Annotated in this window: 38 protein-coding genes (1 of these 38 running past the window's edge); 17 read left to right on the top strand and 21 right to left on the bottom strand. The window is 71.2% G+C overall.

The genetic code is table 11. The features are described 5' to 3' along the window. Both EXU48_RS22785 and EXU48_RS22790 read left to right on the top strand, forming a co-directional pair. On the top strand, window positions 1-16 hold the 3' portion of the coding sequence (locus EXU48_RS22785) for a cation diffusion facilitator family transporter (protein WP_133109995.1). The gene continues 875 nt to the left of window position 1, outside the view; 16 of the gene's 891 nt are visible here — the last part of the coding sequence; the start codon falls outside the window, past its left edge; its stop codon occupies window positions 14-16. A 128-nt stretch (window positions 17-144) separates the two neighbouring features. Further along, a complete protein-coding gene (locus tag EXU48_RS22790; RefSeq protein ID WP_133109996.1) occupies window positions 145-354 on the top strand; it encodes a heavy-metal-associated domain-containing protein in 210 nt (69 codons plus the stop codon). Here the strand turns inward: EXU48_RS22790 and EXU48_RS22795 are convergent. Further along, on the bottom strand, window positions 320-1624 hold the full coding sequence (locus EXU48_RS22795; protein ID WP_133109997.1) for an MFS transporter: 1305 nt from the start codon (window positions 1622-1624) through the stop codon (window positions 320-322). The two genes, EXU48_RS22790 and EXU48_RS22795, sit on opposite strands and share 35 nt — an antisense overlap. A 74-nt stretch (window positions 1625-1698) precedes the next feature. Here EXU48_RS22795 and EXU48_RS22800 point away from each other — a divergent pair, with 74 nt between their 5' ends. Continuing rightward, complete coding sequence (locus EXU48_RS22800) at window positions 1699-2595, top strand: LysR family transcriptional regulator (protein WP_133109998.1); 897 nt, start codon at window positions 1699-1701, stop codon at window positions 2593-2595. Window positions 2596-2657: 62 nt separating this feature from the next. On the opposite strand, the gene EXU48_RS22805 is transcribed toward EXU48_RS22800, so the two are convergent. The 9 genes from EXU48_RS22805 to EXU48_RS22845 form a co-directional block, all read right to left on the bottom strand. Continuing rightward, complete coding sequence (locus EXU48_RS22805; RefSeq protein ID WP_133109999.1) at window positions 2658-3047, bottom strand: nuclear transport factor 2 family protein; 390 nt, start codon at window positions 3045-3047, stop codon at window positions 2658-2660. Between the two features lie 49 nt (window positions 3048-3096). Next, entirely contained in the window at window positions 3097-3765 is a 669-nt protein-coding gene (locus EXU48_RS22810; protein ID WP_133110000.1) for a haloacid dehalogenase type II, read from the bottom strand. 157 nt (window positions 3766-3922) lie between these two features. After that, complete coding sequence (locus EXU48_RS22815; protein ID WP_133110001.1) at window positions 3923-5485, bottom strand: ABC transporter substrate-binding protein; 1563 nt, start codon at window positions 5483-5485, stop codon at window positions 3923-3925. A 760-nt stretch (window positions 5486-6245) separates the two neighbouring features. Then, on the bottom strand, window positions 6246-7067 hold the full coding sequence (locus tag EXU48_RS22820; protein WP_133110002.1) for an ABC transporter ATP-binding protein: 822 nt from the start codon (window positions 7065-7067) through the stop codon (window positions 6246-6248). Continuing rightward, window positions 7064-8134, bottom strand: a complete 1071-nt coding sequence (locus EXU48_RS22825) for a FecCD family ABC transporter permease (RefSeq protein ID WP_133110003.1) — start codon at window positions 8132-8134, stop codon at window positions 7064-7066. Before EXU48_RS22825 ends, EXU48_RS22820 begins: the two co-directional genes overlap by 4 nt. Beyond that, on the bottom strand, window positions 8131-9180 hold the full coding sequence (locus EXU48_RS22830) for a FecCD family ABC transporter permease (RefSeq protein ID WP_407938771.1): 1050 nt from the start codon (window positions 9178-9180) through the stop codon (window positions 8131-8133). Before EXU48_RS22830 ends, EXU48_RS22825 begins: the two co-directional genes overlap by 4 nt. Further along, window positions 9177-10220, bottom strand: a complete 1044-nt coding sequence (locus EXU48_RS22835) for an iron-siderophore ABC transporter substrate-binding protein (protein ID WP_133110004.1) — start codon at window positions 10218-10220, stop codon at window positions 9177-9179. The genes EXU48_RS22830 and EXU48_RS22835 overlap by 4 nt, the downstream gene beginning before the upstream one ends. Before the next feature lie 185 nt (window positions 10221-10405). Next, window positions 10406-11254: a siderophore-interacting protein gene (locus tag EXU48_RS22840; protein WP_235857222.1), complete on the bottom strand. Its 849-nt coding sequence runs from the start codon at window positions 11252-11254 to the stop codon at window positions 10406-10408. Between the two features lie 58 nt (window positions 11255-11312). Then, window positions 11313-11966, bottom strand: a complete 654-nt coding sequence (locus EXU48_RS22845) for an IMPACT family protein (RefSeq protein WP_133110005.1) — start codon at window positions 11964-11966, stop codon at window positions 11313-11315. Window positions 11967-12085: 119 nt separating this feature from the next. Between EXU48_RS22845 and EXU48_RS22850 the strand changes: the two genes are divergently transcribed. The 6 genes from EXU48_RS22850 to EXU48_RS22875 all read left to right on the top strand — a co-directional run bounded on the left by EXU48_RS22850 (window position 12086) and on the right by EXU48_RS22875 (window position 18562). Continuing rightward, the gene (locus EXU48_RS22850) at window positions 12086-12820 is read left to right on the top strand and encodes a sulfite exporter TauE/SafE family protein (protein ID WP_133110006.1); all 735 of its coding nucleotides are present in this window, start codon (window positions 12086-12088) and stop codon (window positions 12818-12820) included. Window positions 12821-13016: 196 nt separating this feature from the next. Continuing rightward, window positions 13017-13979 carry a carbohydrate ABC transporter permease gene (locus tag EXU48_RS22855; RefSeq protein WP_133110007.1) on the top strand — a complete coding sequence of 321 codons (963 nt, stop codon included), beginning with the start codon at window positions 13017-13019 and terminating at the stop codon, window positions 13977-13979. Beyond that, complete coding sequence (locus EXU48_RS22860) at window positions 13976-14911, top strand: carbohydrate ABC transporter permease (RefSeq protein WP_133110008.1); 936 nt, start codon at window positions 13976-13978, stop codon at window positions 14909-14911. Before EXU48_RS22855 ends, EXU48_RS22860 begins: the two co-directional genes overlap by 4 nt. A 72-nt stretch (window positions 14912-14983) precedes the next feature. Next, a complete protein-coding gene (locus tag EXU48_RS22865) occupies window positions 14984-16390 on the top strand; it encodes an extracellular solute-binding protein (RefSeq protein ID WP_133110009.1) in 1407 nt (468 codons plus the stop codon). Continuing rightward, complete coding sequence (locus EXU48_RS22870; RefSeq protein ID WP_133110010.1) at window positions 16387-17115, top strand: glycerophosphodiester phosphodiesterase; 729 nt, start codon at window positions 16387-16389, stop codon at window positions 17113-17115. The genes EXU48_RS22865 and EXU48_RS22870 overlap by 4 nt, the downstream gene beginning before the upstream one ends. 139 nt (window positions 17116-17254) lie before the next feature. Beyond that, entirely contained in the window at window positions 17255-18562 is a 1308-nt protein-coding gene (locus tag EXU48_RS22875; protein WP_165962956.1) for an alkaline phosphatase family protein, read from the top strand. A gap of 24 nt (window positions 18563-18586) precedes the next feature. Here EXU48_RS22875 and EXU48_RS24855 read toward each other — a convergent pair whose 3' ends face one another. Beyond that, window positions 18587-18847, bottom strand: coding sequence for a GNAT family N-acetyltransferase (locus EXU48_RS24855; RefSeq protein ID WP_207947876.1), 261 nt, complete (start codon window positions 18845-18847; stop codon window positions 18587-18589). 306 nt (window positions 18848-19153) lie between these two features. Between EXU48_RS24855 and EXU48_RS25370 the strand changes: the two genes are divergently transcribed. From EXU48_RS25370 to EXU48_RS22895, 3 genes are all read left to right on the top strand, one after another. Further along, window positions 19154-20365: a sensor histidine kinase gene (locus EXU48_RS25370; protein ID WP_133110012.1), complete on the top strand. Its 1212-nt coding sequence runs from the start codon at window positions 19154-19156 to the stop codon at window positions 20363-20365. Next, on the top strand, window positions 20362-21033 hold the full coding sequence (locus EXU48_RS22890) for a response regulator transcription factor (protein WP_133110013.1): 672 nt from the start codon (window positions 20362-20364) through the stop codon (window positions 21031-21033). The genes EXU48_RS25370 and EXU48_RS22890 overlap by 4 nt, the downstream gene beginning before the upstream one ends. Window positions 21034-21106: 73 nt before the next feature. Beyond that, entirely contained in the window at window positions 21107-21832 is a 726-nt protein-coding gene (locus tag EXU48_RS22895) for a DUF2306 domain-containing protein (protein WP_165962957.1), read from the top strand. Here the strand turns inward: EXU48_RS22895 and EXU48_RS22900 are convergent. Beyond that, window positions 21783-23069, bottom strand: a complete 1287-nt coding sequence (locus tag EXU48_RS22900) for an MFS transporter (RefSeq protein WP_133110015.1) — start codon at window positions 23067-23069, stop codon at window positions 21783-21785. The genes EXU48_RS22895 and EXU48_RS22900 overlap by 50 nt on opposite strands. A gap of 320 nt (window positions 23070-23389) precedes the next feature. On the opposite strand from EXU48_RS22900, the gene EXU48_RS22905 reads away from it, so the two are divergent. Beyond that, window positions 23390-23980 carry a hypothetical protein gene (locus EXU48_RS22905; protein WP_133110016.1) on the top strand — a complete coding sequence of 197 codons (591 nt, stop codon included), beginning with the start codon at window positions 23390-23392 and terminating at the stop codon, window positions 23978-23980. Window positions 23981-23984: 4 nt separating this feature from the next. On the opposite strand, the gene EXU48_RS22910 is transcribed toward EXU48_RS22905, so the two are convergent. The 3 genes from EXU48_RS22910 to EXU48_RS22920 are packed head-to-tail and all read right to left on the bottom strand — an operon-like array spanning window position 23985 to window position 26304. Beyond that, entirely contained in the window at window positions 23985-25070 is a 1086-nt protein-coding gene (locus tag EXU48_RS22910) for a DNA glycosylase AlkZ-like family protein (RefSeq protein WP_133110017.1), read from the bottom strand. Window positions 25071-25075: 5 nt separating this feature from the next. After that, entirely contained in the window at window positions 25076-25732 is a 657-nt protein-coding gene (locus EXU48_RS22915) for a VOC family protein (protein ID WP_235857223.1), read from the bottom strand. Beyond that, on the bottom strand, window positions 25729-26304 hold the full coding sequence (locus EXU48_RS22920; RefSeq protein ID WP_133110018.1) for a dienelactone hydrolase family protein: 576 nt from the start codon (window positions 26302-26304) through the stop codon (window positions 25729-25731). Before EXU48_RS22920 ends, EXU48_RS22915 begins: the two co-directional genes overlap by 4 nt. A 102-nt stretch (window positions 26305-26406) precedes the next feature. Here EXU48_RS22920 and EXU48_RS22925 point away from each other — a divergent pair, with 102 nt between their 5' ends. Next, a complete protein-coding gene (locus EXU48_RS22925) occupies window positions 26407-26988 on the top strand; it encodes an ArsR/SmtB family transcription factor (protein WP_133110019.1) in 582 nt (193 codons plus the stop codon). Here EXU48_RS22925 and EXU48_RS22930 read toward each other — a convergent pair. The 4 genes from EXU48_RS22930 to EXU48_RS22945 form a co-directional block, all read right to left on the bottom strand. Further along, window positions 26985-28040, bottom strand: coding sequence for an NAD(P)-dependent alcohol dehydrogenase (locus EXU48_RS22930; RefSeq protein WP_235857224.1), 1056 nt, complete (start codon window positions 28038-28040; stop codon window positions 26985-26987). The genes EXU48_RS22925 and EXU48_RS22930 overlap by 4 nt on opposite strands. Window positions 28041-28084: 44 nt before the next feature. Then, window positions 28085-30526 carry a glycoside hydrolase family 65 protein gene (locus EXU48_RS22935; RefSeq protein WP_133110020.1) on the bottom strand — a complete coding sequence of 814 codons (2442 nt, stop codon included), beginning with the start codon at window positions 30524-30526 and terminating at the stop codon, window positions 28085-28087. Further along, on the bottom strand, window positions 30523-31281 hold the full coding sequence (locus tag EXU48_RS22940; RefSeq protein ID WP_133110021.1) for an HAD family hydrolase: 759 nt from the start codon (window positions 31279-31281) through the stop codon (window positions 30523-30525). Before EXU48_RS22940 ends, EXU48_RS22935 begins: the two co-directional genes overlap by 4 nt. A gap of 164 nt (window positions 31282-31445) precedes the next feature. Next, the gene (locus EXU48_RS22945; RefSeq protein WP_133110022.1) at window positions 31446-31952 is read right to left on the bottom strand and encodes an ATP-dependent zinc protease family protein; all 507 of its coding nucleotides are present in this window, start codon (window positions 31950-31952) and stop codon (window positions 31446-31448) included. Here EXU48_RS22945 and EXU48_RS22950 point away from each other — a divergent pair. Then, window positions 31951-33141, top strand: coding sequence for a RimK family alpha-L-glutamate ligase (locus EXU48_RS22950; RefSeq protein ID WP_133110023.1), 1191 nt, complete (start codon window positions 31951-31953; stop codon window positions 33139-33141). The two genes, EXU48_RS22945 and EXU48_RS22950, sit on opposite strands and share 2 nt — an antisense overlap. A gap of 72 nt (window positions 33142-33213) precedes the next feature. Here EXU48_RS22950 and EXU48_RS22955 read toward each other — a convergent pair whose 3' ends face one another. Further along, complete coding sequence (locus EXU48_RS22955; protein ID WP_133110024.1) at window positions 33214-34263, bottom strand: manganese catalase family protein; 1050 nt, start codon at window positions 34261-34263, stop codon at window positions 33214-33216. A 151-nt stretch (window positions 34264-34414) separates the two neighbouring features. Here EXU48_RS22955 and EXU48_RS22960 point away from each other — a divergent pair, with 151 nt between their 5' ends. Together EXU48_RS22960 and EXU48_RS22965 are read left to right on the top strand one after the other, a co-directional pair. After that, a complete protein-coding gene (locus EXU48_RS22960; protein ID WP_133110040.1) occupies window positions 34415-35599 on the top strand; it encodes a Gfo/Idh/MocA family protein in 1185 nt (394 codons plus the stop codon). 58 nt (window positions 35600-35657) lie between these two features. Beyond that, entirely contained in the window at window positions 35658-37682 is a 2025-nt protein-coding gene (locus EXU48_RS22965) for a sigma-70 family RNA polymerase sigma factor (RefSeq protein ID WP_133110025.1), read from the top strand. Between the two features lie 383 nt (window positions 37683-38065). On the opposite strand, the gene EXU48_RS22970 is transcribed toward EXU48_RS22965, so the two are convergent. After that, window positions 38066-44047: a DUF3320 domain-containing protein gene (locus EXU48_RS22970; RefSeq protein WP_133110026.1), complete on the bottom strand. Its 5982-nt coding sequence runs from the start codon at window positions 44045-44047 to the stop codon at window positions 38066-38068. Between the last annotated feature and the right edge of the window lie 354 nt (window positions 44048-44401).

A 44401-nucleotide genomic window follows, 5' to 3' on the forward strand; every position in this document is an offset into this window, starting at 1 on the left:
TGCACTGCATGCGTGAGTTCGCGGCCGGCGCCCGAGATGCGGTCCGGACGCCTCGCTCCGACTTGCCGGCGCATACCCCCTAGGGGTATCGTGATCCACGATGACATACATCCAAGCCGTATGTCCGAGCGAGAGGGAGATCTGATGTCGACTGCCGTATTCGAGGTGACGGGTCTGCACTGCAGCAGCTGTGCCGGGAAGGTGTCGAGCGCCGTCAACACGGTCGACGGCGTCACGGGGGTGGAGCTCGACCTCGCCACCGGTCGGCTCTCGGTCACGTCCGGGGCGCCGATCGACGACAGCGCCATTGTGGCCGTGGTCACCGAGGCCGGCTACCAGGTCGCGCCCGCCTGAGCACGCCCGCGCCCGGCGCGCCGTGCGGGCCGGAGCAGGACGCGCCCGTGGTCAGAGGGGACTGTTGCCGGAGCGAGCGTGACTCGACCGCGGGGTGCCGCAGCCGACGCTCCAGCGCGGTGCCGACGCTCACGCCCGCCACGGCGAGGCCGCACGTCACGAGCGTCGCCTCGGGGCCGAAGGTCGCGATCACCGCGCCACCCGCGATCAGTCCGACAGCCAGTGTGGATTCAAGCACCACGGCCTGCCCGGTGAACGCGGCGCGTCGCTCGGCGCCCTGGCTGCCGCGCGAGAGTTCGGTCACGGTCGCGGTGGCGCCGAACGCCATGAATACCCCGCCGCAGGCCGAGACGACCGAGACCGCCAGGTAGGACGAGGTCCCAACCGCGCCGAGGCCGGCGAAGCACAGGCCCAGACCGACGAATGACACCAGCATCGTCGCGTAGAGCGGCAGTCGGCGGACGGCAGCCACGGCGACGCCGGCACCGACGATGGTGCCCAGCCCGTAGCCGCCGTTGGCTGCGGTCAGCAGGAGCCCCGGCTCCCCGGTCGCGTCGCCCATCACGACCAGTCCGAGGCTGAAGGAGAACCAGAGCAGGCTCAGCGTCCCCCGCATGATCAGTCCGCGGACCAGATCCGGCTGCCTCCGGATCACCGCGAGGATGCTCCGGCCGACGCTCTTCGGCTCGTGGCGCATCGGCGAGTACGGCACGAGGAGCAGGGCCACGGCCGCTGTGCCGAGCGCGGCGGCCTCCAGCCACAACAGCGGTGCGGCCCCGACGAACTGCACGCCGAGGGCGCCGAGGGTCGGGCCCAGTGCCACCGTGATGCGCCGGGTGAGCTCGCGCGTCGCCATCATCCGGACCGATCCGCCAGGTGATATCGCGTCGGCGAAGTCGGCCAGCAGACTGTCCTGGCCGGGGCCGCCGAGCGCGGCAGCGGCACCGACGACCAGTCCGCTTGCGGCGAGTGACCAGAGTTCGAGTTCGCCGACGAGCATACTCACGGGAACGATCAGCACGCCGAGCGCCTGGACCAGGACAACGAGGGCCAGGGCCCGTCCGCCGTCGATCCGCCTCCGTAGCGCCCGGGCCCACCAGGGTGACGTCAGCATCGGGATGCCGATCATGCCGCCCACGAGTCCCGTGGCAGCCACGGAGCCCGTGCCCTGAAGGGCCACCAACGGCAGGGCGAGTGCCGAGACGCGCGCGCCGATCTCGGTCAGGAAGGACGTCGCCAGGATCGTGACGGCTGCCGTTGTATGCCTCATCGTCCACGATCATGCTGCGTAGTTCCCTGCCGCGGTAGCCATCGGACTGCACCGATCGGTCATAGGCTGGATCTATGAGGGAGTTCCTGTCGATCGATGACCTGCGGTTGGTCCGGGAGGTAGCTCGTCGGGGTTCGGTCGGGGCGGCCGCCGCCCGTCTCGGCGTCAGTCAGCCGACCGCGAGCCAGCGGCTCGCGGCACTCGAGCGTCGAAGCGGCCTGCGGCTGTTCCAACGTGACACCACGGGTGCCAGACCGACGCTCGCCGGCCGCGAGCTCGCGGACCAGGCCGATCGGATCCTCGGCTCGATCGACTCCCTCCCGGAACTGATGCGGGCGACGGAGGGGCGGTCCTCACGCACGATCGGGACAGTTGCCTCGTTGGCGGCGGTGCTCTACCCCGCCCTCGAACTGCTTCTCCCGGAACTAGCCGTCCACCAGGTGACCGATCACGGACCGGCTCTGGTCGATGCCGTCGCCGACGGCTCGATGGACGCGGCCTTCATCGGCGTCCCGATGCAGACCGCGCTGCCGGCTGGCCTGTCCGTCACGGTCTTCCACCGCGACGACCTCAGCATCCTCCGACCTGCCGACGCGGCGTCGCTCGGCACCGGACGCCAGCCGTACGCGGGACGGACGGTCTTCGCCTACACCTACGACCCTGCTCTGCACGAGTCGCTCAGCACGATCGCCGCACTCGGTGGCCGGCCCCGACGGGCCGCGACCGCCGAGACAGCGGTGACCCTGGCCCGGGTCCGGGGGGAACTCGCCTTGCTCCCGGCCAGTCTCGCCCACCGGAACCTGCGCGGACTCGATGAGGTCCTGCCAGCGCCGCGGCGCCGTCGTGTGCAACTCGCGATGGTGACGCGTCGCCCAGGGCCGCAGGCCCTGGTCGAGGTGCTGCCGGAGCTCGGCGAGGTGCTGAAGCACCCACACCTACCGGATCCGCCGACTGCGGCCGTGCCGGTATGAGAGAACCGCGCGCACGGATCAGGGGTGCTACCGGCGTGCTGGCGGTGCGTCGGCGAACCCGGCTACGCACCGCCCTTGCGGTACGCGATCTTCTTGGAGACGAGTCCGTCACGGAACTCGTAGAAGTCCGCGCCGTGGACGGTGCTGGTGGTGCCGTCCTCGGCCGTCGAGGTTGAGGTCCACTCGGAGAAACCACGGTTGCCGATCGTGAACCGCTCGCCGTAGACGTGGTTCGCATGGCCGGGTTGACCAACGCCCATCTCGATCAGCGCAGCCCGGATCTCGTCGTGACCGACGTATCGCCTTCCCCATGGCTCGGGGCCGAAGGACGCCTCGTAGAGACCGTCCGCGGTCATACCGGTGACGATCCCTTCGACGTCCCCGTCGGACCAGGCCTGTTGGTATCGGCCGAAGTCCTCGTCGTTGACCTCACCCTGTGGGTTCTCGGGCATGTGCTCCTTCTCCTTCGTCGGTGTTCGTGCAGGTAGGGATGTGAGGGGATCAGACGCCGAGGATCCGGACGACCTCGTCGAGCGAAGCGACGTCGTAGTGGTGGTAGAAGGGGGCCGCGGGCTCCCACCCGCGGTTGAGGTACACGGTGTTCTTGACGCCGAGGTCGGTCGCCGGCTGGAGGTCGTAGCGTGGGCTGGAGGAGACGTGCATGACCTCCTCGGGCAAGCAGCCGAGCTGGGCGAACATGTACTCGAACGCCTGCAGGCGAGGCTTGTAGGCCTGAGCCTGCTCGGCGGAGAACGCCCGGTGGAACGGTGCGCCGAGTTTCTCCACGTTCCGGCCGATCTGGCTGTCCGCGGCGTTCGAGAGGATCACCAAGGGAAACCTGCTGGCGAGTTTCGCAAGCGGAACGGGGATGTCCGGGTGTGGGCCCCAGTTCGGGATGTCGCCGAAGATGGCGGACGAGTGCTCCGGTAGGTAGGGCGCACCGGTCCTACGGCAGGTCCGCTGGTAGGCGCGGTCGATCACCACGTCGTACGGGCGCCAGTCGCCCATGACCTCGTCCATGCGGTAATAGCTGAACACCTCGAGGAATTTGCCGATGAGGTCCGGTCCGATGATGTCCTTCGTCACGTCCTTGGTAATCGTACTCATCTGGAAGTCGGTCAACGTGCCGTACATGTCGAAGGTGATGAACTTGGGCTCCGGCGTGTTCATCTCAAGGCTCCGAATCGTGACATTTCGATGTGCGTGGGTGCGGTGCGGTCCAGCAAGGCAATGCTCCGATCGGAGTGAGGACGGCATGCCCGACATTCGACTCGGCCGAGCATGCCGTCACATTGTTTGACTGTCGGTGGGAGTTCTCCGGGTCGATCTATTCGGAGATCGACAGGGCCGTCGTGAACACGTATTGGTCGAGTAGGTTCGGTACGAATCCCTCGACGGCGTTGGTGTGGGCGTAGGTTGCGGTTTCGTGCACGATGTAGACGGTGACAGCATGCTCCTGCAGATAGGTGGCGATGTCGGCGTAGGCTGCGTATCGCTCCTCGTCGTCAAAGGTGCTGGCGGCGTCCGCGATCATCGTGTCGACCTCGGGATCACAGAACTGCGAGATGTTGAACCCGCCCTCGCAGGTGTAGTCGGAACTCAGCATGCCGCCCGGGTCAGGCAGATCGGTCAGGGCGTTGCGGGAGAGGAGGGTGGCGCCATAGTCGCCGGCGAGGAGGTTTGCCTCGATGGCGGCGTAGTCCGGCGTGGTGATCGAGACCGTGATGCCGATCTCCGCAAGTTGGGACTGGATGACCGCTGCCAGGTTCGCGAACTCGGGCCGGCTGGTGTAGGCGATGAGTTCGAAGTCGAGGGAGGCCGGGTCGATGCCGGCGTCCTCGAGGATCGCGGTCGCGGCGGCGGGGTCGCCGCCGAGGGCGCCGGCGCCTTCGGGGGCCCAGGGTGCCGACGGCGCGAACGGGCCGACGGCGGGGGTCGCCGCGCTCTCGTAGACGGAGCCGGCGATCGCCTCCAGGTCGAGGGCGGCCTGCACGGCCAGTCGTGCGGCCTCGTCGGCGAACGGGCCGGTCTCGGTGTTGAAGTACAACCCTGTGGTCCGAGCGGTCTCGTTGGTGGAGACGGTCACGTCCGGGTTCGGCTCGAGCAGGGCGATGTCGGTCACCGGCACTGACGAGGCGATGTCCACCTCGCCCGTCTCGAGCTGGGTCGTCCGGGTCGCGCCGTCGGGCAGGATCGAGATCGTGCCGCCGGTCAGAGCGACCTCGCCGCCCCAATAGTTCTCGTTGCGGATGATCTCCAGACCCGTGTCGTAGTTGACGTCGACGATCTCGAACGGCCCGGTGCAGGTGCCCACCACGTCGATCTGTGCGCCTGTGAATGCCGCCTCCGCAAGGATCCCGGCCGAGGGTGTGCTCAGCCGCAGAGGCAGCAGAGGATCCGGGACCGGCGTGGTGACCAGTACCGTCCCGTCCTCGCCGGCCTCGATGGCGGTCACCGTCGAGGGGTTGAACGACCGGGCTGCGGTGTCCGACTCGAGGGTGTGGGTCAGCGCGTTGGCGACTGCCTCGGGTGTCAGGTCGGTGCCATCCTGGAACTGAACACCCTCGCGGATCGTGAACGACCAGGTCAGATCGTCGACCTGTGACCACTCGGTGGCGAGGGACGGTTCCAGCTCGCCCGACTCGGTGTAACGGGCGAGCGGTTCGAGACAGCCGGCGCGGGTGAGGATGAAGGCATCGTCGGTGCCCAGCGCGAAGCTGGCGTCGATGGTCAGCCACTCTGCGAGGGTGATGTGGCCGCCGGCGTCGCCGCCGGAGCCGCCGGGCTCGTCTCCTCCGGTTCCACCACCGGAACCATCGTCGAAACTACATGCGCCGAGCGCCAGCGTGACAGCGACTATGCCGCTGAGGCGGGGAATCGAACGTCTCATCGAAGGTGCTCCTGTCGTATCTGGAAACGGCTCACCGTGAAGCCGCGAGTCATCAACTTGGTGGTCATACGGTCACGCCCGGTGACGGAGCGTTGTCCGCCAGTCCACGAAATTGTGCTACAGGTGCCTGTCGACGGGTGAGGTGCTTCAGTTGATTACCATTCCGACCGACAGAATGCTCACTGGAGTCCTGGTGCCTCTCGTACTGATAACGACATTGTTACAAACTCGGTCCGGTCCTCCGAGTAACCTGCACCAGGACGAATCTCAAAGGTGTGAACGGTTCCCCCTATCGAATCCTGCTGCTATTGCGCCAGGGTGGCGATCACCTCCTCGGTTCCGATCCGGCCCGGTCGAGGAGGGGCGAAAATGCCGGCCCTGCGCACCACGTCGGGAGGTGCGTCCGCGTCCGCCACCGGATCCAGCGGGGACGCCGAGGAACCGGGGGCCGGCACAGCCTTGCTGTAGCGGACAGATCGCGCCGCCGCCGACGACATCCGCGGCGCGGCTCCTGGGTCCGCGCGCCTCGGTCGGTCCGGGCGCAGGCGGATCACGTGCGGGTTGCCCTCGCTCATATCGCCTCCCTTCGGGGTGGGGCCGTGGCTAGATTGTCGACAACTTGGCACGCGTTGTCAACAGTGCCAACACATCAGAAACTGGAGATCGGCTCCTTTAGTGCCGTATCCAGTGCAGGAGAGCGACAGGTTGGCCGCCTACGGGGATCGTGGACCGATTGTTGACAAGCGTTCGCAATCCGACTTCAGGCCCGGGAGGACTGCTCCGCCGCCGCATGGTGCCGCCCGATCGGGAGCATCAGCGGCTTGCCGGAGACCGGATCCGGGATGACCCGGGAGTCGAGCCCGAACACGGTCCGCACGGTCTCGTCGGTGAGCACCTCGCCGGGCTCGCCGACGGCGTGCACCCGCCCGTCGGCCATGGCGATCAGGTGGTCGGCGTACCGGGCGGCCAGGTTCAGGTCGTGCAGCACCATCACGATCGTGGTGCCGCGGTCGGCGTTCAGGTCGGTGAGCAGGTCGAGCACCTCGATCTGGTGGCTCACGTCCAGGAACGTGGTCGGCTCGTCCAGGAGCAGCACGTCGGTCTGCTGGGCCAGGGCCATCGCGATCCAGACCCGCTGGCGCTGACCGCCGGAGAGCTCGTCGACCGCGCGCTCGGCGAGGTCCGCCGTCGCCGTGGCGTCCAGGGCGTCCGCGACCGCCGCGTCGTCGTCGGCGGACCAGCGGGACAGCAGACCCTGGTGCGGGTGCCGGCCCCGGCCGACCAGGTCCGCCACGGTGATGCCCTCGGGCGCGATGGGCGACTGCGGCAGCAGGCCGAGGGTGCGGGCGAGCTCCTTCGCCGGGATCTTGTGGACCTGCCGCCCATCGAGCAGCACCTGGCCGCCGCGCGGGCTGAGCAGCCGGGACATCGCGCGCAGCAGCGTGGACTTGCCGCACGCGTTCGCGCCGACGATGGCGGTGATCGCACCCGGTGGCACGATCAGGTCGAGCGAGGTGAGCACGGTGCGGTCGCCGTAGCCAACGGTCAGGGACTCGGCCGTGAGTGAGCGGTCCTTGGTCACAGGGAGCCTCCGACGCGGTTGGTGCGAACGATGAGATAGATGAGGTACGGCGCCCCGAGCACGCCGGTGATGACGCCGACCGGGAACCGGGTGCCGAACGCGAACTGCCCGGCCAGGTCGGCCACGAGCACGAGCAGCGCGCCGACGCAGGCCGAGGGAACGAGCAGCGAACCGCCCGGGCCGACCAGGCGGGCCGCGATCGGACCGGAGAGGAAGGCGACGAACGCGATCGGCCCGGCGGCCGCCGTCGCGAACGAGATGAGCAGCACCGCGGCGACGATCAGGACCAGCCGGGTGCGCTCGGGCCGGGCGCCGAGGGCCGCGGCGGCGTCCTCGCCGAGCTGGAGCGCGGCGAGGTTGCGCGAGTGCGCGAGGAGGACCGGTACGAGCACGGCGGCGGCGATCAGCACCGTGACCGTCTCGGGCCAGCGGGTGCCGTTCAGGCTGCCGGTGAGCCAGCGGGTGGCCTCCTGCAGATCCCACTGCGCGGCCTGGGAGAGCACGTACGCGGTGACGCTGTCCAGCATCGCGGAGATCCCGATGCCGATCAGGATCAGGCGGGTGCCGGCCACCCCGTCCTTGAACGCCAGCACGTACACGATCATCGCGACGGCGAGCCCGGCCACGATCGCGAAGACCGAGACCCCGGTCCCGCCCAGGGAGAGCATGACGATCGCGAACGCGGCCGCAGCGCTGGCCCCGGAGGAGATCCCGATGATGTCCGGGCTCGCCAGCGGGTTACGCAGCATCGTCTGGAAGGTGACCCCGGAGAGGCCGAAGCAGGCACCCGCGGCCACGGCGAGGACGGCTCGGGGCAGCCGCAGGGTGCCGACCGTGAACGAGGCCCCCGGCACGTCGTGCCCGAGGATCACGCCGATCACGTCGGCCGGCGGGTAGAACGTGCGCCCGACCATCAGGGTCACCGCGAAGATCGCGATGACGGCGACCGCGAGCACCGCGATGATCCTCCGACGGCGGGACGTGCGTCCGGTCCGGCCGCTGCGGACGGCCTCGAGGGTGCTGGTGGCCGGCCGGACGGCCGTTCGTGCCGTATCGGTCGCGGTCACAGTTCGCGCACCTTCTGGCGGCGCACGATCGCGATGAAGAACGGGGCGCCGATGAGCGCGGTGACGATGCCGACGGCGACCTCGCTCGGCCGCGCCGCGATCCGCCCGACGATGTCCGCGGCGGTCAGCAGCGCGGCACCGGTGACGGCGGAGAACGGCAGCAGCCAGCGGTGGTCGACGCCGACCAGCAGTCGGCACGCGTGCGGCACGACCAGCCCGACGAACCCGATCGGGCCGGTCACCGCCGTCGCCGCCCCGCACAGCACCACCGCGCCGAGCGAGGACACCCCGCGCGCGATCGCGACCCGCTCGCCGAGCCCGGCCGCGACGTCGTCGCCGAGCGCGAGGGAGTTCAGGCCGCGGGCGCACAGCAGGCAGATCGCGAACCCGGCGACCAGGAACGGCGCCACCTGCCCGATGGACGCGTACGTGGCCCCGCCGACGCCGCCGATCTGCCAGGACAGGGTGGCCTCCCCGACGTCGCCGCGGATGAGCCGGATGCCGCTGATGAACGAGGCGAGCGCGGCCGCCGTCGCGGCGCCGGCGAGGGCGAGCTTCAGCGGGGTGGCCCCGCCCCGGCCGAGGGACCCGATCACGTACACGGCGACGGCGGTGATCGCCGCCCCGGTGATGGCCACCCAGATGTAGCTGGACGCCGAGGTCAGGCCGAAGTAGGCGATGCCGACCACCACGGCGAGCGAGGCGCCCATGTTGATGCCCAGGATCCCCGGGTCGGCGAGTGGGTTCCGGGTCACGCCCTGCATCACGGCACCGGAGACGCCGAGCGCCGCGCCGGTGATCACGGCGAGCAGCGTGCGCGGGATCCGCTTGGCCACCGCGCCCTGGTCGAACCCGTCGGTGCCGCCGCCGAGCGCCGCGAGCACGTCCGCGAGGTCGACGTCGCGGGACCCGATCAGGATCGAGGCCACCATCAGCCCCCCGAGGACGGCGAACACGGCCAGCAACCACAGGCCGCGGGCGCGCCGCGGCCGCCGGCTCCGGGAGTCGGAGGCGGCGGCCGGGGCGCTGGTGGAGGTCGCGGTCACTGGGCGGCGTCGGCCGCCTCACCCAACAGGGCCAGGTAGTCGTCGAGGATCCAGGAGATGGACAGCGGGGTCGGGTTCGCCGCGGTGCCCAGCGGGCTGGTGCCCGGCAGGTTCACGATCGCCCCGTTCGCGACGGCGGGCATCTGGGACAGCAGCGGGTCCGCCTCGAGGGCGGTGACCAGCTCGTCGCCGCCGTAGGTGACGATGATGTCGACGTCGTTGAACGCATCGGCCTGCTCGGCGCTCTGGGTGAGGGCGAACTGGTCGGTCCCGGCCGACGCGGTGGCGACCGACTCCGGGGTGGTGAGGCCGAGGTCGTCGAAGAACAGGGCCCGGGTGTCGTGCGTGGTGTAGAAGCTGACCTCGCTCAGGTCGGTGGTGTCCACGTGGGTCAGGAACATCGCCGTGTGGCCCTCGAGCTGCGGGTACTCGGCGACGGCGTCGGCGATCTCGGTCTCGAGGTCGGCGATCAACTGCTCACCCTCGGCGGCCATGCCCATCGCGGTCGAGTTCACCTCGATGATCTCGCGCCACGGGGTGGCCCACGGGGCGTCCGGGTAGGGCACCACCGGCGCGATCTCGCTGAGGGTGTCGTAGTCGTCCTGGGTCAGTCCGGAGTACGCGGCCAGGATCACGTCCGGAGCGGTGTCCGCGACCGCCTCGAAGTCGATCCCGTCCGTCTCGTCGAAAAGCACCGGGGTCTCGCCGCCGAGTTCGGTCAGCTTCTCCTCGACCCACGGCAGCAGGCCGTCGCCGTCGTCGTCACCGAAGTTCGCCGCGGCCATGCCGACCGGGACCACGCCGAGGGCCAGCGGCACCTCGTGGTTGGCCCAGTTCACCGTGGCGACCCGCTCGGGCTGGGCCTCGATCGTGGTGGTGCCGAGCGCGTGTTCGATGACGATCGGGTACTCGCCGTCCGCAGCGGCCGGGGTCGGGTCGTTCTCGGCGGCACCGGAGGCGTTGCCGCCGGAGCCACAGGCGGCGAGGGTGAGGGCGGCCGCGGCGGCGACGGCGGCTGCGAGGGGGCGGTAGGAACGCACGGGGAAGTGACTCCACTCTCGGTGTGGGGATGATGGGGGGAGGGTCTGGCGTTAGCCTCGGTCGGACCGGGTCCGTCCACTTAGGTATGGCGACCCTAACACCGGGGGATTGCTCCCCACAACGTGCGCCCGTGAGGGTGCTGAGGTGGCGACCACTTCGACACTCTCGCGCGGGAGGTGGGCGGTCAGTGTCGCTTCGGCGCCTTCCAGTACCCGGAGAAGGTGACGTCGTCCTTCGCCATCCCGCCCCGGACCAGGTGCCGGCGCAATGCGACCGGGAGGGTTTGCTCGCCCGACACCCAGACGTAGGTCCCCGGCGTCGGCGCGGGTAGGGCCAGGGCCGCGTCGAGCACCGCGCGGCCGGGGGTGTCGTGGTGGTCGGCCTGGTTGGCACGGATCACCCAGGTGACCTCCACGCCGTCGGGCGCGTCGACGTCCTGGCGGTCGTCGGAGGCGGGGATCTCGATCAGGGCCCGGCCGGTGGTGGCCCGCGGCAGGGACTCCAGGATCCCGGCGATGGCGGGCAGTGCCGTCTCGTCCCCGACGAGCAGGACGGCCTCCGCCTGCGGCTCGGCCCGGAAGCCGATGCCCTCGTCCAGGATCGCGACCACATCGCCCGGTGCGCAGGTCTGCGCCCACGACGCGGCCGGACCGGCCGTCCCGTCCGCTGCGCTGCCGTGCAGCACGAAGTCGACGTCGAGCTCGGGGCCCTGCGGGCCGTCCGGCCGGTGGGCGCGCACCGTGTAGTTGCGCAGCACCGGGCGCTCGGTCTTCGCGTGGGTGAGGTACTTCAGGTAGCTGAACGTGTCCAGTTTGCTCGGCACCCAGCCCAGCGACTCGGGGTCCGTGATCGGGATGAACAGGCGGAACCACTGGTCGAAGCCCATCGGGACGAACTGCTCGATGTCCCCGCCGCCGAGCGTCACCCGGGCGAAGTTCGTGGAGATCCGCTCGGTGCGCAGCACCGTGAGGGTGACCAGCGTGGTGGTCTCCGGCTTCGAGCGCACCGCCGTCATGTTCGTGCGGACCACCATGGACTCCTGACCGATCGGGACTGAGGCGAGGCTTACCTTACTCGTCCGGCGAGGAAGCTCAAGCCTCGACGTCCACCCACTCCTGACCGAGCGCGCGGAGTTCGCCGGTACCCGCCGTCGCGGCCGCGACCCGGGCCGACAGTTCGGCCGCGTCACCGGACAGGCGCAGCACGGCCCGCTCGCCGTAGCCGACGTCCAGGACCGCCGTGCCCGGATGGCGGCGCAGTTCGGCCTCGACCCTGCCGGCGTCGGCGTGCGGCAGCGCGAGGGAGAACAGGTCCCGGCGCTCGCGCGCAACGAGCAGGCCGGCCGCCCCGGCCGTGTCGATCCCGGCGAGGACGGCGTCGGAGTAGGCGCGCACCAGGCCGCCCGCGCCCAGCAGCACGCCGCCGAAGTACCGGGTCACCACGGCCACGCAGTCCATCAGGTGCCGCCCGGTCAGCGCCTCGAGCATCGGCGCGCCCGCCGTGCCGGACGGTTCTCCGTCGTCGTTCGAGCGGCGCACCTGGCCGGGGTCGTCGGCGGCGCCGAGCACGAACGCCGAGCAGTGGTGCCGGGCGCCGTGGTGCTCCTTGCGGGCCTGCTCGACGGCGGCCCTCGCCATCTCCTCGTCGCGCACCCGGACGAGGCGGCAGAGGAAGCGGGAGCGCTTCACCTCGATCTCGGCGTCCACGCGGGCGCCGGGACCGCCGCGCAGGGTCAGACCGGTCATCGGGACATTCTCCCGCTCCGGCGAGCCTCGGTGGCCGAGCGACGTCGCGGACGTGGCAACCTGGACGCCATGAGCCCCCGGTCGTCCCCTGGCACGTCCGCCTGGAGGGTGCCCGGGTGATGGTGGTGCCCGCCCTCCTCGCGGTCGTCGTCGGGGCCCTGCTGCAGCGACTCACGGGGATGGGTTTCGCGCTGGTGTCGGCACCGTTCCTGGTGCTGCTGCTCGGGCCGTTCGACGGCGTCCTGGTCGCCAACGCCGGCGGCGCATTCTCCTCGTTGATCCTGCTGCGCCGGCTACGGTCCTGGATCGACTGGCACCGCTTCCGGTACCTGATGCCGGCGGCACTCGTGGGCATCGTGCCCGGCGCCTGGGTCGCACTGAACGTGCCGTCCCACGTCCTGGACCTCAGCATCGGGCTCATCGTCGTCCTCGGGATGACCGCCTCGCTGATCGCGGCCCGCGCGGATGCGGCGTCCGGCACCCTGCCGATGCTCCTGCTCGGCGGTGCGTCCGGGTTCATGAACGTCACCGCGGGGGTGGGCGGTCCCGCGCTGAGCGTGTACGGCGTGGTCTCCCGCTGGTCGCAACTGTCGTTCGCGGCGACCCTGCAACCGCTGTTCCTGGTGATGGGGCTGGTCTCCCTCGGCGTCAAGTGGGCGGGGGAGCCCGCTGCGTTCGCGACCCTCGGTTGGCCGATCTGGCTCGGCGTGGCGGCCGCGGTGCTGGTCGGCCTGGCGTTGGGGACCGGGCTCGCGCGGTGGGTCGGCCCCGGCACGGCTCGGGTCGTCGTGATCGTGATGGCCTACGCCGGCGGCGTGGCCACCCTGCTGCGAGGACTGTTCGCCGGCACCTGAGGCCGATGTGCGCTGCGTCACACCGGCGTCCTGACCTGCGGGTTGGCCGCGCGGTCGATCGGCGTTCACCCGCGCGTCGACGGGTGGCGCGCCTGAGTTCACCCTCGGCTCGTACGTTCTTCGAGGCCCGCGGAACACGCTCCGCGCCCTCAGGAGGAACCGTGTCCCGTCCGCACCACCATCTCGGCATGCGTCCGTGAGCGCGCTGACCAAGCCGCCGATCGCCGTCGGGAGGTCGAAGGCGGCGAAGCCGCCACAGCGACCCGTGACACCGGAACGGCGCCGCTCGAACCGGCGCGAGGCCATCCTGTTCCTCGCCCTGATCCTGCCGAACGTCGCGGCGATCGTGGTGTTCTCGTACTACCCGACGGCGTACAACTTCATCCTCAGCTTCGTGGACTGGGACCTCGTCGCCCCGTTCCCGGAGTGGGTCGGCCTGGAGAACTACCAGGACCTCCTGGCCAGTCCGCGGTTCGCCGAGGTGCTCCTGAACACTCTGCTGTTCACCCTGGTGGCGGTCGGTGGCACGCTGGTGCTCGGGCTCGGCGTCGGGCAACTGCTCGCACAGCGGCTGAAGTTCTCCGGGTTCGCCCGGACCATGGCGTTCGCCCCGCACATGCTGCCCGGCGCGGCGGTCGGCGTGCTCTGGCTGTTCATGTTCGACCCGACCTACGGCCTGAGCCGGTGGCTGTTCAACCTGATCGGCCTGGACTCCCCGAACTGGACCACCACGTCGGACTGGTCCCTGTGGGCGGTCATCATCGCGTACTCCTGGCAGCGCCTCGGCTTCGTGACGATCATCTACTACACGGCGATCCAGGACCTGCCGCAGGACGTCTACGAGGCCGCCGAGCTCGACGGCGCCCGCGGGCCGAAGCTGTTCTGGTACATCACCCGGCCGCTGCTCTCGCCGGTCACGTTCTTCCTGAGCGTCACCGGGATCATCAGCGCGGCGCAGGCCTTCGACATCATCGCCACGCTCACCGACGGTGGGCCGGGCTCGTCCTCGACGACCCTGAACTGGATGGTCTACGAGGAGGCGTTCAAGAAGTTCGACGTCGGCACCTCGGCCGCGGCGGCGACCGTCCTGTTCCTCATCCTCCTCGTCGTCACGCTCATCCAGGCCCGCGCGCAGGGCAGGCAGGTGCACTACTCATGAGCCTCGACGTCAAGCCCCCGGTCACCGCGCCGGCACCCACCTCGAGCACCGCGGACCTCTTCGACGGCGTCGTGGACGCCGTCCCGCGCAGCCCTAACCGCAAGGTCGTGCACAACCCGGCCCTACGCGTCCTGCAGTACCTGGCGCTCGCGCTCGTGGTGGCGGTGTTCGTGCTGCCGCTGTACTGGCTATTCAGCTCCGCGCTGAAGGCCGAGAACGAGATCTACTCCTATCCGCTGCAGTGGATCCCGACCGTGCTGGAGCCGGAGAACTTCGCCGAGGCCTGGCGCTCGGCGCCGTTCGACCGGTTCTTCATCAACTCGATCATCACGACGTTCTTCGGCACCACCCTGGAGATCTCCCTCGCGATCCTGTCCGCCTACGCGTTCGCGTTCGTGCGGTTCCGGTTCAAGACTCCGCTGTTCCTGGTCATGATCGGCTCGCTGATGCTGCCCGGGCACGTCACGCTGCTGGTCAACTACATCACCGTGGGCCACCTGGGCTGGCTGAACACCTACGCCGGCCTGATCCTGCCCGGGATCGGCAGCGCGTTCGCGATGTTCCTCATATACCAGCAGATGCGGGTGGTGCCCGAGGAGATCGTGGACGCCGCGAAGATCGACGGCGCCGCGCACCTGCGGCGGATGTGGTCCGTGGTGCTGCCGATGTGCCGCCCGATGATCCTCACCGGGACCCTGATCGTGATGTTCGGCAAGTGGAACGACTTCGTCTGGCCGCTGATCGTGACGTCGACGGCGGACATGCGCACCCTGCCGATCGGGCTGATGTTCCTGCGCAGCCAGGAGGGCTACTCCAACTGGGGCTCGATCATGGCCGGCACCGTGATGGTCGCCCTGCCGATGCTCCTCGTCTTCTTCTTCGCCCAGAAGCGCATCATCGGCGGCATCGCCGCCGGTGCGCTCAAGGGCTGAGTTCCGCACCGCCACCAGACCTGAACAACCGGAACAACCTGAACCACCAGGCAAACCCCATTGGAGATCCGCATGCCCTCGTCCCGTCTGGACACCTCGCTGATGTTGAACCGCCGAACCCTGCTGACGGCGTTCGGCGCCTCCGCGGCGGGCCTCGGCCTCGCCGCCTGTGGCGCCCCGGGCGGCGGCGCCGCGGCCAACGACGCCGAGGGGGGCTCCAACCTGCGCCCCGAGTTCTCGCAGGCGCCGGTCACGGACATCCCCGCGCAGTACGCCGACCGCACCAACATCCTGTTCTGGGCGCCGTTCACCGGCGTGAACTTCGAGGCCCTGCAGGAGTTGTTCACCAAGTTCAACGACTCTCAGACCGAGATCTACGCCGCACTGGAGTCCCAGGGCAGTTACGCGGACCTGAACACGAAGTTCACCGCGGCCCTGCAGGCCCGCCAGGTGCCAGACATCGTCTGCTTCCCCGAGATGCAGTGGATCCAGTTCTACTTCTCCGACGCCCTCGCCCCGCTCGACGGCTACTTCGACGACGAGTGGTCCCTGGACGTGTACCTCCAGAACTACGTGAACGAGGGCGTTGCGGCCGGACAGACCTACGTGGTGCCGTTCGCGCGCTCAACCCCGCTGTTCTATTACAACAAGACCCAGTACGAGGCGCTCGGGCTGCCCGCCGAGGGTCCGACACGGTGGAGCGACCTGGCCGAGTTCGCCCCGGACCTCAAGAGCGTGGACGTCGCCGGGCAGCCGCTGATGCCCTTCGCGTTCGGAGCCGGTGACAACTGGTACGGCCAGGCCCACACCTGGGCGTGGGGCGGTCAACTCTCCGACGAGCTCACGGTGACCGTGACCGACGGCCCGATGCAGGAGTGGCTGGAGTGGAAGGCGAAGTTCATCCACGACGACGGGTTCGGCTACATGGCCCAGTCCGCGATGACCGACTTCACCACGGGCCTGTCGGCCGGCACCCACGGTTCCACCGCGTCCCTGCGTGGGGCCACCGAGTCCGCGGAGTTCGAGATCGGCACCGCGTTCATGCTCGGTGGCATCGAGGACGAGACCAAGGTGCCCACCGGCGGCTCCGGTCTGTCCATCGTGAAGGCCGAGTCGCAGGAGCGTCAGGACGCCTGCGCCGTGCTGTTCCGGTTCCTCGCCGAGCCCGAGAACGCCGCGTTCTGGCACGCCGGCACCGGCTACCTGCCGATCGTCACCGAGTCCCTCGAGACCGACACGGTCACGGACCTGGTCGCCGAGAACCCGAACTTCGGTGTGGCCCTCGCGCAGCTTCCCAACGCCCAGACGGCGGACGAGCCGACCTGGTACCAGGCCGGCGCCACCGAGTTCGCCACGGCCATGGCGCAGGTCTATGGTGACAACGCCGACGTCGTCGAGGTGCTCGAGGGCCTGCAGGTAGCCTTCGAGGAGGTCATCGAGGACAACCGCGAGGACCTCGAGGAGGTCAAGGGTTCATGATCGACGGCCCGATCCCACGGATCGTCGGGCACCGGGGCGCGTGCGCCGTGGAGCCCGAGAACACGCTCACCTCGTTCGCGCGCGGCGTCGCCGACGGCGCGGACCAGATCGAGCTGGACGTGCACCTGAGCGCGGATGGGGTCGTGGTGGTCCACCACGACCCGACCGTCGACCGCACGGCCGTGGGATCGGGCCGCACCACCGGCGCCATCGCCGACCTGACCTGGGCGCAGCTCCAGGAGGTCGAGCTCGGCGGGGGCCAGCGGATCCCGACGATCGAGCAGGCCCTCGACGCCATCGCCGTTCCGGTCCTGATCGAGATCAAGGCCCTCGAGGCGGCCGGACCGGTCGCCCGGCTGGTGGCCGAGGGCGGGTATGCGCAGCAGTCGATCTTCATCAGCTTCAAGCCCGAGGCCCTGGCCGAGGTGCTCCGCGTCGATCCCGGCTACCGCACCGGCCTGATCGCGAGCGGGACCACCGACGTCCAGCGCGCCGCCCTCGCGGAGCTTGGGTGCCAGAACTACTCGCTGCGCTACGACGGGCTGACCCGCGAGGAGGCGGCGCACTGGCAGGCCACGGGCGTCACCGTCACCGGCTGGCCGACGCTCACCGACGCGGACCTCGCGGCCGGGCTGGCCGCCGGGGTCGACTTCCTGACGGCAGACGACCCGGGCTGGGCCCGCCGTGCCGTCGAGGCGGCCCTCGCCGCACGACCGGCCGGCTGAGCCGCCCGGGCCCGGCCCCTGTCTGGTCCCGACCGGGCCCGACCAGGTTTGCCCTATCCGGTGCCGGTTGCCGGACCGGGCCGTCCACGCCGACTGCGCTCCCGCCGTCGACGGATCCGTTTCGAAGGAAGGCATGCGCATGTCACGCAACCGACTCCTGGTCATCTCCGTCGACGCGATGGTAGGGGAGGACCTCGAGCTGGCGCGCACCCTCCCGACGTTCTCCCGGCTGATCGAGCGGGCGGCGATCGCCGAGATCGAGTCCGTGTTCCCGACCGTCACCTACCCGAACCACACCGCCCAGACCACGGGCTGCGGGCCTGCCACGACCGGGATCTTCAACAACCTGACCTTCGACCCGTACGCCCCGGTTCCGGTCTGGTTCTGGGACTCCCGCCACATCCGGGTGCCCACCCTGTTCGCTGCCGCGAAGGCCGCCGGCCTGCGCACCGCCGCGGTGCAGTGGCCGGTGACCGCACACGACGAGGACATCGACGTGCTCGTGCCCGAGGTGTGGCAGATCGAGCAGTGGGGCGGCATCGAGGAGCTGTACCGGGGCACCGCCTCGCCCGGCGCCTGGGAACGGTACGTGAGCCCGCACGTGCACAAGGTGGTGTGGTCGCCGAAGCGCGACTTCAACGACTTCGCGGCCGCCGTGGCCCAGGACATCCTGCGCGAGGAGCGCCCCGACGTGATGTTCCTGCACCTGGTCGCCGTCGACGCGGCCCGGCACGCCGCCGGGCCGTTCGGGCCACCTGTCGACGCGGCCCTGCGCCGCGTCGACGCGCTCCTCGGCGAGATCGTCGCCACCATGGAGGAGGTCGGGACCCTCGAGTCCACGAACGTGGTCCTGGTCAGCGACCACGGGCACCTCGCCACCACCCAGCACACGAACCTCAATGCCCTGTTCGCCGAGCGCGGGCTGCTCCGCCTGGACGACGCCGGCGCCCTCGTCGACTACGACGTGTACTGCCACGGCGCCGGCCTGTCCGCCCAACTGTTCCTCGCCGAGGACCTCACCGACGCCCGACGCGTGGAGGTGGAGGCGCTGCTCGCCGAGATCGTCGCGGAGCCGACCTACCGGATCGCCGAGATCATCACCGCGTCAGTCGCCCGGGAGCGGTACGGCCTCGACGGCCCGTTCGCGTACGTGGTGATCTCCGAGCCGGGGGTCCAGGTCGCGCCGCACCTGGACCGGGCCGTGATCGCCGTGCCCGGCGACCCGGACTTCATCGGCTACGCGGGCAACCACGGGCACGAGCCGAGCCACGGCGGGCAGCCGGTGTTCATCGCCTCGGGCCCGGACTTCGCGCCGGGCGTGCACGCCGGGCGCCGGTCCATCCTCGACGAGGCGCCCACGTTCGCCGCCGTGCTCGGGCTCGACCTGCCGGCCGCCGAGGGAACCGTCGTCACGGAGGTGCTCGCCGCGGCCCTCGCCGAGAGGTAGCCACCCGGGGTGCCCCCGGTCTGGTCAGGGTGTGAGGTAGCGAGCCATCAGGATGTCGTCGACCTCCGCGCTCTCCAGCACGAACTCACCGCGCAGCACGCCCTCCTCCACGAACCCGCACCGGGCGTACAGCCGGCGGGCGGCCGGGTTCGTGGAGAGCACCCGCAGCGAGACCTTCCGCGCCCCGCGCCGACCGAGTTCGGCGACGGCCGCCTCCACCAGGGCAGTGCCGATCCCGCGCCCGGTCTCGGCGGGGTGCACGGCCAGTCCGTGGATCTCGAGCACGTGGGCGTGGGAGTCGACGCCGAAGACGTGTGGGCCACTGAACGTATCCGGCCACCCGGCCCTGCTCCGTGACGGCGACGAGTATGTCCGACATGGGCACGTACGTGAACGCTGAGCGCGGCGACATCGGCGCCGGCGCCGGAGAGTTCGTGGGCGCCCAGGTCGCGTCGTCGAGGGCCACGATCGCGGCGTCGTCGGCCGCGATGGCGGTGCGGATCGAGATCATGGCTCCCATCGTGCCGTACGGCCGGTCCGGCACCGAGGAGGGCCGACGGGGCCGGGCGTCCTGGGCGTACCGTCGTGGCCATGACCCCGAGGGAGCGGGCCGTGCCCGACGCGCCGCCACCACCGGCCCACGAGGCGGGACCAGCGCGCCGTCTGGTGCCCGTGCTGGCCGTGGCGTTCGCGCTGCTGGCCGTGATCGCGGACGCGGGCGACTGGCGCAACGGGCTCCTCCTGCTGATCCCGGTAGCCGCCTTCGGGGCCTGGTACCGCTGGGCGTTGCCGATCCCGCTGATCGCCGTCCCGGTTGTGGCAGGGGTGGCGGGCGCCACCTGGAACGGGGACTTCGAGCCGGCCTTCTTCCTGCTCTCCCTGCTCGCCCTGGTCTCCGTGGCGTGGTGCGAACACCGCCCGACGGCGTGGGCGCTGGTCGTGGTCTCGGTCGCCGCGGTGGTCGGGGTGACCGTGGCCCGCCCGGACGTGCACATCGCGTGGGCCCCGTGGGTCGTCGGCATCTCGTTCCCAGCGGTCCTCGGTTGGGTGATCCGGCGTCAGGAGCAAACCACCGCACAGCTGACCCGGGCCCGACGCGAGCTCGCGGAGCGCGCCGTGCAGGACGAGCGCCGCCGGATCGCCCGCGACCTGCACGACCTGGTCGGGCACGGGCTCGCCGCCGTGCTGCTCCAGGTCACCAGCGCCCGGCACGTGCTCCGGCGGGACGTTGACTCCGCCGACGAGGCCCTGGCGGCCGCGGAGCAGGTCGGCCGGGCCAGCATGGCCGACCTCCGGGCCACGATGGACCTGCTCCGGGCCGACGGCGAGCCCACCGGCAACGCCCCGCTGCCCGGCCTCGCACAACTGCCCGAGCTCGTGGCCGCCTACGCCGAACGGGGCCTGGACGTGGACCTGACGGCCGGGTCCGACGGGACCGGCGAACCGGCCGGCGCCGGCGACGCGCCCGAGGGGACCGACCCGCCGACCGCCACCCGCGCGCCCGAGCCGGGCACCGCCGTCGCCCTCACGCTGTACCGGATCGCGCAGGAGGCGCTCGCGAACGCGGCCACCCACGCGCCGGACGCGCGCACCCGGGTGCGCACCGCCGTCGGGCCGGCATCCATCAGCCTCGAGGTACTGACCGACGGCCCGCTCCGGCCCGGCCCGGCCGGCGCCGGCGGCCACTACGGCCTGCTCGGGATGCGCGAGCGTGCCGAGGTGATCGGCGCCGACTTCGACGCCGGGCCGACCGAGACGGGCTGGGCCGTCCGCTGCACCGTGCCGGTCGGGGCCGCTCCGTGATCCGCGTGGTCCTGGCCGATGACCAGGCGATCGTGCGTGCCGGGATCGCCAGGATCCTCGCCCCCGCCGACGGGTTCGAGGTCGTCGCCGAATGCGCCGACGGCACCGAGGTCGCGGCCGAGGTGGTGCGGACCCGGCCGGACGTGGTGGTGATGGACGTGCGGATGCCACGCCGGGACGGGCTCGCCGCGACGCGAGAGGTGCGGGCGTTGCCCGAGCCGCCGCCGGTGCTGATCCTGACCACGTTCGACGAGGACGAGGTGCTCTGGAGCGCCCTCGAGGCGGGCGCCGCCGGCTTCCTGCTCAAGGACGCCGGCGCGACCGACCTGATCCACGCCGTCCGGGCCGTGGCCGGTGGCGCCGCCTGGTTCGACCCGGCCGTCAGCACGCGGGTCCTGGCCGCCTACCGGCGCTCCGTGGTGCCGGGCCAGCGGCAGCGGCGGCGCCTCGAGGAACTGACCGAGCGGGAGACCGAGGTGCTGCGGTGGATGGCCCGCGGCGCCACGAACGCCGAGATCGCCGCGGGTCTGCACGTCAGCGACGGCACCGTGAAGTCCCACGTCGGGGCCGTGTTCGGCAAGCTCGGCGTTCGGGATCGGGCCGCCGCCATCGTGTATGCGTTCGACCACGGCGTGGTCAGCGCGGGGCAGGGCCCGCCCGCCCCGTAGGACCACGGTGGCAGGGCCGGTTCTGGACCGTGGGCCGATGTGCCCCCAGGCCACGCGGCGCAGGATCGTGGGCATGACGGACCAGCTCACCAGACCCGATCGGCGGGACGCGATCGTGGCCGCCATGTCCAGGCCGCCGGCCACCGAACCGAACCGCTACCGCGTGGTCGTGGTGGCGTTCCTGTCCCTCGGGGTGGTGGCCTACGCGGCCGTCGTCTACGGGGGCTTCGACGTGTCCGCGTCCATGGTCGACGTGCGCGAGGGCCTCGCCTGGCACTATCCGCTGCTGTGGACGCACATCCTCACCGGCGCCATCGCGCTCGGCCTCGGGCCGCTGCAGTTCGTGCGGCGGATCCGCCGGGTGCCGCGGGTACACCGCTACCTCGGGCGGGCCTACCTGTTCGCCGGGGTGGTCCCGTCGTCGATCGTCGGGATCGCGGTGGCACTGCTGACCACGAGCGGACCGGTGGCCGCCGCCGGGCTCGTGGTGGGGGACCTGCTCTGGATCACGACGGCGGTGATCGCGTACCGGCACGCTCGCGCCGCCCGCTACCGGCAGCACGGCGAATGGATGATCCGCAACTTCGCGGTCACGTTCGCCGCGGTGACCTTCCGCGCGTGGCTCGGCCTCACGATCGCGGGCCAGGTGCCGCTGCTGGAGCCGGTGTACGGCGGAGACTTCGACGCCCTGTTCGCCGTCGCCTACGCCGCCACGTGCTGGTTGGCGTTCATCCCGAACCTGGTGTTCGTCAACCTCTACCTGCGGCATCGGCACGCCACTGCACACCCACGGCGATGAGCGCGATCGCGAGCCCACCGAGGGCGAGCACGGACCCGGCCCAGGCGGGCGCCAGGTAGCCGAGGCCGGCCGCGAGCACAAGCGCGCCGACCCAGGCTCCCACGGCGTTGCCGATGTTCAGGGCGGAGTGGTGCAGCGCGGCGGCCAGCGACGGCGCGTCCGGGGAGGAGTCCAGCAGCCGGGTCTGCAGCGAGGGGCCGAGGAACTGCGAGATCGTCGCGATCGCGAACAGCCCGATGATCCCGGCCACGGCCCAGTGCGCGGTGAGCGCGAAGCCGGCGAGCAGCACGGCCATGCCGACCAGGCCCGCGATCGCGGTGCCCATGACCGAGCGGTCGGCCAGCCGCCCGGCGATCAGGGTGCCGACCGTCATACCGGTGCCGAACACGGCCAGGATCCAGGGCACGGCGCCGATCGGCAGGCCGAGCACCTGCGGCACGATCTCGCCGATATAGCTGTATACGGCGAACATGCCGCCGAACCCGACGGCGGCGATGCCGAGGGTGAACCAGACCTGCGCGTGCCGGAACGCCCGCAACTCCCCGCGGGCGCTCGCCCGCTGACCGGCAGGCCGGGGCAGGGCCGGCACGAACCGCCAGATCGCGACCACCGCGGCGAGCGCGACCACCACGACCACCGCAAAGGCTGAGCGCCACCCCACCCACTGGCCGAGCGCCGTCGACAGCGGCACGCCGATCATCGTCGCGACGGTGAGCCCGAGCATCACCTGGGACACGGCGCGAGCCCGGCGCCCGGCCGGGGCCAGGGTGGCCGCGATCAGGGAGGCCACTCCGAAGTAGGCGCCGTGGGGCAGCCCGGCGAGGAACCGGGACGCCGTCATCGAGCCGAGCTCCGGGGCGATCGCGGAGAACGCGTTGCCGAGCGCGATCGCCGCGGCGAGCAGCAGCAGGAGCTGCTTGCGCTCGAGCCGGGCCGCCATGACCACGATCAGGGGCGCGCCGATCACGACCCCGAGCGCGTACGCCGAGATGAGCGTGCCTGCGGTCGGCACCGAGACCGTGAGGGTGGTCGCGATCTGGGGCAGCAGACCCATGGTGGCGAACTCGGTGGTGCCGATGGCGAAGCCGCCGAGGGCCATCGCGACGATCGCCATCCGCAGCCCGCCGGGGCCGATGGACGACGGCGTGGGCCGGCTTCCCGGGGTGGGCGGCGGCGGGTCCGTGGTGCCGGTGGGACCGAGCGGGGCCGTCGGGTCGGCGTCGGTCCGGGTGGTCATCGGGTGCACTCCAGGTTCGGGGGAGGTGCTGCCGACGTTGGGAGCCATGGGTCGAAACGATTCTAGTGACGGTGTGCCGGTTCCGACAGGGGGTGTGGGCAGACTCACGGGCCGGCCGACCGGGGCTCGTCGGTCGGACGGGTGGCCCATCCACAGGCGGCACCTGGTCCAGCGGGCGGCGTCCGGGCAGTACCGCCACTGGGGATGGGCCGTTCTGCCCGCGGCTACGGGCGCCCCGGGCCGGTCCGCCCGGGTAACATCGCGGCGGCTGGGACCGCTGATCGAGATGTCCGCGCCCGCCTCGACCACGGAGGGTGGACATGTCGTATCAGAGTCAGGGTCAGAACGGGTCCGACGGGTCGGGCGGCGGCTACCCGGGTGGGTACGGGGCGCCACAGAACCCGAACCCGTACGGTGGCGCCTCCGGTGCGTACGGAGCACCACAGAACCCGAACCCGTACGGTGGCTCCTCCGGTGCGTACGGAGCGCCCCAGAACCCGAGTCCGTACGGCGGTCCGGACGCCTCGAGCCCGTACACCACCCCGGCCAGCGGCGGCTACGGCGTGCCGGCCGGGGGCTACGCCGGGGCGGGGGCCTACGGGACGCCGGGTGGCTATGGGGCCCACCCGCCGCCGAAGCGGTCGAACACGGGCCTGATCGTCGGTCTCGCCGTGGGTGGCGCGGTGCTGCTGTTCCTCATCGTCGGCGTGCTCGCCAATCTCGGAGGCCGGGGCGACTATGGATCCGACCCGCACCTCGACCGGCTCCACGATCAGTGCGAGGCCGGCGACTATGCCGCCTGCGACGACCTGTACTTCGAGTCCCCGGTCGGCTCGGAGTACGAGGAGTTCGGTGACACCTGTGGTGGTCGCACCGATGGCGGCACCCTCTGCGAGTACGAGGACTTCTGAGGCCTCACCGGACGAGGTCGAGCTCGAGCCATCGGGCCAGCTCGGCGATCTCCCGGTCCACCGCGCTCGTCGTCGCGGCACTGAACGGCACGTCCTGATGCACCGCGTGCACCCGGAACACCCCCGCCTTGCGGTCGGCCGTCGCGTCCAGCTTCCCGACCAGGGCGTCGGAGTGCAGGATCGGTAGCGCGAAGTAGCCCCAGCGGCGCTTGGCGGCGGGCTTGTACATCTCGAGCAGGTACTCGAACCCGAACAGTTCCCGGGCGCGGGCCCGGTCGTGCACGAGCCGGTCGAACGGGGACAGCAGCGCCGCGCGCCCGGAGAACGGCTGCCCGAGCTGTGCCGGGTCGACGCGCCAGGTGCCCTTCACGCCGTCGACCACGGCCTCCTCCCCGGCCTCCCCGACGTCCCAGGCCTCGACCGGGGACTGGGTGGTCCGGGCTCGCGCAATCCCGAGCGCCCGCAGCCTGCGCTCGTCGCGGATGCGCCGGGCGTCCTCGGCGGGCACCACCGGGGCGTCGGGGTAGACCCGGTCCGCCAGATCCCACAGGCGCTGCCGCCCGGACCGCCCCGCGACGGCCACCTCGCCGCGTGCCGTCATGCACTCCAGCATCATCGTCACGTTGCGGTTGTCCGTCCATCCGGTCGAGCCCCACGGCACGGCACAGGTGTCCGGCAGGTCCCGCGAGAGTTGCGGGCCGTCGGCCTCGAGTCGGCGCAGGATGTCGCGCCGGCAGGCATCGTTCGCCCGGATCCACTCCCGGGCCGGACCCGTGCGCTCGGGCCAGGCGACCATGTCCGCCCGGTAGAGCGCGATGTCCGCGGCCGGTCGGATCAGCGCGAGTACCTCGATGAGGGAGTGCTCGGCGAGCGCGCGCTGCAGCTCCGCACGGTCGTACCCCGACCCCAGCCGGCTCCACAGGACCAGGTCCGCGTTCGGGGCGACGGCCGCCGTCGGGTCCACCTGCAGCATGGCGAGGTGCCGGACGACCTCGAACAGGTCCGAGGGTCGACGGCGGCCCAACATCTGGGCACGGACGGCGATCCGTCGGGCGTCGGTGCCGGAGAGGCGGTGGACCGTCGGGGACATGGGTGTCACTCGCGGCCCGCCATGGTCGCCACGTCCACCTCGTTGCCCTCGGCGTCGGCCAGGGTCCACCACGTGGGCGCATGCGAGGACACGAGGGTCCCGCCGGCGGCCAGGGCTGCGGCCACCCGCGATTCGCCCTGGTCCGGTGGCACGCAGATGTCGACGTGGATCCGGTTCCGGCCGGTCCGGGGCGGGTCCATCTGTTGGAACCAGATCGAGGGGCCCCGGCCGAGCGGGTCGTCCAGGTCCTCCTCGCCGCGCGCGGCGTAGCCGAGGACCGCCCGCCAGAACGGCATCACGTCCGCGTGCACGTGGGCGTCGATGGCGAACTGGACGGCCTGGACCGTGTCCGGGCGTGCGGTCGCGCCGAGCTCGGCCGCGGCGAGCGAGACCTGCCGGGCCAGGTCCGCGTCCCGGCGGCTGATCGTGCCGACGTCGTGGGAGATCAGCCGGACGGTGACACTGCCGTAGCGCAGGTCGACGTCGGGATGGTGGTTCGCGGCGTCGGCCAGCTCACCGATCCGCCCGATCAGGGCGACTCCGGTCGCGAACGTGCCGGTCTCGAAGTTCGCGGTGGCCCCACCGAACAGCACCCGCCAGTCGCCCACCCCCTCGCTCGCGTCGAAGGCCGACGGCGTGATGGCGTCGGACACGGCGCTCACCGCCCCACGAGGAACGCGTGCACCCGCTCGGTGAGCAGCGCGGCGGCCTCGGGCCGGTAGGAGGGCAGGCTGGAGTCGGCGAAGTAGTGCTGGTCACCGGGGTAGAGGAACAGTTCGGCGTCCTCGGTCGATGCGACGAGTTCGCGGGCCGCGTCCACGTCGCCCTCGTCCATGAAGTAGGGGTCCTCCTGGGCGCCGTGGATCTGCACCGGCACCCCCGCCGGCCAGGCCTGCCCGAACTCGGTGTGGGGCACGCACGAGTACATGAGCAGCGCGCCCCGTGCTCCCGGCCGGGTCTGGGCGAGTTGCTGCGCGGGCACCACTCCGAGGGAGAAGCCGGCGTAGACCAGCTCGCTCGGCAAGCCCTCGGCGGACTTCGAGCCTCGGGCGAGCACCTCCTCGAACCCGATCTCACCGACGTGGGCCATGCCATCGGGAATCGAGTCGAAGGTCCGGCCGTCGAACAGGTCCGGTGTGTGCACGGTGTGCCCGGCGGCCCGCAGGTCGTCGGCGAAGGCGTGGAAGCCCGGGGTCTGCCCCTGGGCGTGGTGGAACAGCAGAACCTCAGCCATGACGTTTCCTTCCGTGATCATCCGGCGGGTCTGGGTGTCGCCGAATGATCCATGAGTCTAGAATGATCCAATAGTCTGGATCAATCGTTGGACGGAGATTCGATGGACGCTGCGGTGTCGGGTTCCCCGGCCTCACCCGACTACGACCTCCTGGAGACGGTCGCCGTGACCGAGCCCGCCAAGCTGCGCGCGATCTTCGACCCCTTGCGCGGGCAGTTGATGGACCTGGTCCTGGAACGGGCCGCGACCGTCACCGAGCTCGCTGCCGCCGTCGGCCGCCCGAAGAGCACCATCGCCCACCACGTGAAGGTCCTCGTCGAGAACGACATCTTCACGGTGGTCCGGACCCGGAAGGTCCGGGCCATCGAGGAGCGCTTCTACGGACGCGTGGCCCGCACGTTCTATGTCGGCGCGGTTCCGCTCGAGGACGTCACGCCGCTGCCGTGGTCGAACTACCTCGCGGACGCCGCCGCGGAGTCGATGCCCGCCTATCACGCGGACACGATGTGGGCCCAGCACCTGCATGCGCGGATTCCCCGGGAGCGGGCGAACGAGTTCTGGAAGCGCGTCGACGAGGTGATCGGGGAGTTCGCCCGGCTCCCGCGCGAGGGGGACACCGTCTACGGGTTCGCGGTCGGTCTGTACCCCACCGAGCATCCGACGCTGCCCGAGCGGAACGACTAGGCCCCGGTCCGCCGCGGGTCGATCAGGAACTTCATCACGTCGGCGTCCCCGTTGCGGGCGATCGCCCGGGGCAGGTCGTCCAGGCCGAAGGTGCCGGAGACGAGCGCGTCCAGGTCGACCGCCCCGGACGCGGCGAGCTTGATCGCCGTCGGCCAGGTGTCGACGTAGCGGAACAGGCCCTCGATCGTCAGCTCGCGGCTCTGCAGCAGGAACAGGTCCACGTCGATCCGGTCCGTGCCCATGCCGACGAGCACGGCCCGCCCGTCCGGGGCCAGGGCGCGCAGGCCCGCATCGATCGCACGCGCGTTGCCGGAGGCGTCGATGAACGCGGTGACCACGCCGTCGAGCGGCACGTCGGAGACCGGGTCGAGCACCGCCGTCGCCCCGTTGGCGAGCGCCATCTCGCGGCGGGCCGGCAGCGGGTCGGAGACGATCACCTCGGTCGCGCCGAAGGCGCGGGCCGCGGCCGCGGTCAGGATCCCGATCGGCCCGGCCCCGGCGACCAGGACGCTCGAGCCCGGCACCACGGCCGCCTTGCGGACCGCGGCGATGCCGACCGACAGCGGCTCGACGAGCGCGGCCGCGGCGTCGGAGACCTCCTCGGGCACCGGGTGGGCGAAGTCCGCCGGCGCCACCAGGTACTGCGCGAACGCGCCGTCGACCGGGGGTGCGGACGGGAACTCCATGTCCGGGCAGAGGTTGTACCGGCCGGTGCGGCAGTACTGGCACCGCCGGCACGGGCGCTGCGGCTCCACCGCGACCCGCTGACCGACCCGCTCCCGGGGCACGGCGGAGCCGACGGCGGCGATCACCCCGGTCGCCTCGTGGCCGAGGATCAGGGGTCCCTCGACGACGAGGTCGCCGACCCGGCCGTGGTCGTAGAAGTGCACGTCCGAGCCGCAGAGCCCGACGGCGGTCAGCGCCACGAGCACGTCGAACTCACCCGGGGTGGGTACGGGGGTGTCGCGGACGACGATGGTGCGCGCGCCGTCGAGGAAGGCGGCTCGCATCGTCGTGGGCAGCGGCGGGGTCGGCGGAGTCGTTCGGTTCACGCGGCCAGCCTAGGCGCAGCCTGGGCTGGCCGGGCGATCGTGGCTCAGCTGGTGCCAGGCTGGCTGGTGCGTCGCTTCGGGGCGCGGCGGGCGGGCTGGGAGACCGGCTCGACGTCCGGCACGGCCGGCACCGGAAGCGTCACCGGTGCGTCCGCGCCCACGTCGACGGGCCGCCCGTGGTGCCAGGTCCGCAGGCCCGGGCCCGCGACCACCTCGTAGGTGGCCTCCTCGGGTGCGGCGCCGCCGTTGCGGCGGATGCTCACCCGGAGCACGTTGCCGCCGTAGGTGACCTGGAACGCGATCCGCTGCAGCGCGTGCGGGAGCCGGGGGGCGAAGGTCACCCGGCCGCCGTGGTCGCGCATGCCGCCGAAGCCGGCCGTGGCGACCAGCCAGGACCCGCCCATCGCGGCGATGTGCAGGCCGTCGTCGACGTTGCCGTGCAGGTCGCCCAGATCCACGAACGCGACCTCCGCCCAGTAGTCGTAGGCGAGGTCGAGATGCCCCGTCTCGGCGGCCAGGACCGCCTGCGTGGCCGCGGACAGCGAGGAGTCGCGGACCGTGCGGGCCTCGTAGTAGGCGAAGTTGCGTTCCTTCTGCTCGGGCGTGAACAGGTCGCCGCGCAGGTGCATGGCCAGGGTCAGATCCGCCTGCTTGATCACCTGACGGCGGTACAGCTGGAAGTACGGGTAGTGCAGCAGCAGCGGGTACCACTTCTTCTTGGTCCCGGCGAAGTCCCAGTCGGCGTGCCTGGTGAAGCCGAGCGACTGCTCGTGCACCCCGAGGTCGGCGTTGTAGGGCATCGCGGCCCCGGCGGCGGCCCGCCGCCAGAGGTCGATCTCCCCGGCGTCCACGCCCAGGGCCGCGGCGACCTCCGGGCGGCGTTCGCACGCGTCGGCGGCGTCGGTGAGGTTCTGGGCGGCCATCACGTTCGTGTAGAGGTTGTCGTCGACGATCGCCGTGTACTCGTCCGGTCCGGTGACCCCGTCGATGTGGAACGCGGAGCCGTTGAAGTGCCCGATCGAGGCCCACAGCCGTGCCGTCTCGGTGAGTAGTTCCACGCCGGCCCCGACCTCGAAGTCCTCGTCGCCGGTGACCGCAAGGTAGCGCGACGTCGCCGCGGCCACGGCCGAGTTCACATGGAAGGCCGCGGTGCCGGCCGGCCAGTACCCGGAGTTCTCCTTGCCGGAGATCGTGCGCCACGGGAACGCCGCGCCCCGCAGCCCGAGCTCCTTGGCCCGGGCGCGGGCCTCACCGAGGGTGGAATGGCGCCAGACCAGGTGGTCCCGCGCGGCCGCGGGCATCGTGTAGGTGAGCATGGGCAGCGCGAACACCTCCGCATCCCAGAACGTGTGCCCGTCGTAGCCGACCCCGGACAGGCCCTTGGCCCCGATCGCCTGCCCCTCGGCCCGGGCCGCGGACTGCAGGATGTGGAACATTGAGACCCGCACCGCCTGCTGCAGGGCCGGGTCGCCGTCGATCTCGACGTCCGCCCGAGACCAGAACTCGTCCAGGAAGTTGCGCTGCTGCTCGAGCAGGCCGTCCCAACCGGTCAGCCGCGCCACGGACAGCGCCGCCTCCACCTGGTCGCGCAGCGCGGGCGCCGACCGCCGGTGCGACCAGCCGTAGGCGACCAGCTTGATCAGCCGCAGCCGCGCACCCCGCGGGACCTTCGCCGTCACCGTGTAGCGGGCCAGATCCCCGGCGGCCTCGATGGTGGTCTCGACGTCGTCCGGGGTCTCCAACAGGTGCGTCATGCCCGCGGCCACCCGGAGCTTGCTGCGGCGGGTCCGGTGCACCAGCACGGCGCGGCTGTCCCGGGCAGCGGCGAACTCCGCACGCAGCGGCCGGTCCAGGTGGGCCGCGTCGCGCGGGTCGCTGGAGGGGGTGGAGCCGGCCTCGTTCGCGAGCAGGTCGGACTGCAGCGCCACGTAGGCGTCCCCGTCCAGCGGCTCCACGTCGTAGCAGATCGCCGCGAGCGAGCGCTGCGCGAACGACACCAGCCGTCGCGACGTGACCCGCACCGAGGTGCCGCTGGGGGAGGCCCACTCCGTGATCCGGTCGAGGGTCCCAGCGCGCAGGTCCAGGCTCCGCTCGTGGTGCTCGATGGTGCCGTAGCGCATGTCGAACGGGGAGTCGCCGACGAACAGGCGGATGATCTTGCCGTCGGTGACGTTGACAACCGTCTCCCCGGACTCGGGGAAGCCGTAGCCGGACTCGGCGTGGGGCAGCGGGCGCTCCTCGAAGAACCCGTTCACGTAGGTGCCCGGGACCGCCCTGGGCTCGCCCTCCTCGAGCGAGCCGCGCAGCCCGATGTGGCCGTTCGCGAGCGAGTACAGCGACTCACTGGCCGCCAGGGTGTGCAGGTCCAGTCCGGTGCGACCCAGCGTCCACGGGTCCACCCGGTAGGCGCTGTCCCGCTCGTACTCGGTCGCGTCCGCGTCGTTGCTGCCGCGGTCCGCGGGGTTGACGCTGCTGTAGTCCGTCATGGCGCGTCCTCCTCGAGCAGTTCGGCGAGGTCGCCGACGACGACGTCCGCTCCGTTCGCGGCGAGGTCGGCGGCCTGGTCGAGGCGGTCGACCCCGACGACGTAACCGAAGTTGCCGGCGCGTCCGGCCTGAACGCCGGCGATCGCGTCCTCGATCACGGCGGCCCGGTCGGGCGTCACCCCGAGCGCTCGGGCCCCGGCCAGGAACGTGTCCGGAGCCGGCTTGCCCGGAAGGTGGTCCCGGGCCGCGACGACGCCGTCGATGCGTGCCTCGAGCAGATCGGTCAGCCCCGCCGCCGCGAGGACGTCGGCGCCGTTCGCGGACGCCGTCACCACCGCGGTGCGCAGCCCTGCGGCCCGCACCGCGTGCAGGTAGGCGACCGACCCCGGGTAGGTCGCGACGCCGTCGGCCGCCAACCGGCGACCGACCTCGGCGTTCTTGCGGTTGCCGATGCCGCACACCGTGTCCGCCTCCGGTCCGTCGCCGGGCCCGCCCTCCGGCGGGTGGATCCCCCGGGAGGCGAGGAACGCCCGCACCCCGTCGTAGCGGCGCCGGCCGTCCACGTGGGCGGCGTACTCGGCCTCCGTGAACCCGGCCTGCCCGTGGGCGGCCAGGATGGGGTCGAAGGTCTGCTTCCATGCGGTGCGGTGCAGCACCGAGGTCTGGGTCAGGACACCGTCGAGGTCGAACAGGACGGCGCGGATGGTGGGCGGGAGACCGAGCCGGCCGTCGCCGGTCGTCGCTGCAGCTGCCATGACAACGACGCTAGCCCTCGCCGGCCCGATCTGACGAACCGGGCCCGGCACGTCGCGAATTGCCGAAATCCGTTGTGTTCCCGGGCGTTGCGTCACTGACCCGGGTGGCGGGTCAGTGACGCAAACCACGGACATGGGTCCCCGAGGTGGTGATCGCCGGCGGTCTACCCGGTCGCCTTGTGCAGGCGCCGGATCGACCTCGGTGGCCGGGGGCCGAGGTAGGAGCGGCCCGGGTCGACGAGGAAGCCCTGGCGCAGGGCCTCGCGCCCGATCAGCATCCGGAAGCCCATCCGGTCCCGGTTGCTCAGGGTGACCTCGGCGGTGATCGGCCGCTCCGCGACGACGAGATCGAGGAGCACGACGATGCGGCGCTGAGCGTGTCCCGAGGAGCTGCGCACGAGCCGCCGGTCATGCACCGGGAGGGCAACCTCGACCTCGTCCCTCGATGAGTTCTGCAGGGGGTGCAGGGTGAACGAGACCCAGGGGTCGCCGTCGCGCTCGAACTCACTCAGACCGAACGCGTGGAGGGCGCTGGATCGGGCGCCGGTGTCGATCTTCGCCTTGATCCAGGGCACCCCGATCCCCGGCAGCGCGACCCACTCGCGCCATCCCGTCGGGGTGCTTAGATGGGTCGGCCCTCTCACCCCGACATCCTCGCAGGCGAACAGCATGAAACTGGCGATCCTCTCGCGCGCGCCCCGCGCCTACTCCACCCGGCGGCTCAAGACCGCCGCGCTCGATCGTGGCCACGACGCCAAGGTCCTGGACACGTTGAGGTTCGCCATCGACCTGTCCGGTCCGGAACCGGATCTGCAGTTCCGCGGTAAACCGATCTCCGACTATGACGCGATCCTGCCGCGGATCGGCAACTCGATCACCTACTTCGGTACCGCCGTCGTGCGGCAGTTCGAGCAGATGGACGTGTACACGCCGAACACCGCGAATGGGATCTCGAACGCGCGCGACAAGCTCCGGGCGAGCCAGATCCTCGCGCGGCACCAGATCGGCATGCCGGCGACGGCGTTCGTGCGCAACCGCGCGGACGTGCGGCCGGCGATCGAACGGGTCGGCGGGGCGCCCGTGGTGATCAAACTGCTCGAGGGCACGCAGGGCATCGGCGTGATCCTGGCCCCGGGTGTCAAGGTCGCCGAGGCGATCATCGAGACCCTGCACAGCACGAAGCAGAACGTGCTCATCCAGAGCTTCGTGGTGGAGAGCAAGGGCCGGGACGTGCGCGCCCTGGTGGTGGGCGACCGCGTGGTCGCCGCCATGCGCCGGACGGCGCACGGGGACGAGTTCCGGTCGAACGTGCACCGGGGCGGTTCGGTGGAGCCGATCACCCTGGATGCGGCGTTCGAGGAACTGGCCGTGCGGTCGGCGCAGATCATGGGGCTGCGGGTGGCCGGCGTGGACATGCTCGAGGGGGCCGAGGGGCCGCTCGTGATGGAGGTCAACTCCTCCCCGGGCCTGGAGGGAATCGAGACCGCGACGAATCTGGACGTGGCCGGTGCGATCATCGACCACATCGCCGACCAGGTCGCGTTTCCGGAGATCGACGTGCGGCAGCGGCTGACCGTCTCCACCGGCTACGGCGTCGCGGAACTGTTGGTGCACACCGGCGCCGACCTGGTCGGGCGCACCATCGGCGACTCCGGCCTCGAGGACCGGGACATCACCGTGCTGACGCTGCACCGGGGTACCGCGGTGATCCCGAACCCGCGGCGACGCACCGTGCTCGAGGCGGAGGACCGGCTGCTGTGCTTCGGCAGACTGGAGGAGATGCGGTCGATGATCCCGGCCCGGCGCAGCCGTCGCCGTAAGGTCCGCACGCTGCCGCCCGGCCCGCTCCTCGAGTCATGAGGCGGGCGGCGCCCAGCCACCGGGGCCGGCCAAGGGTCGGCGTTTGCAGCGGTCCGGGCAGCGCGCGTGGGCTCACTTCTTCCGGCTCGTCCCCTTCGTCTGGGCCTTCTTGGCCGGCGACTTCTTGGCGGCCGCCTTCTTGGCTGTGGCTGATATCGCGGTGTCCTCGGACGGGCCGATCGGTCCGTAGAGCGGCTGCGGCTCGGCCATCTCGAGGTCCGCGGTCGCCTGGATCAGCGCCAGGAGTTCGGTGTCGAGGCCCGGCGAGAACTCCTCGAAGCGCTCCGGGGCGATCTCCGAGGGCACGCCGGCGGGCGCCTGCTCGCTCGCGTCGAGTTCGGTCCCGTCGTTCGAGGGTGACATCCCGCGGAAGATCTTGCCTGCCTCCGACGCGCTCGTCAGGTCGAACGTGTACTGCTTGCTCTGCAGCCCCAGGTCGAGGAGCTTCTTGACCTCGGGGAACTTCTCGGCGTTCGTCTTCGGGATCGGCAACACCTTGGCCCAGTTCACGCCGAGCGTCTCGAGTGCCCGCGCGTACGCGTTCTCGTGCGCCTGGTCGCGGACGATGAGGTAGGAGATGGTCGACCGTGCGGTCTTGTTCGCCGTCATCTCGTAGATGCGGCACTTCTGGAGTCGGCCGGTGGACTCGAGCATGAGGTTGTACAGGAGGTCGAGAACGAGATTGCCGGAGTTGTAGACGTAGCTGCCACTCCAGGGGTTCCCGGCCGCGTCCACCGGAAGGGCACCTTGGGCCGCCACCAGATAGTGGTGGATGTTGCTCTGGTCGAGGGCGATGTTCAGCGGTGCCGCGCCGCCGGCGCCGGGGGTGTCCAGGGGATCAGTCTCCTTGCCGTTGTACCGCGGCGACCCGTCCAGGAGCCGCGCGATCGTCGTTCCGATCAGCTCGACGTGACTGATCTCCTCCGTGCCGATGCCTTGGAGCAGGTCGCGGTAGGGCTTTCCGGCCGGTCCGCGGAAGTTGATGCTCTGGAAGAGGTACTGCATCATCGTGCGCATCTCACCGAACTGGCCGCCGAGGCCCTCCTGGAGAGCGTTGGCCGCGGCCGGGTCCGGCTCGTCCGGCACGATTTCGTTGATCAGGCGTTGCACGTGCAGGTACATGGTGGTCTCCCCTTCGAAACGTTGGCTGGAGTGAACTGTGAACCCGGTTCGCCGCGCGCGCATCCTGGAGGAGAGCCGGGGTCGGCGCGCGCGCCTATGCTCGGATCCGGCGCCGCATCCGGTGGCGGACCACGAGGGAGGCTGGGTGGGCGTGCGGGATCTGCGGATCGGAGTCGTCGGGTTCGGGGCGAGGGGCCCATTGGCGCTGGAAGCGCACCGGCCCGGCGCGGGCGCCGTGGTGGTGGCGGTGTGCGACCCGAGCGAACGTGCCCAGGCCCAGGCGCGAGAGGCGTTCCCGGGGGCTCCGGTCACCACCGACCTGGCCGAACTGTTGGCGCACGGTGTGGATGCGGTCATGGTGCTCACTCCGGATGATCGGCACGCCGCCCCGGTCCTGGCCGCGCTCGAGGCGGGCGTGGCGGTGTTCTGCGAGAAGCCGCTCGCGGTCCGGATCGAGGACACCGACCGGATCCTGACCACCGCTCGTCGCACCGGCGCCCGCCTGTACGTCGGCCACAACATGCGGCACATGCCGGTGATCACCGTGATGAAGGAACTCATCGACTCGGGCCGGATCGGCGAGGTCAAGGCCATCTGGTGCCGGCACTTCGTGGGCCACGGCGGCGACTACTACTTCAAGGACTGGCACGCCGACCGGAGTCGGAGCACGAGTCTGCTGCTGCAGAAGGGTGCCCACGACATCGACGTCATCCACTGGCTGGCCGGCGGCTACACGCGCCGGGTGGCGGCCGTGGGCGCGCTCACCGTCTACGGCGACATCACTGACCGCGCGGACCGGTCCGACCAGCGCATGACCGAGTGGTTCAGCCTCGAGAACTGGCCACCGCCGGAGCAGCGTGGCCTTCACCCGATCGTGGATGTCGAGGACCTGTCGATGATGAACATGGTGCTCGACGGCGGGGTGCTGGCCTCCTACCAGCAGTGCCACTTCACGCCGGACTACTGGCGCAACTACACGGTGATCGGCACCGAGGGTCGGATCGAGAACACCGGGGACGCCGCGGGCGCGCGGGTCGACCTGTGGAACCGACGGCACGACGGCGCCGGTGAGCCGGACGAGAGCTTCGAGGTCCCCGCCGGGATCGGCGGCCACGGCGGCGCGGACTCGATGCTGATCACCGAGTTCCTGCGGTTCGTGCGTGAGGGCGGCCGGACCGAGACCTCCCCGGTGGCGGCGCGTGAGGCCGTGGCCGCCGGGATCGTGGCCACCGCGTCCCTGCGCGGCGACGGTTCCGCGCTCCCCGTGCCGCCGTTGGAGTCGGACCTGGTGGCCTACTTCGACGCCGGGCAGCCCGGCTCGAGATCGGCGCACTGACCGGGCGATTCCTCCGAATCACATATCCTGGTACGCCTGACCCCACCAAAGGGCACGCATGGCACAGATGGCGTTGGGCTTCCCGCGCCAGGTGGCCGAAGCCAGGGACTGGCGCGAGGAGAGCGACGAGACCCTCCTCGACGAGGTCCGGGCCGGGCACGTGGCGGTCTTCGCCGTGCTCTACGACCGGTACCGCGACCAGGCAGTGCGCTCGGCCAGGCGCAACGGTGCCGGCGAGCACGCCGAGGACGTCGTGCAGGACGCCTTCATCGGGGTGCTGCGGGCCATCCGCTCCGGTGGCGGGCCGACGCAGGCCTTCGCTCCGTATCTGTTCGGCGCCCTGCGGAACGTGGCGATCGACCGGTCCCGACGGGTCGGTGAGATCCCCGTCGACGATCTGGACGATGTCGCCGGGGTCGTGGAACCGATGGTGGTCGCCGACGCCAGTGACGATGTCCTGGATCGGGGCATCGTCACCGACGCGTTCAAGTCCCTTCCGGCCCGCTGGCAGCAGGTCCTCTGGCTGACCGAGGTCGAGGGCTACGGTCCAGCTGCGCTGTCCGAGGAGATGGGGATCAAGCCGACGGCGGTGGCCGTGCTGGCCTCCCGGGCGCGGAGCGGGTTCCGGTCGGCGTGGTTGCAGGCACACGTCGGTGCCGGACGCCGCACCGACCTGCCCGAGGAGTGCGCCAGGGTCGTCCCGAAACTGGGGGACTACGAGACCGGACGTCTCACCGCGCGGCGCAAGCTCGCCGTGCAGAACCACCTCCAGGGGTGCGTGGACTGTAGCGCGGTCGCGCTCGAGTTGACGGCGGTCTCGGAGAAGTTCGGCGCCGTGCTCGTGCCGGTGGTCGTCACCCTGCCGCTGTTCTTCCTGACGTCGACGGCGCTCAAGGCCGGCGTCCTGATCGGCGGTGTCGCCGGCGCCGGCGCCGCGACGAAGGCTGCGGGTGCGGCCGGTGCGACGCTCGGCAAGGTCGGCGTGGCCGCCCGCACGGCGGGGCGGTTGGTCAAGGCGAACCCGATCGCCGCAGGCGCGACGGTGGCGATGGCCGGTCTGGCCGTGGTCGCGGCCGTCGCCTGGGCGAGCGAGCCGCCACCTCCCGACGCCGGCGCGGACCCGGGGACCAGCGTGGCCACCGGGCCCGACTCGAACGGCCCGACGCCGACCGCCGATCCGACGGCGCCGGCTACGAACCCGCCGCCGTCCGGCTCGCCCACGCCCACCCCCGCCGCGCCGACGACCCCACCGCCGGACCCGGCCGGCCTGGTCTTGACGACGCCGGTGGCGGCGCCGAACCCGACGACGCCACCGGCCCCGGATCCCACGGACGGGGCGCCCGGGCCGAGCCCCACCGACGAGCCGCCCGCCCCGGAGCCCACCGGCGGGCCGGTCGACCCGGAGCCCACCGGCGGGCCGGTCGACCCGGAACCGACCGACGAGCCGGTTGATCCCGAACCCACCGATGAGCCGGTCGACCCGGAGCCGCCCGCGACGCTGACGCTCCGTGGCACGCGAACGGGTGACGTGTTCGTCTCGCCTACGTTGTCCGGCGCGGGGGAGCCTGGGGCCACCGTGACGATCCTCGACGACGCAGGTGCCACCGTGGCGACCACCGTCGTCGAGGACCGCGGAGCCTGGTCCGCGACCCCGGACCCGGCTACGGTCGAGGGCCCGACCACCTACCGCGCACGGCAGACACTCTCCGATGGCGGCGTCATGCCTGCCGCGCAGACCGTTGGTCCCTACGTGTACCTGGCGCCCACGCTGATCGTCGAGGACGAGATCGAGTGGGGCTCTGGCGGGGACTGCGGTCCGGTTGACGGCGCCTACGTACCTGGCATCGACTTCTTCCTCGACGGCACACCGGGCGCGCAGGTCCGGTTCGTGCTCGATGGCGAGGTACGACCGACCATCCATACGCTGGTCGGGAGCGGTCTCGGGGTGTGTTGGCCGAGCGAGGGCGCCCCGGAACTCGATGACGGTGAGCACACCGTGGGCGTCCGGTACGTCGTCGAGGGAACCGATGCCATCGGTCGCCTTGCCCAGGTGTCGTTCATCGTGACCGGCGCCCCATCCTGACGTCCGCGAAAGTCCTTTCAGTTCTCGCGTTATAACCGACAGTCGCCTGCGTCTTGCTAGGTACGGGTGGCTTCCGGGTCGCCCGTGCAGGACGGACATCCGGGCGGGAGCGAGACGATCATGACCGGGCGTGGGCAGGTCACAGTGCCGCAGGGGGGTACTGGGCGGCGCGCGCGCGACCCCAGATCGCTCGTTCTCGGGCCGGGGTCCCCGCTCGACTGGGTGGAGCTCACATCGACACCGTCTCCCGCGTTCGAGGCGTTCCCGGCTGGGGGCCGTGGATCGAAAAAGGACGGTTGCGGCGTGAGCGTGGAGGGCTGACCTTCCGCACCTCCGGGGGTGTCTGCGGTGGCGGGGTGCCTGACGCACCCCGCCCCCGCCGGTCAGACCGCGATGAAGTAGGCGCCGCTCTCAGCGAGACGGCCCGACGCGAGCGCGGCACCCAGTTCGCTGTCGAGTCTGGACCGGATGCCGTCGGTCAGGCGAGAGCCACCGAACGTGGCGTTCGTCGCCCGGAGCAGTTCCTCGGCGGTGATGCCGGCAGCTGCCCGCGCCAGGTCCGCCATCGCATTCGTGACCTCGATGCTCGCGATGTGCTCCAGGGGGCGGACCGACACGTTCTCCTGGACCCGGTAACCGCGCCAGACGCCCGGGTCGCTGCCCCGCGGCCAGACGAAGCCGTCCCGCACCGCCAGATCCGTGGGGAGTTGCCCGAGGATCGCCCGGACCCGGGTCTCGGCGACCTTGGTCAGGCCGAAACTGTTCCCCACCAGGCGTGCGAGGCGTTCGGCATGCACCGGACCCTCCTGGGCCACGACCGCTTCGATCGCCTGGAGGATCTCGGCCCGAGCCCGCGCTGCGGGTAGCGCGTCCAACGTGGAACGTGCTCCGAGCGGCCGCCGGTCCCAGGGCTCGAACGGGGCGGCGAGGCTTGGCGAGGAGGTGGCTTCGGCCGTGTCGACGATCTCCTGCTCGACGATCTCCTGGTCGACCATCTCCTGCTCGACCATCTCCTGCTCGACGATCTCCTGGTCGACCATCTCCTGCTCCGCCACCTCATGCTCGGCTGCGGCCGTCTCGGTCGAGCGGGTCGTCGCGAGGAGTCGCTCCGCCTCGCCGTCGGGATCCTTCAGCCAGGCGGGCAGCCACAACCGTTCGACTGTGGGCCACCGCATCATCACCGAGAGCACGTCGACCGGAAGCCCGTCCCGGTCGCCGACCGTGCCCCGGCGCGCCCAGCCCGGACCGTCGAGAAGCACGGCCACGACGGGGTCCTCCGGGCGCTCCGGCAATGCGAGCGAGAGGTCCACCTTGAAGTCCGAGAGGCCGACGTCCGTGTGGACGATCAGGCCCCGTTCGCGCAGGGCCGAGGCGACCTGCTCCCGGTGCCGGTCCGCGATCACCGTGCGACGCGGCACCGACGCGATGGTGCCGAGCACCGCCGGCCCCTGGGCGGCCATGTCCAGGTAGTTCCGCAGGTGTTTGATCCCGACCGATGCCGTCTGCTCCGCACGCAGTTGCTCGGGGTCGAACGAGGAGAACACGACGACCTGCCGCCGTGCCCGGGTCACGGCGACGTTCAGACGGCGCTCGCCACCGGCGCGGTTCAGGGGGCCGAAGTTCAGCGGCAGGACACCACGTTCGTTCACACTGAACGCGGTGGAGAACAGGATCACGTCCCGCTCGTCGCCCTGCACGTTCTCGAGGTTCTTCACGAACAGGCCCTCGTCGTTGTCGTCGAGGGCGGCCAGCAGCCGGTCGTCGCCGGTGTCCCGCAGCAGGGACTCGATGTGGTTGCGCTGCTGGACATTGAACGTCACCACCCCGATCGACGGCGCGCGACCGGGGTGGGCATCGAACCGACGGACGACGTCGCCGACGATCGCGTCAGCCTCGACGGGGTTGGTGCGCAGGAGACGGCCCTTGCCGGTCCGGTAGAAGTGCCCGTCCACGCGGACCAGCGACACGCCGATGCCGTCGATGTCCGGGGAAGCCGCGCCGTTGTTCGGGGCAGGGAAGGAGGAGAGCCGGTTCTCGTAGTAGTGCGCATTGCTGAACGCGATCAGTGACTCGTCGCGGCTGCGGTAGTGCCAGGACAGCCAACGCTGCGGTACCCGGGACTGGAGACACTCGGTGAGGATGGACTCCTCGTCGTCGACCACGTCCTCGACCGCCGTGGTGAACTCGTCGTCGCCGCCGTCGAACAGCGGCTCACCGAAGGATGTCGGCGGCATCTGCTTGCTGTCCCCGACCACGATGACGCCGTTCGCACGGCCCATGGCGCCCACGGCGTCGGCGACGCGGATCTGGGAGGCCTCGTCGAAGACGACGATATCGAACTGGTCGGCGAGGGCCGGGAAGAACCTGGCCAGCGAGTCCGGACTGACCAGTACGCACGGCATGATCTGGGTGATGAGGTCGCCATAGGTCCGCAGCAGCGCGCGCACCGCGAGGCCGCCCCGCTGGCGGCCGAGCTCGCGACGAAGGGCGCCCACGCGCCCCCCGGCGTCGGGGTCGAACAGTCGCGAGTCCAGGACCTCACGCGGCACGATGGTGCTGAGGTGGTCCCGGACGTCGCGCGCCGAGGTCGTGAAGCGACTGATCGTGCGACCGTGCCCGATCGGGTCGAACCCGGCGAGGCCGGTCGTGCCGCCACGCTCGGCGATCGAGGCCTCAGCCACCCCGAGGTCGAGCGTGCGGACCGCGTCATCGGCGTGCACCACGCCCTCGACCAACTCATCGCGAGCCGCCGCGAGCCCGACTGCCCGCAGCGGCTCCAAGCCACCGAGGAAGGCGGCCCAGCGCCGCGCCGCGAGGAGTTGCGGGTCGGCGAGGTCACGCGACGCGGAGGTCATCGCCCAGGTGCGCACCAGCCCGTCTCGGGCCGCCCACCGGGCGAACGGGTCCTCCGGTGCCCCCGGGGCGGCGGCCCCGACGAGCGAGTCCAGCTGTCCGAACGCGGCCAGAAGGTTTCGCAGGAGGCCGACGACGGTTGGATCGAGCTCGTGGGTCCGGCCCGCGTCGCGAGCGTCGAGGTAGGTGCGAAGTGCCGAGACCGCATCGGCCCGCGGGTCGGGCGTCAGGGCGACGGCGGCCCACTGCGACCAGCCCAGCTCGGCGTCGAGGTGATTGCGGTCACCGGCCACGAGGGGGTTCCAGTTCGGGGGCAGGTGCACACCGGGGGCGCGCTCGGCCAGTTCGCGGATCTGGGCTGCGGCGCGCACGGCGCCGGCGAGCATGGTCGTGACCTCGACGAGGTGCTTATGGCCGATCTCAGCATCGGGCAGTAGCCCCGGACGAAGGGTCTCCAGGACCCCCTTCAGCCGTCTCCTGCGGCCGAAGAAGCCGGACGACGCCGCTGCCTGGGCGGCCGCGTGGATCTCCAGCACGGGCAGGTTGAGGACGTCGGGACCGGCGACGCGGGCCACGGCTCCACTGTGGTCGCGCACGAACGACGCCAGCGCGGTGCGCAGGTCGGAGCGTGCGTGCTCGCCCGCCGCGGACCGCACCGCGTCCAGGTCCGCCAGGACCGTGGGCGAGGTGACGATCGTGACGACGGCGTGCAACTCCCGGACCGATCGCGCCGCGGTCACGGCCTCGGTCAGCAGACCTGACGACCCGAGGGTCCGCTCGGCCGCGTCGACTGCCGCGTCCACGCCGCGAACGGCGGCGACGAGAGTATCCGTGTGCAGGCCACGAGGGTCCACGGTGCCCACGAAGCCCCACGGATGCCGCGGTCGCGGCTGCGCCGGGTCGGCGACGTCGGGCAGCACCTCCAGGGCTCGGCGAACGGCGGCGAGCGCGCCCGGTCCGCCGGAGGCCACGAGCGCCGTCGGAACCGGTAGCGGGTGGGGTTCGTCCCGTAGCGTGAGCCGCTGCGTCTGAGCCGAGTAGAGGGAGAGCCCGGCCCCGTTCGGCTCGTGCAGTTCGGCTGCGTACCGGGCGAGCCGACGCCGTGTGGAGCGCAGGCTCTCCGTGGCTGCCGTGTAGCCCTGGGTGTCGGTGTCCACGGCCAACTCGAGTGTCCGGGAGATCTGCGCCCGCACCGCGTTCGGCCGGCTGCTGCGATCGTGCAGGTCGAGCGAGAACGGTCCCATCCCGACGTCGTCGAGGCGCCGACGGACGACGTCAAGGGCGGCTCGCTTCTCGGCGACGAACAGGACCCGCTTGCCCTCGGCGACGGATCGGGTCAGCAGGTTCGTGATGGTCTGGGACTTGCCGGTCCCTGGAGGGCCTTCGAGGACGAAGGTCCGCCCGGCCACGGCTTCGGCGATCGCGCCCAGTTGCGAGGAGTCGGCCGGCACCGGGCAGATGCTCGCCAGCTCGTCGAGGTCCACCTCGGCCGGTGGGGGAACGGGGTCGTCGAAGGCATCGGTGGGCGTATGGATCAGGTGGTGCACCAGCGGGTTGTGCTCGAACTGCTCCCAGTTCTCGTCGAGGTCCTTCCACAGGCGGAACTTGGCGAACTGCAGGATCGCTAGGTCTGCCGTCGCCTCGACCCTGAAGTTGAGTCCCGCTGTGATCAGGGCAAGCCGGGCAGCGGTCAGTGCGGCGTCGAGATCCACTCCGCGACCGTCCTCGGTGGGCTCGGCTAGACCGGGGATCTCAAGGTCGAAGAGCTGCCGGAGCTTCTCGAGGAGGCAGAAGTTCGGAGTGGATGCGCCGGACTCGTCCAGTGTGATCGTGTACGCACCGGCCTTGGAACGGGTGCGTAGCGTGACGGGGATCAGCATCAGAGGCGAGCGGAGGTGCTCGGTGCCGGTGGACCAGACCAGCGACCCGAGCGCGAGGTAGAGATTGTTGGCGCCGGTGTCCTCCACGATCGTGCGGGCCCGGTGGGCGAGGCCGCGCAGCCGGCCGTGGTAGGCGGCGCCCGGCACGTCGGAGTAGACCGACCGTCGCTCGTGCAGGAGCGAGGAGCGCAACTCCTCGTCGAGCTCGGCGCCGACCGTGACTCCACGCTGGGCGTGCACGGCATCGACGGAGTCCGCGGCCAGGAGGCTGATCGAGATGCCCGAGTTGATCGCGTCCTCGAGCCGCGGGAGTTGGCCGGGCGGGACCGCCAGATGGATCGCGGCCCGTTCCGAGAACTTGATCAGTTTGTTGCGCAGGCTCAGGTCGAGGAGGGAGTTCTTCCACTGTTGGACTCGGGGTGGCGCAATTGCCCGGCCGGAATCCCCGGCTGCCGTTCCCTCGACCTCCCGGGCCTGGCTCGTGGCCACGGTCCCGGCCGCGGGATCACCGGACTGCGGCCGGTACTCGACCACGACCACATCGCCGTCCCGGCCGCGGACCCGGGCCGGCAGCGGCAGGATCCGGTTGCGGCGGGCCTCGTGCACGTCGATGACCCCGTAGACCTCCCGCAGGTCGCCGGTGAGGAACCGGGCATACGGCTGGCGTGCGACGACCGCGCGGTCCGCCAGTTCGGTCGCGGTGATCAGCGTGGTCTCGATCAGACCGATGGCGCCGACATCGACCAGGTTGACGACTCGCGAGGTATCGGTGTCGAAAACCACGCCGAGGGATGTGGGCTGGCGCCAGTACCCGAGGAACGCGTGTCCGGACACGATCCACAGCAGGGGCCGGATCCCGGCCTGCTCGAGGGCCGCCGCGAGGACGACCACGGTGTCGAGGCAGGTGCCGATCCGCCCCTCCAGCACCTCGCCCGGCGTGCGCACCTTCTGCCCGTGCGCTGACCAGCTCGACGGGGCCTCGGCGTACCGGATGCCGCGTGCGTGCGCCGCCATGAAGATCCCCCGAACGAGCTCGTCAACGCGATCCGGACCCGACTGATAGCCCTCGAGCGAGGCGCTGCCGGTCTCCCGGCGAAGGATCTCGCCCGCCTCGCCCAGCAGTTCCGCGATCACGGGATGGTTCGGCATCACGAACGACGCGAGCACCTCGGTCGTGACGGGGTGCTCCGAACGGAGCCAGTGCTGCGCGGCCAGGAGTCGGACCGGCAGCGCCATGCGGGCGAGCGGCTCGTCGACGACCGCCACCTGTTCACCCTCGCCCTGGGCCACCTCGTCCTGGGCCACCTCGTCCTGGGCTACCTCCGGTGGGAGCAACTCCACAACGACCTCGGCCGGCCGATCCTCCTCCACCTGTGCCATCGCAGCCGGGTCGAGGACCACCGGCACGTCACGAACTATCGTCTCCCGTCCCCGGGCGAGGTCCACCGTCACGACGCAGGGGCGTGCGAGGTCGCCATGGACGTCGAGCACCCTCACCCGAACCCGCGCCCCGCGCAACTCGAGGTCGTGGCTCGCGATCCGCACCTGCCCCACCACGGCGAGGCCGTTATGCGCCATCGCGTAACTGAGCACGTCGAGGGCATCGACATCGAGCGTGATCGGACTCGTCACTGGGTCTACCGGCTTCCTTCAACGGGCGGACTTCTGCGTTAGCAGGGTGCCATGGATCACCCACACCGCCGCGCCGATCCGCCCCGCGAGGGCGCGTGTTCCGAACGTTGCGTCACTGACCCGGCAGGTGGGTCAGTGACGCAACGTTGTGAGGGTCGCTCCGCCGGGGGAGGTGGCCCGGCCGATGTCGGGGGTCGATGGCACTGTTGTTCGCAGTGCAGATCAATGGGGAATCGCGAACTGGGGAGGCGGCGATGGAGTCGGTGCAGGAGCGGGAGGCGTGGTTGGCCGAGGGGGTCGAGCTTTGGACGGCGCGGTCTCGCCTGGTGCGGACGGACTGGGAGGGGATCGGGT

Source organism: Occultella glacieicola (assembly GCF_004353825.1).
In the GTDB taxonomy this organism is placed as follows: Bacteria; Actinomycetota; Actinomycetes; order Actinomycetales; family Beutenbergiaceae; genus Occultella; species Occultella glacieicola.

What these genes read in the sequence shown, in the direction of transcription:
- EXU48_RS22790 (WP_133109996.1), top strand. Translation starts at nt 145, where the DNA reads ATGTCGACTGCCGTATTCGAGGTGACGGGTCTGCACTGCAGCAGCTGT.
- EXU48_RS22795 (WP_133109997.1), bottom strand. Translation starts at nt 1,624, where the DNA reads ATGAGGCATACAACGGCAGCCGTCACGATCCTGGCGACGTCCTTCCTG.
- EXU48_RS22800 (WP_133109998.1), top strand. Translation starts at nt 1,699, where the DNA reads ATGAGGGAGTTCCTGTCGATCGATGACCTGCGGTTGGTCCGGGAGGTA.
- EXU48_RS22805 (WP_133109999.1), bottom strand. Translation starts at nt 3,047, where the DNA reads ATGCCCGAGAACCCACAGGGTGAGGTCAACGACGAGGACTTCGGCCGA.
- EXU48_RS22810 (WP_133110000.1), bottom strand. Translation starts at nt 3,765, where the DNA reads ATGAACACGCCGGAGCCCAAGTTCATCACCTTCGACATGTACGGCACG.
- EXU48_RS22815 (WP_133110001.1), bottom strand. Translation starts at nt 5,485, where the DNA reads ATGAGACGTTCGATTCCCCGCCTCAGCGGCATAGTCGCTGTCACGCTG.
- EXU48_RS22840 (WP_235857222.1), bottom strand. Translation starts at nt 11,254, where the DNA reads ATGGTGGTCCGCACGAACATGACGGCGGTGCGCTCGAAGCCGGAGACC.
- EXU48_RS22845 (WP_133110005.1), bottom strand. Translation starts at nt 11,966, where the DNA reads ATGACCGGTCTGACCCTGCGCGGCGGTCCCGGCGCCCGCGTGGACGCC.
- EXU48_RS22850 (WP_133110006.1), top strand. Translation starts at nt 12,086, where the DNA reads ATGGTGGTGCCCGCCCTCCTCGCGGTCGTCGTCGGGGCCCTGCTGCAG.
- EXU48_RS22860 (WP_133110008.1), top strand. Translation starts at nt 13,976, where the DNA reads ATGAGCCTCGACGTCAAGCCCCCGGTCACCGCGCCGGCACCCACCTCG.
- EXU48_RS22865 (WP_133110009.1), top strand. Translation starts at nt 14,984, where the DNA reads ATGCCCTCGTCCCGTCTGGACACCTCGCTGATGTTGAACCGCCGAACC.
- EXU48_RS22870 (WP_133110010.1), top strand. Translation starts at nt 16,387, where the DNA reads ATGATCGACGGCCCGATCCCACGGATCGTCGGGCACCGGGGCGCGTGC.
- EXU48_RS22875 (WP_165962956.1), top strand. Translation starts at nt 17,255, where the DNA reads ATGTCACGCAACCGACTCCTGGTCATCTCCGTCGACGCGATGGTAGGG.
- EXU48_RS25370 (WP_133110012.1), top strand. Translation starts at nt 19,154, where the DNA reads ATGACCCCGAGGGAGCGGGCCGTGCCCGACGCGCCGCCACCACCGGCC.
- EXU48_RS22895 (WP_165962957.1), top strand. Translation starts at nt 21,107, where the DNA reads ATGACGGACCAGCTCACCAGACCCGATCGGCGGGACGCGATCGTGGCC.
- EXU48_RS22900 (WP_133110015.1), bottom strand. Translation starts at nt 23,069, where the DNA reads ATGACCACCCGGACCGACGCCGACCCGACGGCCCCGCTCGGTCCCACC.
- EXU48_RS22905 (WP_133110016.1), top strand. Translation starts at nt 23,390, where the DNA reads ATGTCGTATCAGAGTCAGGGTCAGAACGGGTCCGACGGGTCGGGCGGC.
- EXU48_RS22910 (WP_133110017.1), bottom strand. Translation starts at nt 25,070, where the DNA reads ATGTCCCCGACGGTCCACCGCCTCTCCGGCACCGACGCCCGACGGATC.
- EXU48_RS22920 (WP_133110018.1), bottom strand. Translation starts at nt 26,304, where the DNA reads ATGGCTGAGGTTCTGCTGTTCCACCACGCCCAGGGGCAGACCCCGGGC.
- EXU48_RS22925 (WP_133110019.1), top strand. Translation starts at nt 26,407, where the DNA reads ATGGACGCTGCGGTGTCGGGTTCCCCGGCCTCACCCGACTACGACCTC.
- EXU48_RS22935 (WP_133110020.1), bottom strand. Translation starts at nt 30,526, where the DNA reads ATGACGGACTACAGCAGCGTCAACCCCGCGGACCGCGGCAGCAACGAC.
- EXU48_RS22940 (WP_133110021.1), bottom strand. Translation starts at nt 31,281, where the DNA reads ATGGCAGCTGCAGCGACGACCGGCGACGGCCGGCTCGGTCTCCCGCCC.
- EXU48_RS22950 (WP_133110023.1), top strand. Translation starts at nt 31,951, where the DNA reads ATGAAACTGGCGATCCTCTCGCGCGCGCCCCGCGCCTACTCCACCCGG.
- EXU48_RS22945 (WP_133110022.1), bottom strand. Translation starts at nt 31,952, where the DNA reads ATGCTGTTCGCCTGCGAGGATGTCGGGGTGAGAGGGCCGACCCATCTA.
- EXU48_RS22955 (WP_133110024.1), bottom strand. Translation starts at nt 34,263, where the DNA reads ATGTACCTGCACGTGCAACGCCTGATCAACGAAATCGTGCCGGACGAG.
- EXU48_RS22965 (WP_133110025.1), top strand. Translation starts at nt 35,658, where the DNA reads ATGGCACAGATGGCGTTGGGCTTCCCGCGCCAGGTGGCCGAAGCCAGG.